This is a genomic window from Actinoallomurus sp. NBC_01490, from assembly GCF_036227085.1.
GTDB lineage: Bacteria > Actinomycetota > Actinomycetes > Streptosporangiales > Streptosporangiaceae > Actinoallomurus > Actinoallomurus oryzae.
Window position 1 is genome coordinate 1,415,606 of record NZ_CP109433.1, and the last position, 55,360, is coordinate 1,470,965.

General features: G+C 70.3%; 56 protein-coding genes (2 of these 56 cut by a window edge). 33 read left to right on the forward strand and 23 right to left on the reverse strand.

Annotated elements, in window-relative coordinates:
* On the forward strand, positions 1-901 hold the 3' portion of the coding sequence (locus tag OG417_RS07180; RefSeq protein ID WP_329251495.1) for a cation diffusion facilitator family transporter. The gene continues 38 nt to the left of window position 1, outside the view; only the last 901 of its 939 coding nucleotides appear in the window; the start codon falls outside the window, past its left edge; its stop codon occupies positions 899-901.
* Positions 902-923: 22 nt separating this feature from the next.
* Here the strand turns inward: OG417_RS07180 and OG417_RS07185 are convergent, their stop codons facing one another.
* From OG417_RS07185 to OG417_RS07200, 4 genes are all read right to left on the reverse strand, one after another.
* Positions 924-1,655 (reverse strand): DUF3592 domain-containing protein, encoded by a 732-nt coding sequence (locus tag OG417_RS07185; protein ID WP_329251497.1) that lies wholly within the window; start codon positions 1,653-1,655, stop codon positions 924-926.
* 101 nt (positions 1,656-1,756) lie between these two features.
* The gene (locus OG417_RS07190) at positions 1,757-2,428 is read right to left on the reverse strand and encodes a response regulator transcription factor (RefSeq protein ID WP_329251500.1); all 672 of its coding nucleotides are present in this window, start codon (positions 2,426-2,428) and stop codon (positions 1,757-1,759) included.
* The gene (locus tag OG417_RS07195) at positions 2,425-3,873 is read right to left on the reverse strand and encodes a sensor histidine kinase (RefSeq protein ID WP_329251503.1); all 1,449 of its coding nucleotides are present in this window, start codon (positions 3,871-3,873) and stop codon (positions 2,425-2,427) included. The genes OG417_RS07190 and OG417_RS07195 overlap by 4 nt, the downstream gene beginning before the upstream one ends.
* A gap of 370 nt (positions 3,874-4,243) precedes the next feature.
* Positions 4,244-4,582, reverse strand: coding sequence for a MerR family DNA-binding transcriptional regulator (locus tag OG417_RS07200; RefSeq protein ID WP_329251506.1), 339 nt, complete (start codon positions 4,580-4,582; stop codon positions 4,244-4,246).
* A gap of 110 nt (positions 4,583-4,692) precedes the next feature.
* Between OG417_RS07200 and ahcY (OG417_RS07205) the strand changes: the two genes are divergently transcribed.
* Both ahcY (OG417_RS07205) and ahcY (OG417_RS07210) read left to right on the forward strand, forming a co-directional pair.
* On the forward strand, positions 4,693-6,120 hold the full coding sequence (gene ahcY / locus OG417_RS07205) for an adenosylhomocysteinase (protein ID WP_329251509.1): 1,428 nt from the start codon (positions 4,693-4,695) through the stop codon (positions 6,118-6,120).
* A 143-nt stretch (positions 6,121-6,263) separates the two neighbouring features.
* Positions 6,264-7,517, forward strand: coding sequence for an adenosylhomocysteinase (gene ahcY, locus OG417_RS07210; protein ID WP_329251512.1), 1,254 nt, complete (start codon positions 6,264-6,266; stop codon positions 7,515-7,517).
* 164 nt (positions 7,518-7,681) lie between these two features.
* On the opposite strand, the gene OG417_RS07215 is transcribed toward ahcY (OG417_RS07210), so the two are convergent.
* Both OG417_RS07215 and OG417_RS07220 read right to left on the reverse strand, forming a co-directional pair.
* Complete coding sequence (locus OG417_RS07215; protein WP_329251515.1) at positions 7,682-8,227, reverse strand: dihydrofolate reductase family protein; 546 nt, start codon at positions 8,225-8,227, stop codon at positions 7,682-7,684.
* A gap of 60 nt (positions 8,228-8,287) precedes the next feature.
* Positions 8,288-9,247, reverse strand: a complete 960-nt coding sequence (locus OG417_RS07220) for an RNA polymerase subunit sigma-70 (protein WP_329251517.1) — start codon at positions 9,245-9,247, stop codon at positions 8,288-8,290.
* Positions 9,248-9,328: 81 nt separating this feature from the next.
* Here OG417_RS07220 and OG417_RS07225 point away from each other — a divergent pair, with 81 nt between their 5' ends.
* A complete protein-coding gene (locus tag OG417_RS07225; protein ID WP_329251520.1) occupies positions 9,329-9,901 on the forward strand; it encodes a GNAT family N-acetyltransferase in 573 nt (190 codons plus the stop codon).
* Positions 9,902-9,940: 39 nt separating this feature from the next.
* On the opposite strand, the gene OG417_RS07230 is transcribed toward OG417_RS07225, so the two are convergent.
* Entirely contained in the window at positions 9,941-10,399 is a 459-nt protein-coding gene (locus OG417_RS07230) for a winged helix-turn-helix transcriptional regulator (protein ID WP_329251522.1), read from the reverse strand.
* A gap of 86 nt (positions 10,400-10,485) precedes the next feature.
* Between OG417_RS07230 and OG417_RS07235 the strand changes: the two genes are divergently transcribed.
* Both OG417_RS07235 and OG417_RS07240 read left to right on the forward strand, forming a co-directional pair.
* A complete protein-coding gene (locus OG417_RS07235) occupies positions 10,486-11,679 on the forward strand; it encodes an MFS transporter (RefSeq protein WP_329251525.1) in 1,194 nt (397 codons plus the stop codon).
* The gene (locus tag OG417_RS07240) at positions 11,676-12,743 is read left to right on the forward strand and encodes a LacI family DNA-binding transcriptional regulator (protein ID WP_329251527.1); all 1,068 of its coding nucleotides are present in this window, start codon (positions 11,676-11,678) and stop codon (positions 12,741-12,743) included. Before OG417_RS07235 ends, OG417_RS07240 begins: the two co-directional genes overlap by 4 nt.
* Here the strand turns inward: OG417_RS07240 and OG417_RS07245 are convergent.
* Positions 12,718-13,383 carry an NADPH-dependent F420 reductase gene (locus OG417_RS07245; protein WP_329251530.1) on the reverse strand — a complete coding sequence of 222 codons (666 nt, stop codon included), beginning with the start codon at positions 13,381-13,383 and terminating at the stop codon, positions 12,718-12,720. The genes OG417_RS07240 and OG417_RS07245 overlap by 26 nt on opposite strands.
* A 98-nt stretch (positions 13,384-13,481) precedes the next feature.
* Here OG417_RS07245 and OG417_RS07250 point away from each other — a divergent pair, with 98 nt between their 5' ends.
* Both OG417_RS07250 and OG417_RS07255 read left to right on the forward strand, forming a co-directional pair.
* Positions 13,482-13,859, forward strand: a complete 378-nt coding sequence (locus OG417_RS07250; protein WP_329251532.1) for a winged helix-turn-helix transcriptional regulator — start codon at positions 13,482-13,484, stop codon at positions 13,857-13,859.
* Positions 13,860-13,863: 4 nt separating this feature from the next.
* On the forward strand, positions 13,864-14,424 hold the full coding sequence (locus OG417_RS07255; RefSeq protein ID WP_329251535.1) for a hypothetical protein: 561 nt from the start codon (positions 13,864-13,866) through the stop codon (positions 14,422-14,424).
* Here the strand turns inward: OG417_RS07255 and OG417_RS07260 are convergent.
* On the reverse strand, positions 14,417-15,355 hold the full coding sequence (locus OG417_RS07260) for an RDD family protein (protein ID WP_329251538.1): 939 nt from the start codon (positions 15,353-15,355) through the stop codon (positions 14,417-14,419). The genes OG417_RS07255 and OG417_RS07260 overlap by 8 nt on opposite strands.
* A gap of 74 nt (positions 15,356-15,429) precedes the next feature.
* On the opposite strand from OG417_RS07260, the gene OG417_RS07265 reads away from it, so the two are divergent.
* A complete protein-coding gene (locus OG417_RS07265; RefSeq protein ID WP_329251541.1) occupies positions 15,430-16,428 on the forward strand; it encodes a stage II sporulation protein M in 999 nt (332 codons plus the stop codon).
* Positions 16,429-16,566: 138 nt separating this feature from the next.
* Here the strand turns inward: OG417_RS07265 and OG417_RS07270 are convergent, their stop codons facing one another.
* From OG417_RS07270 to OG417_RS07290, 5 genes are all read right to left on the reverse strand, one after another.
* Complete coding sequence (locus OG417_RS07270) at positions 16,567-17,859, reverse strand: DUF58 domain-containing protein (protein ID WP_329251544.1); 1,293 nt, start codon at positions 17,857-17,859, stop codon at positions 16,567-16,569.
* A gap of 10 nt (positions 17,860-17,869) precedes the next feature.
* The gene (locus OG417_RS07275) at positions 17,870-18,796 is read right to left on the reverse strand and encodes an AAA family ATPase (protein ID WP_329262163.1); all 927 of its coding nucleotides are present in this window, start codon (positions 18,794-18,796) and stop codon (positions 17,870-17,872) included.
* Between the two features lie 74 nt (positions 18,797-18,870).
* The gene (locus OG417_RS07280; RefSeq protein WP_329251546.1) at positions 18,871-20,058 is read right to left on the reverse strand and encodes a DUF4350 domain-containing protein; all 1,188 of its coding nucleotides are present in this window, start codon (positions 20,056-20,058) and stop codon (positions 18,871-18,873) included.
* Positions 20,055-20,753, reverse strand: coding sequence for a DUF4129 domain-containing protein (locus tag OG417_RS07285; RefSeq protein ID WP_329251550.1), 699 nt, complete (start codon positions 20,751-20,753; stop codon positions 20,055-20,057). The genes OG417_RS07280 and OG417_RS07285 overlap by 4 nt, the downstream gene beginning before the upstream one ends.
* The gene (locus tag OG417_RS07290) at positions 20,702-21,976 is read right to left on the reverse strand and encodes a glycerophosphoryl diester phosphodiesterase membrane domain-containing protein (protein ID WP_329251553.1); all 1,275 of its coding nucleotides are present in this window, start codon (positions 21,974-21,976) and stop codon (positions 20,702-20,704) included. Before OG417_RS07290 ends, OG417_RS07285 begins: the two co-directional genes overlap by 52 nt.
* Positions 21,977-22,307: 331 nt before the next feature.
* On the opposite strand from OG417_RS07290, the gene mtrA reads away from it, so the two are divergent.
* The 3 genes from mtrA to OG417_RS07305 are packed head-to-tail and all read left to right on the forward strand — an operon-like array spanning position 22,308 to position 26,360.
* Positions 22,308-22,985 (forward strand): MtrAB system response regulator MtrA, encoded by a 678-nt coding sequence (gene mtrA, locus OG417_RS07295; protein WP_285579099.1) that lies wholly within the window; start codon positions 22,308-22,310, stop codon positions 22,983-22,985.
* 7 nt (positions 22,986-22,992) lie between these two features.
* On the forward strand, positions 22,993-24,621 hold the full coding sequence (gene mtrB / locus OG417_RS07300; RefSeq protein WP_442875663.1) for an MtrAB system histidine kinase MtrB: 1,629 nt from the start codon (positions 22,993-22,995) through the stop codon (positions 24,619-24,621).
* Positions 24,618-26,360, forward strand: coding sequence for an LpqB family beta-propeller domain-containing protein (locus tag OG417_RS07305; protein WP_329251556.1), 1,743 nt, complete (start codon positions 24,618-24,620; stop codon positions 26,358-26,360). Before mtrB ends, OG417_RS07305 begins: the two co-directional genes overlap by 4 nt.
* On the opposite strand, the gene OG417_RS07310 is transcribed toward OG417_RS07305, so the two are convergent.
* On the reverse strand, positions 26,348-27,181 hold the full coding sequence (locus OG417_RS07310; protein WP_329251559.1) for a ComF family protein: 834 nt from the start codon (positions 27,179-27,181) through the stop codon (positions 26,348-26,350). The genes OG417_RS07305 and OG417_RS07310 overlap by 13 nt on opposite strands.
* Before the next feature lie 761 nt (positions 27,182-27,942).
* Here OG417_RS07310 and hpf point away from each other — a divergent pair.
* Positions 27,943-28,611 carry a ribosome hibernation-promoting factor, HPF/YfiA family gene (gene hpf, locus OG417_RS07315; RefSeq protein ID WP_329251563.1) on the forward strand — a complete coding sequence of 223 codons (669 nt, stop codon included), beginning with the start codon at positions 27,943-27,945 and terminating at the stop codon, positions 28,609-28,611.
* A 149-nt stretch (positions 28,612-28,760) separates the two neighbouring features.
* Entirely contained in the window at positions 28,761-29,462 is a 702-nt protein-coding gene (locus OG417_RS07320) for a response regulator transcription factor (protein ID WP_329251566.1), read from the forward strand.
* Positions 29,463-29,483: 21 nt separating this feature from the next.
* Here the strand turns inward: OG417_RS07320 and OG417_RS07325 are convergent, their stop codons facing one another.
* Complete coding sequence (locus OG417_RS07325; RefSeq protein ID WP_329251569.1) at positions 29,484-30,692, reverse strand: winged helix-turn-helix domain-containing protein; 1,209 nt, start codon at positions 30,690-30,692, stop codon at positions 29,484-29,486.
* A gap of 43 nt (positions 30,693-30,735) precedes the next feature.
* Complete coding sequence (locus tag OG417_RS07330; RefSeq protein WP_329251572.1) at positions 30,736-31,044, reverse strand: HGxxPAAW family protein; 309 nt, start codon at positions 31,042-31,044, stop codon at positions 30,736-30,738.
* 258 nt (positions 31,045-31,302) lie between these two features.
* Here OG417_RS07330 and secA point away from each other — a divergent pair, with 258 nt between their 5' ends.
* Positions 31,303-34,116: a preprotein translocase subunit SecA gene (gene secA, locus OG417_RS07335; protein WP_329251574.1), complete on the forward strand. Its 2,814-nt coding sequence runs from the start codon at positions 31,303-31,305 to the stop codon at positions 34,114-34,116.
* Positions 34,117-34,210: 94 nt separating this feature from the next.
* Here the strand turns inward: secA and OG417_RS07340 are convergent, their stop codons facing one another.
* A complete protein-coding gene (locus OG417_RS07340; RefSeq protein ID WP_329251577.1) occupies positions 34,211-34,570 on the reverse strand; it encodes a YbaB/EbfC family nucleoid-associated protein in 360 nt (119 codons plus the stop codon).
* A 7-nt stretch (positions 34,571-34,577) separates the two neighbouring features.
* Positions 34,578-34,970, reverse strand: coding sequence for a YbaB/EbfC family nucleoid-associated protein (locus OG417_RS07345; RefSeq protein WP_329251580.1), 393 nt, complete (start codon positions 34,968-34,970; stop codon positions 34,578-34,580).
* A gap of 111 nt (positions 34,971-35,081) precedes the next feature.
* Here OG417_RS07345 and OG417_RS07350 point away from each other — a divergent pair, with 111 nt between their 5' ends.
* From OG417_RS07350 to OG417_RS07370, 5 genes are read left to right on the forward strand one after another with little or no spacing between them, the layout of a single operon-like run.
* Positions 35,082-35,372 carry a hypothetical protein gene (locus tag OG417_RS07350; RefSeq protein ID WP_329251582.1) on the forward strand — a complete coding sequence of 97 codons (291 nt, stop codon included), beginning with the start codon at positions 35,082-35,084 and terminating at the stop codon, positions 35,370-35,372.
* The gene (locus OG417_RS07355; RefSeq protein WP_329251585.1) at positions 35,372-36,277 is read left to right on the forward strand and encodes a hypothetical protein; all 906 of its coding nucleotides are present in this window, start codon (positions 35,372-35,374) and stop codon (positions 36,275-36,277) included. The genes OG417_RS07350 and OG417_RS07355 overlap by 1 nt, the downstream gene beginning before the upstream one ends.
* A gap of 28 nt (positions 36,278-36,305) precedes the next feature.
* Positions 36,306-36,644: a TMEM175 family protein gene (locus OG417_RS07360; RefSeq protein ID WP_329251588.1), complete on the forward strand. Its 339-nt coding sequence runs from the start codon at positions 36,306-36,308 to the stop codon at positions 36,642-36,644.
* The gene (locus OG417_RS07365; RefSeq protein WP_329262171.1) at positions 36,610-37,212 is read left to right on the forward strand and encodes an RNA polymerase sigma factor; all 603 of its coding nucleotides are present in this window, start codon (positions 36,610-36,612) and stop codon (positions 37,210-37,212) included. Before OG417_RS07360 ends, OG417_RS07365 begins: the two co-directional genes overlap by 35 nt.
* The gene (locus tag OG417_RS07370) at positions 37,209-38,231 is read left to right on the forward strand and encodes a CU044_5270 family protein (RefSeq protein ID WP_329251591.1); all 1,023 of its coding nucleotides are present in this window, start codon (positions 37,209-37,211) and stop codon (positions 38,229-38,231) included. Before OG417_RS07365 ends, OG417_RS07370 begins: the two co-directional genes overlap by 4 nt.
* Before the next feature lie 79 nt (positions 38,232-38,310).
* On the opposite strand, the gene OG417_RS07375 is transcribed toward OG417_RS07370, so the two are convergent.
* A complete protein-coding gene (locus tag OG417_RS07375) occupies positions 38,311-38,787 on the reverse strand; it encodes an Rv3235 family protein (RefSeq protein ID WP_329251594.1) in 477 nt (158 codons plus the stop codon).
* Between the two features lie 107 nt (positions 38,788-38,894).
* Positions 38,895-39,647, reverse strand: a complete 753-nt coding sequence (locus tag OG417_RS07380) for a GntR family transcriptional regulator (protein WP_329251597.1) — start codon at positions 39,645-39,647, stop codon at positions 38,895-38,897.
* A gap of 146 nt (positions 39,648-39,793) precedes the next feature.
* Between OG417_RS07380 and tnpA the strand changes: the two genes are divergently transcribed.
* The 5 genes from tnpA (at position 39,794) to ptsP (ending at position 44,639) form a co-directional block, all read left to right on the forward strand.
* Complete coding sequence (gene tnpA / locus OG417_RS07385; RefSeq protein ID WP_442875742.1) at positions 39,794-40,204, forward strand: IS200/IS605 family transposase; 411 nt, start codon at positions 39,794-39,796, stop codon at positions 40,202-40,204.
* Positions 40,197-41,390 (forward strand): RNA-guided endonuclease InsQ/TnpB family protein, encoded by a 1,194-nt coding sequence (locus OG417_RS07390; RefSeq protein WP_329251603.1) that lies wholly within the window; start codon positions 40,197-40,199, stop codon positions 41,388-41,390. The genes tnpA and OG417_RS07390 overlap by 8 nt, the downstream gene beginning before the upstream one ends.
* Before the next feature lie 259 nt (positions 41,391-41,649).
* A complete protein-coding gene (locus OG417_RS07395) occupies positions 41,650-42,681 on the forward strand; it encodes an SIS domain-containing protein (RefSeq protein WP_329262174.1) in 1,032 nt (343 codons plus the stop codon).
* A gap of 31 nt (positions 42,682-42,712) precedes the next feature.
* Positions 42,713-42,976, forward strand: a complete 264-nt coding sequence (locus OG417_RS07400; RefSeq protein ID WP_329251606.1) for an HPr family phosphocarrier protein — start codon at positions 42,713-42,715, stop codon at positions 42,974-42,976.
* A complete protein-coding gene (gene ptsP, locus OG417_RS07405) occupies positions 42,969-44,639 on the forward strand; it encodes a phosphoenolpyruvate--protein phosphotransferase (RefSeq protein ID WP_329251609.1) in 1,671 nt (556 codons plus the stop codon). The genes OG417_RS07400 and ptsP overlap by 8 nt, the downstream gene beginning before the upstream one ends.
* A gap of 19 nt (positions 44,640-44,658) precedes the next feature.
* Here the strand turns inward: ptsP and OG417_RS07410 are convergent, their stop codons facing one another.
* Complete coding sequence (locus OG417_RS07410) at positions 44,659-45,534, reverse strand: polysaccharide deacetylase family protein (protein WP_329251612.1); 876 nt, start codon at positions 45,532-45,534, stop codon at positions 44,659-44,661.
* A gap of 50 nt (positions 45,535-45,584) precedes the next feature.
* Here OG417_RS07410 and OG417_RS07415 point away from each other — a divergent pair, with 50 nt between their 5' ends.
* The 3 genes from OG417_RS07415 (at position 45,585) to OG417_RS07425 (ending at position 49,292) form a co-directional block, all read left to right on the forward strand.
* Entirely contained in the window at positions 45,585-45,950 is a 366-nt protein-coding gene (locus OG417_RS07415; RefSeq protein ID WP_329251614.1) for a MerR family transcriptional regulator, read from the forward strand.
* A gap of 140 nt (positions 45,951-46,090) precedes the next feature.
* Positions 46,091-47,356 carry a glycoside hydrolase family 3 protein gene (locus OG417_RS07420; protein ID WP_329251617.1) on the forward strand — a complete coding sequence of 422 codons (1,266 nt, stop codon included), beginning with the start codon at positions 46,091-46,093 and terminating at the stop codon, positions 47,354-47,356.
* A gap of 109 nt (positions 47,357-47,465) precedes the next feature.
* Complete coding sequence (locus OG417_RS07425) at positions 47,466-49,292, forward strand: glycoside hydrolase family 3 protein (protein ID WP_329251620.1); 1,827 nt, start codon at positions 47,466-47,468, stop codon at positions 49,290-49,292.
* A gap of 47 nt (positions 49,293-49,339) precedes the next feature.
* Here the strand turns inward: OG417_RS07425 and OG417_RS07430 are convergent, their stop codons facing one another.
* A complete protein-coding gene (locus OG417_RS07430) occupies positions 49,340-50,380 on the reverse strand; it encodes an N-acetylglucosamine kinase (protein ID WP_329251623.1) in 1,041 nt (346 codons plus the stop codon).
* 81 nt (positions 50,381-50,461) lie between these two features.
* Here OG417_RS07430 and OG417_RS07435 point away from each other — a divergent pair, with 81 nt between their 5' ends.
* The 5 genes in view from OG417_RS07435 to OG417_RS07455 are tightly spaced (at most 34 nt apart) and all read left to right on the forward strand, a layout consistent with a single transcriptional unit that may run on beyond the window.
* Complete coding sequence (locus tag OG417_RS07435) at positions 50,462-51,391, forward strand: MurR/RpiR family transcriptional regulator (protein ID WP_329251625.1); 930 nt, start codon at positions 50,462-50,464, stop codon at positions 51,389-51,391.
* Positions 51,392-51,399: 8 nt separating this feature from the next.
* Entirely contained in the window at positions 51,400-52,311 is a 912-nt protein-coding gene (locus OG417_RS07440; RefSeq protein WP_329262177.1) for an N-acetylmuramic acid 6-phosphate etherase, read from the forward strand.
* A 34-nt stretch (positions 52,312-52,345) separates the two neighbouring features.
* Complete coding sequence (locus OG417_RS07445; RefSeq protein ID WP_329251628.1) at positions 52,346-53,611, forward strand: ABC transporter substrate-binding protein; 1,266 nt, start codon at positions 52,346-52,348, stop codon at positions 53,609-53,611.
* Entirely contained in the window at positions 53,608-54,573 is a 966-nt protein-coding gene (locus OG417_RS07450) for a carbohydrate ABC transporter permease (RefSeq protein WP_329251631.1), read from the forward strand. Before OG417_RS07445 ends, OG417_RS07450 begins: the two co-directional genes overlap by 4 nt.
* A protein-coding gene (locus tag OG417_RS07455; protein ID WP_329251634.1) for a carbohydrate ABC transporter permease crosses the window boundary here: on the forward strand, positions 54,570-55,360 show its 5' portion. Its footprint extends 85 nt past the window's final position; the window shows 791 of its 876 coding nt (coding positions 1-791); the start codon lies at positions 54,570-54,572; the stop codon falls past the right edge of the window. The genes OG417_RS07450 and OG417_RS07455 overlap by 4 nt, the downstream gene beginning before the upstream one ends.

Sequence of the window (55,360 nt, forward strand, 5' to 3'; positions counted from 1 at the left end):
GCTGGGAGCCAACCTCGGCATCGCGGCGGCCAAGCTCGTGGCGTTCGCGTTCACCGGATCGGCCTCGATGATGGCCGAGGGCGTGCACTCGATCGCCGACTCCGGCAACCAGGGCCTGCTCCTCCTCGGCCGCAACCGGTCCCAGCGCGCCGAGACCAGCCGGCACCCCTTCGGGTACGGCCGCGAGCGGTTCTTCTACGCCTTCGTCGTCGCCGTCGTGCTGTTCACCGTGGGCGCGCTGTTCTCGCTGTACGAGGGCTGGCACAAGGTCAGCGATCCCCACGACATCGAGGACCCCGTCTGGGCGTTCGCCGTCCTGTTTCTGGGGATCCTGCTGGAGGGTTACTCCTTCCGTACGGCGGTCAAGGAGTCCAACCGCACGCGCGGTGACCAGAGCTGGGTGTCCTACATTCGCCGGGCCCGCGCGCCGGAGCTGCCGGTCGTGATCCTGGAGGACTTCGCGGCCCTCATCGGCCTCGTCGTCGCCCTCGTGTGCGTCGCCCTCGCGGTGATCACCGGGAACGGCGTCTGGGACGGCGTGGGCTCGATCGTCATCGGCCTGCTGCTGGGCTTCGTCGCCGTCGTACTGGCGGTGGAGACCAAGAGCATGCTCATCGGCGAGTCCGCGGTGGGCGAGATCGAAAAGAGGATCACCGCCGAGCTTGAGTCGGTGGAGGAGATCGACCGGGTCATCCACCTGCGCACCCTGCACACGGGCCCGGAAGAGCTCCTGGTCGCCGTCAAGGTCGCGGTCACCTCGGACGACACCGCCGCGGAGGTGGCACGCGGCATCGACGCGGCGGAGAAGCGCATCCGCGAGGCCGTCCCGATGGCCCGCCACATCTACATCGAACCCGACCTCGACCGCGCCCGTACGGCCCCGGAGACCGAGGCCTCCTGACCCCGGCCGGATGGTGCGACGGTCACGAGGGGGATGGGAGCGCGTCCAGGTCGACCAGGTTGCGATCCGGGTCGGCGGGGTCGTACAGCACGCGAACGTGGGTCTGCCCGCTCAGACGAGGGCCCGGGTCGTAGGTGAGGGGGTCGCTGACCGCGGTGTACGTCCGGCCGGTTCCCTCATCCTGCCAGGTCGCACGGATGATGTAGGGATGCCGGTTGTTCACCAGCGTGCTGAGGTCGGGGCCCACGTGCTCGATCTTCGCCCACACCTGCAGGCCCTGCCGCCGTAGCCGGGCTCGCAGCCGGGCGGCGCGGCGACCCTTGACGAAGAGGACCGTCCCGATCGGGGTGAACACCAGGCCCAGTCCACCGACGATTAGCGGGGCGAGGTACGCCGCCCAGAACGACGCGATCCGCGCGTTGGACGGATCGTCCGGATCGTAGGCGACGGGGACGCTCTCGCCTCTCTCGTAAGCCGGTGGGTTGCTGCCGGTGGAGCTCTGAAACGAGTACGACCTGCCGTCGACGGTGAACTTCACGGTCGGATACCAGTTCGTGCTGGTTCGCGTGTGGCCGCCGGAACTCCGTGTCGTGCTGGTCCGCGCGGTGAGCTCGACCACGGTGCCGTCGGTCCGCTGGGCGGACGCGAGGAAGCTCGCCGTGGAGGCGGCCACCGCGATCCCGGCGCCGAGGAGCACCAGCCCGACCAGACCGAAGATGCCGCCGACGATGGTGAAGACCCGTCCGTTACGCATTGGACGAGTGTGTCCAATGCGGAGCGATATGTCACGCGCACGCGTTGTAGCGCCGCGCCCCCGATACCGACGTCCCGGCGCGGCCTGCTCGGATGAGTCGGCTACTCGTCCGTGGCTCCGGGGACGACCAGGCCGGACTCGTAGGCGAGCACCACGGCCTGGGCGCGGTCGCGCAGGCCCAGCTTGGTGAACACCCGGGCGACGTGGGTCTTCACGGTGTGCTCGCTGACCACGAGGCGTTCGGCGATCTCGGAGTTGGACAGGCCGCCGGCGATCAGGCCGAGCACCTCGGTCTCGCGCGCCGTGAGGTTCTCCAGCTCCGGTGCGCGTTGCGGCCGAGCCCGCCGCTGGCGGGCGAACTCCCTGATCAGTCGGCCCGTCACCTGCGGGGCCAGCAGGGCGTCGCCGCGGGCCACCACGCGGACCGCCGAGACGAGGTCGTCCGCGGTCGAGTCCTTGAGCAGGAAGCCGCTCGCCCCGGACGACAGGGCGTCGTAGACGTACTCGTCGACGTCGAACGTCGTCAGGACGAGGACCCGGGTCGCGGCGTTGGCGGGGTCGGAGAGAATGCGCCGGGTCGCCTCGATGCCGTCCATGCCGGGCATGCGGATGTCCATCAGGACGACGTCGGGGCGGTGGGTCTCGGTGAGGCGTACGGCCTCCCGGCCGTCACCGCCCTGCGCGACGACGTCGATGTCGTGCTGGGCGGAGAGGAGTGCGGCGAAGCCGGCGCGCACGATCGTCTGGTCGTCGGCGATCAGCACTCGAATCATGAACGCCGATTCTGGCCTACCGGAAGCTCGGCCTGCACGGCGAATCCGCCTTCTGTGCGCGGACCTGCGGCGAAGCGGCCACCGAGCATCGTCGCCCGCTCGCGCATCCCGACGAGCCCGTGTCCCATCGCCTTCGTGCGGTCTTCCACCCTCGTGACGGGCATGGGCGATCCGTCGTCGGTCACGCGGACGGCGAGCCGGTCGCCGAGGTAGTTCAGCTCGACCCGCACCCGTGAGCCGGGCGCGTGCCGCCGGGCGTTCGTCAGCGCCTCCTGGACGATGCGGTACGCCGACAGCTCGATCGTGGTCGACAGCGGCCGTACGGCGCCGCCCACGCTGAGCTGGGCCTCCCCGCCGGCGCCCCGATGACTCTCGATGAGCTCGTTCAGCCGGTCGAGGCGCGGCTGCGGCGTCACCTCGGGTTCGGTGCCCGGCTCGGCGCGCAGCACGCTGAGCAGCCGCCGCATCTCCTCCAGCGCCTCGCGCGCCGCGCCGGCGATCTCGCCGAAGCCCTTCTTGGCCTCCGGCGACAGCGTGCGCATCGTGTACGGCGCGGTCTCCGCCTGCACGGCGATCATCGAGACCGAGTGCGCGACGACGTCGTGCAGCTCCCGCGCGATGCGTGCGCGCTCGCGCAGCACCGCCTGCTCGTGCTGCACGGCGTTCAGCCGGGTCAGGGTCTCGCTGTTGCGCTCGCGCTCCTCGTCCATGCTGGCCTCGGCGGTCTCCACCGTACGGCGCGCGTCGCCCAGCCCGAGTGCGGCGACGACGGCGACGAACGAGGCCGGCCAGGGGATGCCGTCCAGGCTGCCGGAGGCGAGGTACACGACGCCGACGGCGACGACGCTGCCCACGCCGAGCACGCCGGTGGACTGGCGCGGCAGCTGCTGGGCCAGCAGGTACAGCGTGTACAGCCCGGCGAAGGCCGTCGTGGCGAGCAGCGGCTGCCCCGACAGCAGGCTCGCGGCGAGGGCGCCGAGCGTGATGGCCGCCGCCGGGCGCAGCGACTCCCGGCGGAACATCAGCGGCACGGTCGAGGCCAGCGCGAACCCGCCGAGGAGGCTGACCGCCTGCCGGTGGTGCAGCGGGATCTCGAACAGGGCGCCGAGCGCGAGCACGGCCCCGGTGACGGGGCCGTACCACCAGGATCGGCCGAACCGGCGCCAGGCGTGCAGCCAGCGCAGCAGCGGTGGCGTGCGCGGCGCGGGTGCGGGCGGGCCGGGCCGGGCGTACATCGTGCCGCCGGGCGTGCGGTGAGAGGGATCGGGCGGCGCGCTCCGGCCGTACAGGGACGCGACCAGGCGGCCCGTGAGCGGCTTGAGCAGGCGGCCGATGCCGGTGAGGATCCACAACAGCACCTGACCCACGGCGGTGACCACCTGGGCGGCCAGACGCCACGCCGCGGGGCCGGCTTCGTGCAGGAAGTCAGGTTTGTCGCTAGCCACCCTTTATCTTCACCTCCCAATGCCGGTGTTCGCCTCACCGTACGGAGCGATTTACCCCTCCCCGAGAGTGGGCCGGTGTCCACCTGGAGGACGATGCGAGGTCCCTCCTACAGGCGGACGCGCGGACGGGTACGGGCGGCGTAGCTTTTTGAGCGTGACAAGGGCGCGGCGTCTCCGTACTAGGGGGTCCGGGGGCGCCGGCCCGGGTCCGCCATCCGACCTTCGGGGGTGCGGATGGCGGCCGGTCTCCCTCGCCGGGTGGCCGTCGACCGTCCGAGGTCTCCCGCGGGAACTCCCCGTGGACGGCGCGATCGGGCACACCATGGGCTGGGGTCTCCCCGATCCGGCCACCCAGGCGAGGGTCTGACTTCTACCGTCGGCCGCGCAGCAGGCGCAGGGCCTTCTCCTTCTCGAAGTCCAGGGCGCGCGCCGGCGGGGGTGACAGGCGGCCGACGCGTTCGCCCAGCTCCCGCACTGCCGCCCGGACGTCCGGTTCGGCCAGCACGCGCAGCCCGAAGGCCAGCTCTCCCGGGCTGATGTCGTACCGCTTCTCCAGCGTCAGCGCGAGCGCCACCGCCCGCAGCTCCTCGTCGCCGAAACGCCGGTGTCCCCGGGGCTCACGGATCGGCGGTAGCAGACCGAGGGCCTCGCGGTAGCGGAGCATGCGGGGCGAGGTGCCGAGCCGCTGTGCGGCCTCCGTGATGCGCATGGGATCTATTCTGACAAATCAATGTTAGAAACGGCACCCGGCTCGTGCATGGCTCGACCTTCCGCGCCTAGACTCGCTCGTGACACCGAATCCAGGGGAGTTAACCAAGCATGGACTACAAGGTCGCCGATCTGTCGCTGGCGGCGTTCGGCCGCAGGGAGATCCAGCTCGCCGAGCACGAGATGCCGGGCCTGATGGCCGTCCGCAGGGAGTACGCCGAGTCCAAGCCGCTGCGCGGTGCGAAGATCATGGGCTCGCTGCACATGACGATCCAGACCGCCGTGCTGATCGAGACCCTGGTCGAGCTGGGCGCCGACGTGCGCTGGGTGAGCTGCAACATCTTCTCCACCCAGGACCACGCCGCCGCGGCGGTCGTGGTCGGTCCGGACGGCACCCCCGATGACCTGCGGGGTGTGCCGGTGTTCGCCTGGAAGGGCGAGACGCTGGAGGAGTACTGGTGGTGCACCGACCAGGCGCTGTCCTGGCCCGACGGCACCGGCCCGAACATGATCTTGGATGACGGTGGCGACGCGACGCTGCTGGTCCACAAGGGCGCGGAGTATGAGAAGGCCGGTGCGGTGCCGTCGGCGTCGGAGGAGGACCCGGAGGAGTGGAAGGTCATCCTCGACCTGCTGCGCCGTACGGTCGACGGCTCGGGGCGCTGGACCAGGACCGCCGAGCGGATCAAGGGTGTGACCGAGGAGACCACGACCGGTGTCCACCGGTTGTATGAGATGGCCAAGGCGGGCACGCTGGCGTTCCCGGCGATCAACGTCAACGACTCGGTGACCAAGTCCAAGTTCGACAACAAGTACGGCTGCCGGCACAGCGTGATCGACGGTCTGAACCGCGCCACCGACGTGCTGATCGGCGGCAAGGTCGCGGTCGTGTGCGGCTACGGCGACGTCGGGAAGGGTTGTTCGGACGCGCTGCGCGGCCAGGGCGCCCGGGTCATCGTCACCGAGATCGACCCGATCTGCGCGCTGCAGGCCGCGATGGACGGTTTCCAGGTCACGACGCTGGACGACGTCGTGGAGACCGCCGACATCTTCGTGACGACGACCGGCAACTTCAACATCATCACCGCCGACCACATGGCGCGGATGAAGCACCAGGCGATCGTCAGCAACATCGGCCACTTCGACAACGAGATCGACATGGCCGGCCTGGCGAAGATCCCCGGGATCAAGAAGGAAGAGGTCAAGCCGCAGGTCCACACCTGGACCTTCGAGGACGGCCACTCCATCATCGTGCTGGCCGAGGGCCGCCTGATGAACCTGGGCTGTGCCACCGGCCACCCGTCGTTCGTGATGTCGAACTCCTTCACCAACCAGGTGATCGCCCAGATCGAGCTGTTCACCAAGACGGAGAACTACCCGGTCGGCGTCTACACCCTGCCCAAGCACCTGGACGAGAAGGTCGCCCGTCTGCACCTCGACGCGCTCGGCGTCAAGCTGACCACGCTCACCAAGGAGCAGGCCGCCTACATCGGCGTCGACGTCGAGGGCCCGTACAAGTCAGACCACTACCGGTACTGATGTACTCATCGCTGGAGAGGCGAGCCGCCGAGTGAGAAGGCGAGCCCGACCATGAAGCTTGGAGAGGCGAGCCGCCGAGCGAGCGGAGTGGACGGCCGAGGTACGAGGTTGTCCGCGGAGCGAGTGAGAAGGCGAGCCCGACCATGAAGTACGACGTTTCGGACCCCGGGCTCGCCGAGTCCGGGGTCCGGCGTATCGAGTGGGCCGACCGATCCATGCCGGTGTTGCGGCGGATCCGTGAGCGGTTCGCCGCCGAACGCCCGCTGGACGGCATGAAGGTCGCGGCGTGCATGCACGTCACCACCGAGACCGCGAACCTCATCCGTACGCTCCAGGCCGGCGGCGCCGAGGTCGCGCTCGCGGCGTCCAACCCGCTGTCGACGCAGGACGACACGGCGGCGGCGCTCGTGGAGGAGTACGGGGCGGCCGTCTTCGCCCGGCAGGGCGTCGACCGTGACGGCTACTACCGGCACATCCACCAGGCGCTCTCGATCGGGCCGGACCTCGTGCTGGACGACGGCTGTGACCTGGTCAACACGCTGCACACCGAGCGTCTCGACCTGGCCGGCGGCGTACGTGGCGGCTGTGAGGAGACCACGACCGGCGTCATCCGGCTGCACCAGATGGCCCGCGAGGACGCCCTGCGCTTCCCGATGGTGGCGGTCAACGACACCGACACGAAGCACATGTTCGACAACCGGTACGGCACCGGCCAGTCCACCCTCGACGGCATCGTCCGTGCGACGAACACCCTGCTCGCCGGCAAGACGATCGTCATCGCGGGCTTCGGCTACTGCGGCCGTGGCCTGGCCGAACGCGCCCGCGGCATGGGCGGCCGGGTCGTCGTCACCGAGATCGACCCGGTCAAGGCGCTGGACGCGGCCCTGCAGGGCTTCCGGGTGCAGCCGATGTCACGCGCCGCCGAGGACGGCGACGTGTTCATCACCGTCACCGGCAACACCGACGTGATCCGCGCCGAGCACTTCGCCCGCATGAAGGACGGCGCGATCCTGGCCAACTCGGGCCACTTCGACGTGGAGGTCGACGTACGGGCGCTCGCCGACCTGGCGGTCGAGGTCCGCCACGAGGTACGCCCGCAGGCGGACGAGTACGTCCTGGCCGACGGGCGGCGCCTGGTGCTGCTCGCCGAGGGCCGGCTGGTGAACCTGGCGGCGGCCGAGGGGCACCCGGCCGCCGTGATGGACATGTCGTTCGCCGACCAGTCGCTCACCTGTGAGTGGCTGGTCACCCAGGATCTCGCCCCGGGGGTGTACGAGGTGCCGGAGGCGATCGACACGGAGGTCGCCCGGCTCAAGCTGGCCTCGATGGACATCGAGATCGACGCCCTGACCCCGGACCAGGAGGTGTACCTGTCCTCCTGGCGGCGCGGCTCCTGAGACGCCGCTACGGCGCTGAGCGATGAATGACCCCAGAGTCGGTGCGGGCTTGCTTGCGATCTCATCCGGGGCCACTCCTCGCGCCCCCCAGGTCCGCGCCGCGCAGGTCCGGGCTGGTCAGGTGCGGTGTACGGTCGAAGAGCACGAGGGCCGGCCCGTGGGCCTCATCTCTGCATCTCGTAGGTCAGCTTGACGATCTTCGAAAAGGTCTTCACGCCCGCGAGCCTCAGCTTGGCATCCTGCCCCTCCCGGAAGAATTGCTTCCCACTCCCGGCGATAAAGGGGTAGACCGTGAGGTCGATGACATCGATCAGCTGCTCTCGCAGAAGCGTCTCCCCGAACTGGCCGTGGCCGAAAAGTAGCAGGTTCCCGCCGTCTTGCTGTTTGAGGCGGGCCACCTCGGCGACGGCATCGGCCCGGACGATGGTCGAGTTGTTCCAGTCGGCCCTCTCAAGCGTCGAGCTGAACACGTATTTCGGGATCGTCGTGAGTCGGTCGGCCCACATCGGCTTGTGGTCTGTGTGACCGTCGTACAGTTCCGCGAATGCTTCGTAGATGCGGCGCCCGAACAGGATCGCGTCGCAGGCCGTCAACAGGCCCAGACCGTCCCGCAGATAGGCATCATCCTGGTACTCGGCCACTCCCATGCCCACCGGGTCTTCAACGACACCGTCCGCCGAGGTCAGAACGTACTCGATCACTTTCCGCATAGCGCTAACCCTCCTGATTCGGTTACCGCTACCTACGAATGAGAGGCCTCGAACTCATCGCTACTGCTCGAAGAGCGCGAACAGCTTCGGGTCCCGGTAGACGAGCAGGTGGGACAGCAGGCCGGCTGCTCCCCCCGTGAGCACATGGAGCGTGTTGGGCTGCACACCGTCGTCGGTGACGTGATAGAGCAGCAGCCCTGGTTGATGATTGGCCGAGATGAGACGCGTCTGCCGGCGGGGGCCACGCCGACGGAAGAGGTCTTCCATGAATGCCCGGTACGGAACCTGGCCGCGCAACCACTGTAGAACCGGCGGCATCTCGAAGACGACATCCGTTGTTACCAGCCGCTCCAGTGCCGCTGCGTCCCCCGCTTCCAAGGCTCGGGCGTACTGCTCGACCAGGGCGGCTTCGATGCTCCGTTGCTCAGGGCAGCCATCCGGTCGCGTCTGTGAGAGACGAGCTCGAGCGCGCTGGAGTGCGGAGTTGATCGCGGGTACCGAGGTGTCGAGTGCGGCGGCGGCGTCAGCCGAGGAGTACCCCAGCACCTCACGCAGAATGAAGACCGCGCGCTGTTGTGCTGGCAGCGCTTGCAGGAGAGCCGTCAACGCCAACCGGACGTCGCTGCCCCGCACCACAGCATCGGCGGTGCCATCCTCGCCCAACCAGCTTGACGGGGCCGGCTGCAGCCACGGGGTGTCGAACCGCGGGATCAGAGGGGCGCCCACCTCGAATCCAGGATCGCTGAGATCGCGCGGCAGCGTACGGCGGCTCGCGTTCCTAAGCCGATCCACGCAGACATTCCGAGCGATCCGAAACACCCATCCGGTCACGCTCCCTACTTCGGCGTCAAAGTCGCCCCGCGCTCGCCAGACCCGCTCAAGCACATCTTGGACGGCGTCTTCAGCATCGAACGGAGAGCCCAACATCTGATAGCAGAAGGCCCACAACTCGCGGCGGTGCTCGCCGAGGAAGCCATCCAGGACCCCCGTCCGTCCTCTGTCCACAGGACTAATATTCACTCACCGCAACAAGGTCGACGACCACACCCGGTCCGCATGGCGCCACCAGCCGAACCGCCTGGAGACGGAGATAATCGAGGGATGTCGATCTTTCTGGAGACCAATCGCCTGACACTACGCCGCTTCACCGAGGCCGACGAGGACAACCTGCTCGAGCTCGACAGTGATCCTGAGGTCATGCGTTTCCTCAACGGCGGCAAGCCGACTCCCCGCGAAGAGATCCGCGGCCAGATCCTGCGATTTCTCGACTACTACGAGCGGTTCGAAGGTCTCGGATTCTGGGCGGTGCAGGAGAAGGTCACCGGACGGTTTCTGGGCTGGTTCCACTTCCGGCCGCGCAAGACCGGACCACGGGACGGCGAGATCGAGCTCGGCTATCGGCTACGCAGGTCGGCCTGGGGCAAGGGTTACGCCACAGAGGGGTCGCGCGCGCTGATCCGCAAGGGTTTCATCGAGTTGGGGGTGGAACGAGTGGTCGCCGAGACAATGGCGGTCAATCTCGGCTCCCGGCGCGTGATGGAGAAGGCCGGTCTGACACTCGCGCGTACCTTCCATCGCGACGGACTGGACGCCGTCGAAGGCTCCGAGCACGGCGTGGTCGAGTACGCGCTGACCAAAGCCGATTGGGAGCACGAGCTTCGAGGCATTCGCTAAGCCACCTGCTCATCGACGTCCTCACCGAGGCTTCGCTCTCTACCGGACCTTCCGTACGTGGGCGGTGTCGGCGTCGAGGAGGGTGCCGTCGGCGCCGGTCGGCGCGATCTCCGGCACAGGGGCGCCGTGCCGGTCCACGAGTGTGGAGTGGATCTCGCCGGGGGCGAAGGCATGGCGTTCTCCCCACTGCCGCAGGGTGACGATGACGGGGAAGAGGTCGCGGCCCGCGTCGGTGAGCACGTACTCCTGGCGGCGGCCCGACGGTGCGGTGCGCTGCGCGAAGACCCCGTGAGCGGTGAGCTTGCGGAGGCGGTCGCTCAGGATGTTGCGAGCGATGCCGGTGCGTCGCTGGAACTCGGTGAACGATCGTGCCCCGTCCATGGCGTCACGGATGACGAGAAGGCTCCACCTGTCGCCGACGAGGTCGAGCGTACGCGCGACGGGGCAGTCGGGGTCGGTCCAGCCGGGGTCCGGAACGCACATGGTGGTGCGCGGCATGACACCTCCCGATCGGTTGCGGATTGAAACCATCATGCCGTACGGTCAAATCGGTTGCAATCTGCTACTGATTGGATTGGAGTGCGATGGACGTGTGGCGGCGGTCGCTGCTCGCGCTGGTATGTGGCGTCGCCGTGGCGAGCATCTACGCCGCGCAGCCGATTCTGGAGCCGATGGGACGCGATCTCGGCGTGCCGCCGGAACTCACCGGGTGGATCGTCGCGACCGGCCAGTTCGGCTACCTGGCGGGGCTGGTGCTGCTGGTGCCGCTCGGCGATGTGGTCGACAGGCGCCGGCTCATCGCCGTGCACCTGACGCTCGTCGCGGTGGGCGCGCTCCTGACGGCCACGGCGTCAGCCGCATGGGCGGCGTTCGTGGGGCTCGCGGCGGCCGGGGTGTTCGCGGTCGTGGTGCAGACCACGGTGGCCTACGCCGCGTCGGTCTCGCCGCCGGCCGAACGCGGACGGAACATCGGTGCGGTGACCTCGGGCGTCGTGGTCGGCATCCTGGGCGCGCGGGTCGTCACCGGCATGCTCGCCGAGCTGTGGGGGTGGCGGAGCGTCTATGCCGTTCTCGCGGTGCTGTCACTCGGGCTCGCGGCCCTCGTCCTCGGCGTACTGCCGCCGGAGGAGCGCCCTCGCCGGCCCGCGGGGTACCGGCGGGCCCTGGCCTCACTCGGCGGACTTTTCGGGCAGCGCGTCTTCCTGACGCGCGGGCTCATCGCGTTCTTCTTGTTCGCATCGTTCGGAACCCTGTGGAGCGGACTGTCCCTGCCGCTGGCGGACACGCCATGGCGGCTGAGCGAGAGCCGGATCGGACTGTTCGGCATCGTCGGACTCGCCGGCGCGCTCGGCGCGGCGCGCGCGGGACGGTGGGCGGATGCGGGACGGGCGGCCCCGGTCAGCGGTCTCGCGCTCACCCTGCTCATCCTCTCGTGGGCGGCGATCGCACAGTTGCCGTGGTCACTGTGGCTCCTCATCGTCGGAATCGTCGTTCTCGACTTCGCGGTCCAGGTCGTGCACGTGAGCAACCAGCATGTGCTCACCGCCGCGCATCCGGATCGCACCAGCGGCGTCATCGGCGGCTACATGGTCTTCTACTCGCTCGGCTCCGCCCTCGGCGCGGCCCTGACCACCGCCGTCTTCGCCGCCCGCGGCTGGGCGGGTTCCAGTCTCCTCGGGGCCGGATTCGCGGCCTGCGCGCTGGCCGTCTGGGCGACCGGCAGGCGACCACCCCTCGGCAGCACGACCCCTCGATACGAGAAGGCGGGCACGCGATGACCTCACCAGGGCAACGGCATGCGACGCTGCGTGCGATCGCGCAGTCGGCCGGGGTCGATGTCTCGACGGTGTCCCGGGTACTCAACGGATCACCCGAACAGGCCCAGCGGGCCGCGTCCCGGCAGACCGCCGAACACATCCGCCAGTGGGCCGCCCGGCTGAACTACCGCCCCAACCCCCACGCCACCAGCCTGCGCACCCGCCGCAGCGACCAGATCGGCGTACTGGTCCCCCACCTCACCGACTTCGTCCTGGCCACCGTCTACGAAGGCATCGAGGACGCCGCCGCCCGCCACGGCAAGACCACCTTCGTGATGAACAGCCACGACCAGCCCACCAAACAACGCGAACGCACCGAACTGGCACTGTCCCGCCGCGTCGACGGACTCATCTTCGGCGACGCCCACACCGACGCCGCCTTCCTCGACGAACTCGCCGCCCAGCAAATCCCCTTCGTCCTGGTCAACCGCCACGCCGGCGACCACCCCGCCATCACCTGCGACGACTACCAAGGCGGCCGACTGGTCGCCGAACACTTCCTCCAACTCGGCCACACCCGAGTCGCCGTCATCGCCGGCGAACCCTTCGCCAGCACCGGCATCGACCGCACCACCGGCTTCTGCGACCGCTACCACCAAGCCGGCATCAACGTCCCCCCCTCACACATCATCCACTCCCACTTCGACGCCACCGGCGGACGCACCGCCACCGACCACCTCCTCCACACCCACACCCACACCCGCCCCACCGCGATCTTCGCCGTCAACGACTTCGCCGCCATCGGCGCACTCGGCGCCCTCCGCGACCAGAACCTGCGCCCCGGCCACGACATCGCCATCGCCGGCTACAACGACACCCCACTCGCCGCCCAACTCCCCATCCCCCTCACCAGCGTCCGCTCCCCCATGCACACCATGGGCGCCCACTCCCTCGAACTCCTCCTCCAAGTACTCGCCGGCCAACCCGCCCCCTCCAAACGCCTCACCCCGGAACTGGTCATCCGCGCCTCCACCGATCCCGCACAGCGTTCCGGCACCATCACCGGACTCCGTCCGGATGGCTGAGAGATTCGCCGGGCGAGGGCACATGCGGTACGGCGGAGCCCGGGTCGTGGCCGGCGAAGGCAAGACCGATGACGAACCCCGCGACCTCCTCGAGCTGGCGGGCGCGGTCCAGCGGCCCCAGCACGGCCGGTGCGCCGCCGACCGCGCGTACGAGCTCACCGACGACCTCCAGCGCCGCGGGGTCGTCGCCGCACATCGCCACGGTGACGGCCGCTTCGCCCGGTCTCGTCCACTGGCCGGAGGGGAAGAGATGGAAGGCCTTGACGACGTGCGCCCCCGGCGCCAGCCCGGCGATCCGCTCCGCCATCGAGCCGTCGTGGCCGGTGAGGAGCACGCCGACGCCGTGCTCGACGGGGTTCGTGGGATCGATGAGCGGTGTACCCGCCAGCGAGCCGCCGCCGGCGCCCGCCGCGCGCAGCATGTCCTCGACGCCGTCCCACGTCACGGCGAGCAGCACCGCGTCCCGCCCGGTGACCACCTCCCGCGGCTCGGCCGCGCGTACGCCCCGGCCCACCCGGTCGGCGAGCTCCCGCGCCCTGGCGTACGACCGCCCGCCGACCACGATCTCGTGTCCCGCCCGTGCCCAGCCCTCGCCCAGTGCCGCGGCGAGGGTTCCCGTCCCCAGGATTCCGATCCGCATCGTCGTTCCCTTCCTGTTTCCGGACCTCGGGCGGCCACAGTAGGAAAGGCGCCACGCACCGATCGGTGCGTATCGCGTGCGCGACGATGGTGAGTGAGATGAGCGAAGCCCACTGCTACGAGCTGATCGCCGACTGCCGCCTGCGGGCGGCCACCGATCTGTTCGCCCATACATGGGACCCCGTCGTCCTGGCGGCCCTGCAGGGCGGGCAGCGCCGACGCCGCGAGTTGCGGGCCGCGATCGGCGGCATCAGCGACAAGGTCCTGACCGAGACGTTGCACCGCCTGTCCGCCAACGGCCTGACAGAACGCCACACCTATGCCGAGGCCCCGCCGCGCGTCGAGTACGGCCTGACCGCCCTCGGACAGAGCCTGGTCGAGGGCCCGATGAGGGCGCTCGCGCGCTGGGTGAACGAGCACGGTGACGAGCTCGCCGACGCCCAGGAACGCGCCGTACGGACGCTGCCCATAGATTGAAGCCATGCCGCGCGGGACGTACGTTCATGACTCGCAGGTCGAGGAGAGGTTCTCCTGCGCTCCGGACGGAGGGGGCTGGCGCTACACCGCCGAGCGCTCCGACGGCGGCGCCGTCGAGCTGATCGCCGACGGGCGCTGGCGGCCCGCCCGGCTCCAGGTGACCTCCGGCGAGCACGTGCTGCGCGGCGGCGCGGCAGGGGCCGAACTGCTGTGGGTCACCGGAGGGCGGGAGAGGTCGGCGCGTGCCGCCGGGTTCGTCGGTGAGTCTCCGGGGCTGCTCGTCGCCGTCGCCCGCTCGCTCGGCCTGGCCGAGGGCGAGCGAGCCGACGTGCGCCTCCTGGTGCTCACCGAGCCCGCGCTCGCGGTCCGTACGGTGCCGCAGCGCTGGGCGCTCACCGAGATCACCTGGCACGAGGCCGACGAGGCGCGGCTGCCGGTCGAACGCTATGAGATCACCGATCTGGAGACCGGGGAGATCTCGGAGTGCCACCTCGCCGGGGACGTCGTCGTGGCCGCCTCCGGGATCGAGCTGACCGGCCTGGACGATCCGCCGAACTTCACCTGACCCACTGCCCGGGCGGCAGGAACCGCGGCGCCGCGCCGGGGACCGCGCCGAGCCACTCGGGACCCGGCGCCGGGCCCGGGCCGTACGAGGGCGGCGGTGGCGGGGGCCCGCCCACCGGGATCATCGCCTGGGGCCCGATCGGCACCCCGCGGCGGTTGATCGCGTAGCGCCGGGCGGCGCGTTCGGCGAGCCGGATCTCCTCCCGGCGCCGGCGTTCGGCCAGGACCGCCGACAGGTAGATCTCCGGCCGGAAGCCCGGAGGCGGTGGCGGGCTGACGTAACGCAGGATCTCCGCCATGAGCCGGTCGCCCATCGCGTCGCGGACGCGGGGCGCCAGCTCCCAGAAGCGGGTGAGGTACTGCCGTGCGGCCATCGCCACGTTGTCCGGCAGCATGGCGAGCTCCAGCGACCGGGCCCACGGCGCGAGCGGCGGCGGCATCATGGCGACCGGCCCGAGGAAGACGTTGACCGGCACCCGGTCCTGAATGACGATCGTGCCCGCGAACAGGTCGCCGAGCCGCTTGCCGCGCTGGTTGAGCAGCGACGTGATGAGCGCGGGCGAGCCGAGCAGCGACCAGATCTCCAGGAACCCGGCCAGCGCGCGCACGAGGGCCTGCCGGAACCGCTCAGGGCCACCGTCGTCGCCGACGACCCGCAACCCGACCGCGAGCTTGCCCAGAGTGCGCCCGCGCGTCAGCGTCTCTGTGATCGTCGGATAGCCCACGAGCACGCCCACCATGAACACGATCGCCAGCCCCGCCGTCACGGCCGAGTCGAGCACCGTCGCCGACAGGCCGACGAAGATGAAGCAGATGTAGAGAATGAAGATCTGCAGCAGTATGTCGACGAACAGGGCCAGGGCGCGACTGGCCAGCCGCGCCACCCGGATGTCGAGTGCGACGGCCTCGCCGGTCACCAGTTCGATCGGCACGCGCCCTCCGGTCGGGAGTCTTTGAGAGACTGGTGGGGAATCCCCAAGAGTCTTTGAGAGTAGTCTGCCCGTTTGTGGACGTCGATGCTTTCGTGGCCGCGCACAACGCCGAGTGGCGGCGCCTGGAGCAACTGGTCAACCGGGGCTCGAGGAAGCTGAGCGGCGCGGAGATCGACGAGCTGGTCGAGCTGTACCAGCGGGCCGCGACCCACCTGTCGGTCGTACGCTCCAGCTCGCCGGAGCCCGCGCTGGTCGGCCGCCTGTCGTCGCTGGTGGCCCGGGGCCGCGCGGCGGTGACCGGCGCGCACGCGCCGATGTGGCGCGACGTCGCCCGCTTCCTCACGGTCTCCTTCCCGGCCACCGCGTACCGGGTGCGGTGGTGGTGGCTCGGTGCGGCGGTCATCTCCAACATCGTGTCGGTGGTCATCGCCATCTGGGTGGCCCGCAACCCGGACGTGCAGGCGTCACTGCTGTCACCGGCGCAGATCCGCGAACTCGTCGACCACGACTTCGCGAACTACTACACCGACCACGCGGCGGGCGCGTTCGCCTTCCACGTGTGGGTGAACAACGTGTGGGTCTCGGCCCAGGCGCTGATCTTCGGCATCCTGCTCGGCATTCCAACGATCTTCGCCCTGTGGGCCAACCAGCTGAACCTCGGCGTCTCGGCCGGCCTGATGTTCGCCCACGGCAAGGGCGCGATCTTCTTCGGCCTGATCCTGCCGCACGGCATGCTGGAACTCACGGCCGTGTACCTCGCCGCCGCGGCGGGCCTGCGCCTCGGCTGGACGATCATCGACCCGGGCCACCGCCGCCGCAGCCACGCCCTGGCCGAAGAGGGCCGCGCGGCGACGAGCATCGCCGTGGGGCTGATCATCGTGCTGGCGGTGTCGGGCGCGATCGAGGGCTTCGTGACGGGTCACGTGAACACCACGTGGCTGCGCATCGCCATCGGCGTGGTCGCCGAGGCCGCCTTCCTGACATACGTGATCGTCTTCGGCCGCCGCGCCACACGCGAGGGCGACATCGGCGACATGGAAGCCGTCCCCGACGCCGCCCCCGTCGCCGCCTGACGGCGTCCGGGGATTGGGCGTTCCAACACTGCTGAGCGTACGAGGGGGCTCACGGCCACCGGACGCGTGCAGTAGTGGAACCTGCCTGGCGCCGGTCACCGACCACGTGACCACCGTGGCCCTTGGCCGAGGGGCCGGTCAGAGGCGGCCGGCGGCCTTCAGGGACAGGTACGCGTCGGCCAGGGCCGGGGCGATCTCCTCCGGTGGGGCGTCGACGACCTCCACGCCGTACTTGCGCAGCTCCGCCGTCACGCGGCTGCGGTCGGCGCGGGCGCGTTCGGCGGCGGCGGCGTCGTACACCGCGCTCGCGTCGCCGCGGGCCGCGGCCATCTCGCTCACCCGCGGGTCGCTCACCGCGGCGACCATCACCAGGTGCTTGGCGGTGAGCTGGGGCAGCAGCGGCAGCAGGCCTTCCTCCATAGCCGCCGCGTTGAGGTCGGTCAGCAGCACCACGAGGCAGCGCTGCCGTACGCGGGCCAGCAGCGTCGAGACCATGCCCGCGGCGTCCGCCTCGATGAGCTCCGGCTCCAGCGGCGCCATGGCGCGGACCATCGCGGGCAGCAGGTTCGTGCGCGTGCTGCCCTCCACCCGGGCGCGGACCTGCCGGTCGTAGGCCAGCAGGTCCACCCGGTCGCCCGCCCGCGAGGCGAGCGCGCCGAGCAGCAGGGCGGCGTCCATCGAGCAGTCGAGCCGCGGGATGTCGCCGACCCGGCCCGCGGCCGTACGGCCGGTGTCCAGGACGAGGTAGATGCGGCGGTCGCGTTCGGGCCGCCACGTGCGGACCACGACGTCGCTCCGCCGCGCCGTCGCCCGCCAGTCGATGGACCGTACGTCGTCGCCGTCCACGTACTCCCGCAGCGAGTCGAACTCCGTGCCCTGCCCGCGGATGAGCGCGACGTGCTGGCCGGTCAGCTCCCGCAGGCGGGAGAGCTTGGCCGGCAGGTGCCGCCGCGAGGGGAAGGCCGGCAGGACGCGTACGGTCCAGGGCGCCTGCCGGGAGAGCTGGCGGGCCGCCAGCCGCAGCGGCCCGTACGAGCGGATCGTCACCGAGACGGCCCGGCGGTCGCCCCGGCGCGTGGGGACGAGGCGCATGTCGAGACGGCGGCGCTCGCCCGGCGGCACCGACAGGCGGGCCGAGCGCGGCGTCGCGCCGGCGCTGGGCGGCCAGGCGTCGCGTACCTCGGCGCGCAGCCGTCGGGTACCGGGGTTCTCCACGATGAGGGAGACCGAGGCCTCCTCGCCGAGCCGGACGTTCGTGTCACCGGAGCGGTGCAGGCCGAGCGCGCGAACGTTGCCCGCCAGCGCCAGGTCGGCCGCGATCAGGGCCACGATCAGGGCGTTCACCAGGAGCAGCGTCCACCAGCTCGGCACGATGACCATCACCGCCGCGCCGAGCAGCGCCAGGAGACCGGTACGGCCGGTCAGCGCCATGCCGCGCTCCTCAACGGGGCGCGGGGACGGTGGTGAGCACGCCGTCGAGCACGCCGTCGGTCGTCGCGCCCTCCAGCTCGGCCTCGGGCCGCAGCTGCACGCGGTGGCGGAGCGTCGGCCGGGCGAGGGCCTTCACGTCGTCCGGGCGCACGTAGTCGCGGCCCGACAGCCACGCCCACGCCCGCGCCGTCGCGAGCAGCGCGGTCGCGCCACGGGGGGAGACGCCGAGCTGGAGAGAGGGCGACTGCCGCGTGGCCCGGCACAGGTCGACGACGTAACCGCTGACCTTCGGGTCGACCCGGATGCGGCGTACGGCGTCGCGTCCGGCCGCCAGGTCGGCCGGCCCGGCGACCGGCTTGATCCCGGCCGCGTCCAGGTCGCGCGGGTCGAACCCGGAGGCGTGCCGCTGGAGTACGGCGATCTCCTCCTCCCGCGAGGGCACCGGCACGGTCAGCTTCAGCAGGAACCGGTCGAGCTGCGCCTCGGGCAGCGGATAGGTGCCCTCGTACTCGATCGGGTTCTGCGTGGCGCACACCACGAACGGGTCGGGCAGCGGGCGCGGCACGCCCTCCACCGACACCTGCCGCTCCTCCATCGACTCCAGCAGCGACGCCTGGGTCTTGGGCGGCGTGCGGTTGATCTCGTCGGCGAGCAGGAGATTGGTGAAGACCGGCCCCTCGCGGAACTCGAACTCCGAGGTCCGGTTGTCGTACACGAGCGAGCCCGTGACGTCGCCCGGCATCAGGTCGGGGGTGAACTGCACGCGCTTGAAGTCGAGCCTCAGCGCCTGCGCCAGAGTGCGGATGAGCAGTGTCTTGGCGACGCCCGGCACGCCTTCGAGGAGCACGTGCCCGCGGCACAGCAGGGCGATGACCAGGCCGGTCACCACGGCGTCCTGCCCGACGACGGCCTTGGCGACCTCACCGCGCAGCGCCATCAGCGCGGCCCGGGTGTCCTGCGCCGGAACGTCGTCCGACGGCTCGACGCCGTAGATGTCAGATCCCTGTTCCGTCACGCGCTGCGAACCTGCCTTTCGAGTTCGTCGAGGTAGCCGGAGAGCCGGACCAACTCGACGTCGTCCATTGGTGGAGGACCGTACAGCGCCGCGCCGATGGCGGCGTGCGGCTCTCCCGTGTGCGCCGCGATGCCGGCGATGATCTCGTTCGCCATGGCCGGGTCGGAGGCGGCGCTCTTCGGCATGCCGAGTAGGGCGGTGAGGCGTTCGAGCGCCCCGGCGCGGAGCGCCAAGGCCGCGCGGTCACCGGCCCCGCGCGAGCGGTACAGCCGGGCGCGTCCCTCGACCGCCTCCGCCGAGCGCACCACCACGGGCAGCGGCTCGACCACCACCGGGCCCAGCCGGCGCGCCCGCCACAGCGCGACCAGCACCACCGCGATCACCGCCTGCAGCACCGCGAGCTTCACGCCGAACGGGACCAGCTCGGTGAACGACTTCTGCCCGCCGGCGCCGGGCGGCGGCGGGGACGGCAGCAGCCAGACGACGTTCGAGCGGGAGCCGAGGAGGTTCATGCCGAGCGCGGCGTCGCCGTCGTCGGTGAGGCGCTCGTTGGTGAACGGCTCGCCGGAACCGAACACCGTGACGTTCGCGCCGTTCACCGGCAGCTGGACCAGGCCCGGCCGCCCGTCCCCGATGTAGCACTTCGTCGCACCGGCGGGGGCCCGGTAGACCTGGCCGCCGATGAGGCCGATCGAGCCGGCGTTCGCCGCGGCGGGCAGCGAGCAGCCGGGGGAGATCGTGCCGGAGGTGACGCCGTCGGGCTCGACGCCGGGGGCGAGCTCGTCCAGCGTGTCGCCGGTCGGCTCCAGCAGCAGCCGGTCGCCGGGCAGGGCGCGCAGGGTGGCCAGGTCGGTGGAGGTCAGCCGGTCCGACCGCGCGATCACCAGGAGCGTGTCGGGGTTGGTGCTCAGCGCGCCGGCCGCCGCGGACACGCTGCGCGCCACGGTCACCGGGGTGCCGTGCTGCCGGGTGATCTCGACCAGCGCGCGGGTGCCCTGCTGCCCCGGCGACTCGGGGTCGAGGTAATCCGCGCGGACCGTCGGCCGCAGCGCGGCGAGCACCACGCCGATGACGGCCAGCGCCAGCAGAACGATGAGGACGCCGCGCGAGCGGCGCCAGCGCCGGCGCGCGACCTGGCGTGCGGTCTCGGGCGCGGCCGGGGGCGCCGCCTGGACCGCGGTCACGTGGTCCCCCCGGAGACGAGCGGGGCCGGGCGCGCGGCCCGCAGGCGCCGGTCGAGCTCGGTGAGGCGTCCGTACGCCTCGGCGTCGCCCTCGCGCCCGCCGTACCAGACGTCGTCGAAGATACGTACGCCGGCGGCGAGCTCCTCGGCGTGGTCGGGCAGCGCGGCGCCCGCCTCCGCCGCCAGCTCGTCGGCGGTACGGCCGGGGCGGGGTTCGACGATGACGCGTTCTTCGAGGTCGCGAGCGATGGCGCGCAGGCGTTCGCGGATGGCCTCGGGCCACTCGCCGGCCGCCGCGTGGCGTTCGGCGGCGGTGCGGTGGTCCTCGGCGGTCGTGTGCGCGTCGTCGAGCAGGCTCGTGCGTTCGGCCGCGCTGCGGCGCACGTTGCCGAGGCGCCACCACACGGCGGCGGCCACGAGGATCAGCAGCACCACCAGCACGACCAGCGCCGTCCAGCCCCAGCCGCCGCCGGCGTGCTCGCCCGGCGTATGGCCGAACAGGCTGTTCAGCCAGTCATTGATCTTGTTCAGGATCCGGTCGAGGAACGACGGCTTGTCACGCTGGTAGATCGGCTTCTGCAGCTCGCGGCGGGCGAGCTCGCGCGCCGCGTCGCGGCCGACGGGCGGTGCGGGGGCGTTGAAGATCACCGTGGCCATCCCGGTGGGGGAGGCGGAGGCGGCGCGGGCGCCGTCCACGGGACGGCGGTACGCCGTACCTTCGGCTGTGGGCCGGAGCCCGCGGCGGTGAGCGGTCCGGGCAGCCACGCGGCGAGCGGGTCGTCCGGCGGTCGCATCTGCAGCTCCAGGTCGAACGCCTCACGCCGCATGCGGCGGTCGGCGTACACGATGGCGATCACTCCGGCGTTGAACGGGTTGACCAGCGTGCCGGCGACGATGCGGCCGACCGCGCTCACGGCCAGCAGGGCGACCAGGAGCCCGCCGCTCGGATTGGGATGGACGTTCGCCACGATCTCCACGACGACGGTGAACGGCCCCGGAATGACGACGAACTCGGCCAGCACCGTGATCACCAGGGCGAGGAACAGGACGCCGAACGTGCGCCACCAGCGCCCGCGCACCATCTCCGCGGACCGGCGCAGCGAGGCGATCACCCCACGGCGCTCCATCACGAGGATGGGCGTGCTGAAGGCGAGCCAGATGTACGCCATCACCATCGCCACGAAGGCGAGCGGTGCGCCGAGGATCCAGGTGACGGCCTGGACGCCGACGGGAGCGTCGACCGCCACCGCGGCGATCATCGGGGTGAGCGGGATCGCCAGCGCCAGGAACACCGCGACGAGGACCGCCGTGGCCGCGCCGAACAGGCGCCCCAGGCAGGGCCGTACGGCGCGCCAGGCGTGGACGAGCGAGGTCGGGCGGCCCAGCAGCGTCCGCGCCATGACCGGCGCGAGCAGCCCGGAGAGCAGCAGCACGACGTACGCGGTGAGGAGCAGGCTGCCGGCGGAGATGACGAACGCCCAGCCCACCGACTTTTCCACGGCGCCCGGTGTGATCTCGGTACGGGCCTGCGAGCCGATGAGGAAGTACTGGGCGAGCGTGACGACGACCTCGACGACGGTCGTCATCGCCGCGGACATGCCCAGCGTGGCGCGGGGGTTGCGGCGGATGTAGGTGACCGCTCCGTCGAGGATCTCCGAGACGCCGAGCGGGCGCAGCGGGATCTCGGTCTCCAGCTCGGGCTCGTCGGCGGCCGGCTCGGGCGCGGGGGATACGGGCCGGTCGGACGGGGGCCTGTCGGCGCCCGGCGTCGCCCAGACCCCGTCGGACGGAGGTGTATCGGCGCCCGGTGTCGCGCGGGCCTCGTCGGACGGAGGCGTGTCGGCGCCCGGTGTCGTCCGGGCCCCGTCGGACGGAGGCGCGCCGGAGCCCGGTGTCCCCCAGGCCCGCGGGTCGGTCACGCTGCCCCCTCCGTACTGTCCCCTGTCGATACGGGGTGTCCCCTGTCGATACGGGCCATCCTGCCACGCTGAAGAGGGCCGCGTGATCGCGTGAGAGGACTCCCTGAAATCAGGTATCAATGGGGCAAAATAGGGATGCGGAACCACTGCGCCGGATCGATCCCCCCGAAAGACCCGCAGTGGAGCCGTCCGACAGCGACCAATCCCCACCAGGTCGGGAGAGCCGGTAATGGCGATCGTCACCGCGCGAGGGGTCGCCATATGGGGGATCAGAGGTAACCTTGGCCTGCTTGGGGGGACCCACCTCTTACAACTCCGGCGATGAGGGTACATGAAAGGACGCGTGCTGGTCGTCGATGACGACCTGGCTCTGGCCGAGATGCTCGGCATCGTGCTTCGGGGAGAGGGCTTTGAGCCGTCATTCGTGCACGACGGTGACAAGGCGCTCGAGGCGTTCCGGGAGACCCGTCCCGATCTCGTGCTGCTCGACCTCATGCTTCCCGGCATCGACGGCATCGACGTGTGCCGCCAGATCCGGGCCGAGGCCGGGGTGCCGATCGTGATGCTGACCGCCAAGAGCGACACGGTCGATGTCGTTCTGGGCCTCGAATCGGGCGCCGACGACTATATCGTCAAGCCGTTCAAGCCCAAGGAGCTGGTGGCGCGCGTCCGCGCCCGGCTCCGCCGTACCGACGACCCGACGCCCGAGCTGCTGCAGATCGGCGACATCGCGATCGACGTGGCCGGTCACTCGGTCAAGCGGGGCGACCGGCACATCCCGCTCACACCGCTGGAGTTCGACCTGCTGGTGGCGCTCGCCCGCAAGCCGCGCCAGGTCTTCACCCGCGAGGTCCTGCTCGAACAGGTCTGGGGCTACCGTCACGCGGCCGACACCCGGCTCGTCAACGTCCACGTCCAGCGGCTCCGGGCCAAGATCGAGAAAGACCCGGAGCATCCGGAGATCGTCGTCACCGTACGCGGCGTCGGCTACAAGGCCGGCCCGGCCTAGTCCGGCCGTGCGGATCCCCCTGAAGACGTCGGCCCGCCGCGGCCTGCGCGTGATCCGCCGTCTCGCCCGGGCCGCGCTGGGCGCGACGCACGCGCGCTGGCGGCGCTCGATCCGCGTGCGGGTGGTCACGACGACGCTGGTCGTCTCGGCGATCGTCGTTGCCGTGCTCGGGGTGTTCCTGATGCAGCAGATCACCAACGCCCTGCTCGAGGCGAAGGAACGCGCCGCGCTGCTCCAGCTCGACGACGGCGTGGGCATCGCCCAGGGGCAGCTCGCCACCGGGCCCAGCGACCCGGAGACGCTCAACAACGTGGTGACCACGCTCGCACGCCGCAGCGGCACGGCGGGCCTGTACGAGGTCATCCTCATCGACGACCGCGACCCGGGCATCAACGGCTTCTCCAGCAACTCGATCAAGCCCGGCAGCGTGCCCGTCCGCCTGCGGCTCCAGGTCGAGCGGGCGCCGGCCAGCACGCCGTACCGCACGTACGGCCGGCTGAGCTACGACGACGGCACCTCGGCGGCCGGACTGATCGTCGGCGCCAAGGTCAACGCCTACCAGATCTACTACCTGTTCCCGCTGACCCAGGAGCGGCAGAGCCTCGTGGTCGTGCAGCGCACGCTGTTCGGCGTCGGCGCGGCCCTGATGCTGCTGCTCGCGGCGATCGCCTCCCTGGTGACCCGCCAGGTCGTCATCCCCGTGCGCCTCGCCGCCCAGTCGGCCGAACGCCTGGCCGCCGGGCGGCTCGAAGAACGCATGAAGGTCGGCGGCGAGGACGACCTCGCGCGGCTCGCGACCTCGTTCAACGACATGGCCGCGAACCTCCAGGAGAAGATCGTCCAGCTCGAGGAGCTGTCGAAGGTCCAGCGCCAGTTCGTCTCGGACGTCTCCCACGAGCTGCGGACACCGCTGACGACGATCCGGATCGCCGCCGACGTGCTCTATGAGGCACGCGAGGAGTTCGACCCGCTGACGTCGCGGTCGGCCGAGCTGCTGCAGAGCCAGCTCGAACGCTTCGAGGGCCTGCTGACCGACCTGCTGGAGATCAGCCGGTACGAGGCGGGCGCCGCCACGCTCGACGCCGAGTCGATCGACGTGCGCGAGCTGGTGCTGCGCGCGGTCGGCGACACCGAGGGCCTCGCCGAACGCAAGGGCAGCAAGATCATCCAGCAGCTCCCGGGCGAGGCGACCATGGCCGAGGTCGACCGCCGCCGCGTCGAGCGGATCCTGCGCAACCTGCTGGTCAACGCGGTCGAGCACGGTGAGGGCAAGGACATCGTGGTGAGCGTGGCGGCCGACCGCGACGCGGTGGCCATCGCGGTCCGTGACCACGGATGCGGCCTGCGGCCGGGGGAGGCCCACCTGGTCTTCGACCGCTTCTGGCGCGCCGACCCCGCCCGCGCCCGCACCACCGGTGGCACCGGCCTGGGCCTGTCGATCTCCAAGGAGGACGCCCGCCTGCACGGTGGCTGGCTCCAGGCGTGGGGCGAGCCCGACCAGGGGTCGCAGTTCCGGCTGTCGCTGCCGCGGGTGGCAGGGGCCGAGCTGCGCGGGTCGCCGCTGCCGCTCGTCCCGCCGGAGATCGAGCTCCGGCGCGCCCCGTACGCCGAACTCAAACTGGAAGCCGACGCATGAGGCGAGGGCTCGCGCTGGTGACGCTCGTGCTGTTCGCGGTCACGGGATGCGCGAGCGTTCCCTCGGGAAGCCAGGTGGTCGGCGGCCGGGTGACGGGTCACCGGCAGCCGATCGACGATCCGTACGTCCGCGTCATCCCGGTCGGCCCCGGCCGCGACTGGGACCCCGGCAAGATCATCACAGCCTTCCAGGCCGCGTCGGGCAGCTTCGACGGCCCGAACGGCGACCACAAGGTGGCCCGGGAGTACCTCGCCTGCGGCGGATGCTGGCAGCCCGGCATCTCCACGGTGGTCTACGACCGGATCGAACAGACGTCGGTGCAGATCGGCGGCGCCCGCGCGTCGGTGACCGTGGAGGTCGACCAGCTCGGCAAGATCGGCTCGGACGGGCAGTACATCGCCGACTCGCACCGCCTGAAGGTGACGTACCAGCTCCGCCAGGACGCGCAGAAGCAGTGGCGGATCAGCTGGCTGCCGCAGGAGCTGCTGCTCAGCCGCAACGACGTGAACCGCGCCTTCCGCACGCTCGACCTGTACTTCTTCTCGCCCGACCGCCAGGTCAAGGTTCTGGTGCCGAACCCGGTGTTCATCCCGATGGTCAACCGGGCGTGGCTGTCGCAGCAGCTCGTGAAGCAGCTGCTCGGCGGCCCGACGACGTGGCTGCGGGGCGCCGCCGTCCGCACCTTTTTTCCCGACGGCACCCAGCTGCGGCGGCTGGACATCTCCGGAGGCCTGGCGACGGTCGACCTGAGTCGCCAGGCGCGCTCGGGCGACCTGCGCAACATGTCGATCCAGCTGATGTGGACGTTGCGGCAGCTGCGCGAGGTCGACCAGCTCAAGCTGGAGATCGAGGGCAAGCCCGTGGAGGTGCCCGGCGCCGGCGGGACGGTGCAGCCGGCGAGCGTCTGGGCCGGTTATGACCCCGACGGCCAGGGTGACGCGCCGCGAGGCTGGGTGCGCACCGCCGACGGACGGCTGGCCCGCCTCGACTCCTCCGTGCCCCAGGTGCTGCTGCCCAAGCTGCGCGTGTCCCGCCCGGCGATCTCCTACGACGCACGGCAGGTCGCCGCCGTGAGCAAGTCCGGCGACACGGTGACGGTGACGGACATGACGACGGGCGCGACCCGGGTCGTGCTGCACGCCAAGCTCGCGGGCGGCCGGTTCTGCAAGCCGTCGTGGGACCTGCACGGAAACGTCTGGGCGGTCGAGTCGAACTCCCGGGGCTCCCGCCTGTGGGAGATCACCCCCGGCACGACGAAGATCGCCGTCGACGGCTGGACCCTCGCGCCGTACCCGGTCCGTGGCCTGCGCATCTCGCGCGACGGCACGCGCGCCGCCGCGATCGTGCAGATGGGCCAGGTCTCCCAGGTGCAGCTGGGCCGCGTCGACCCGGCGCCGACGGGCGGCCTGCAGGCGGAGGGCTTCATCGCGATCAACTCCGACCTGTCGGCGGCCGTGGATCTGACCTGGCGCGACGCCGACCACCTGGCGGTCATCGGCGCGACCGACAGCAACCCGTCGCCCCTGCTCTACGACGTGCCGGTCGGCGGAGGCGCCATCCAGCCGATCATGGGCCCGGGCGGCGACATGAAGGCGGTGGCCGCCTACCCGGGTGCCCCGCTGCTCGTCGCCCAGCATGTGGCGAGCCCCCAGCCCCTGGACAACGTGTGCTGGCTCAGCGACAAGTACGGCGAATGGAAGTGCTACGACCGCACCTCCGCCCCCGCCTACCCCGGCTGACACGTGCCCCCCTGAGCGGTCGCCGCCCGGCCGCGCCCGGCCTGTGTGCTCTCCTGCCCTCCTGGGCCGTCGGGCCATCCCGGCGAGTGCCCCTCTCCTCGTGAGCGGCGTCGCGTGGCCGCGATCACGGCGCTCGCCTGTACGTCGGCACCGGCGGCGCGCAGGGCACGGGCCGCTTCGGCGAGGGTCGCGCCCGTGGTGACCACGTCGTCTACGACGATCACTCGCCGGCCTCGAAGGGCCACATGGGACTCCATGGCACCAACGAGGTTGAGGACGCGATCCGCGGCGGTCAGGCCGGCCTGGTCGGCCACGCGGCGCCGATGGCGCAGCGCCCGCACGCACACGGCCCTCGCCCCATCCGCAGGGCGGGTGTCGCGCGTTTCGCGTGCCGTCCGTCTCGCTGCCCGCCCTGCGGCCCCGCTTGTGGCCTGTCTCGCCGCCTCCTCGGCGATGCGCAGGGTCGGGTCGTGGCCCCGGCGCCGTACGGACGCCCTTGAGGAGGGCACAGGGACGAGGAGAAGCGGCCCGCCGGGATCGGCGGCCGTCGTCGCGGCGCGTGCCAGAGCGGCGCCCAGAGGCCGCGCCAGGCCGGACAAGCCGTGCTCTTTGTGCGCGATGATCAGTCGGCGGACCGGGCCGGCGTACGGCGCGACGGCGAAGGGCGGCGGCAGGCCCACGGGGAGGGGGCTTGGCAGGCACAGCCGGGCGGGACCGGCGAGATGGTCTTCGCAGGCGCGGCACAGAAGGCCGCCGGGCTCGCCGCAGCCCGCGCACGGCTGGGGAAGGAGCAGGTCAAGAGCTGCTGCGAGAAGCCTCATGTCTGTTGAGCCTGCCGGGCCGGCTGATGAGACACCAGCCCCGTCCACACCCTGTGGAAAACTCCGTGCCTCGCGGGCGGCGGGGGGAGGGCGCGCGGCGACACGCCGAAGCCGGGCGCGCGGCCATCTCGTCGGATGCGGCTACCAGCGGTAGCGGCTTATCGCCTGTCCGCCGCACGGGCGGCGGACACGGTGGGCGACCGGGTGTTCGCGGCGAGCGAGATCGGCTCACGCCGTCTCGGGGCATCGCGCAGGTGGCGACGGTGGGCCGCCGGGCGGCCGTACCGCCGTCCCCGTAAGGCGTGGCGGGCCGCGCCGCCCGCCCGAAACCCCGGGCGCCGATGACTATCCGTGGTTTTTCTCGGGGTCCCCACCTGACATTCATGGCGTAAGGGGTTAGCGTTCCTGACATGACACCCGCCCGGGTCCGTGGTTGCGCCGAGTCTCAACCGGCCCGGCAAGCCGATGCCAGCCGCAGGCGAAACGGCCCACGTAAGGCGACTTCTCGTCGACCGATCACGGTGCGGCTTAGAGGTAAGACCTGCCCCGCCGGGGGATCAGATGTCCTCCGGACCGGGAGAAGGGCAGTAGTGGCGAGAGCGCTGCGAGACCCTCAGCAGGCGGATGTGGGGACGAAGACCAGGTCGGCCGGGCGGGTGTTTCCTCTACGTCACGGCAACCGACGTATGGAGGACAAGGAGTGTCGAGCCCGGCTGCCCCGTGCCGGGTGCTCTTGAATACCGGGAGGAGGGGGGTCCCCTATGGACATCATCGTGAAGGGGCGTCACACGGACGTCAACGATCGGTTCCGTCGTCATGTGGACACCAAACTCGCCAAGGTGGAGAAGCTGGATCCCAAGGTCATCCGGGTCGACGTGGAGGTCTCCGAAGAGCACAACCCCCGCCAGTCCGACACCCGTGAGCGGATCGAGCTCACCATCGTCTCCCGTGGCCCCGTGATCAGGGCCGAGGCCGCCGCGGACGACCGCTACGCCGCTCTCGACATGGCCCTCGGCAAGCTGGAGAACCGCCTGCGCCGCGCGTGCGACCGCCGCAAGGTCCACCACGGCACCCACGGCCGTGCCAGGCTCGCCGACGCGCTCGCGCCGGAGACCGACGTGCTCCCCCCGATCGCATCCGAACAGCCGCCGGCCCGTGCCGAGGAGCCCGCGCGCACGCCGGAGAGCGATGCGTACGCCCCGCCCGAGCCCGAGGGCATCGTGCCGATCGCGATGGAGGGCGACGGTCCGGTCGTTCTGCGCGAAAAGGCGCACAAAGCGGACCCAATGACCATTGACCAGGCACTATTCGAGATGGAACTGGTCGGCCACGATTTCTATCTCTTCCGTGACAAGGAGAGCGGCCGTCCGAGTGTCGTTTACCGGCGACGGGGCTGGGATTATGGAGTGATCCGTCTTATCGAGGAGTGACGCCGCGCTTGCGCGGCGCCACCACCTCGACCAATCTGGTCCCAGGCGGTTCCGGCGAGGGACCGCCTGGGACCACACGGTCGTATATGTCTCACCCCCGCGAAGACGCCCACGATCCCCATGGGCCGGCGCACCGTTTGGAGGAGGAGTTGAGCGAGGCTCCGCAGACTCGTGACCCCGCGGCCGGTGACCCCATCCGCGTCCTCATCGTCGACGATCACGCGCTGTTCCGCCGCGGCCTCGAGATGGTCCTCGACGACGAGGACGGCGTCGAGGTCGTCGGCCAGTGCGGCGACGGCGAGGAGGCCGTGGAACAGGTGGGTGACCTCGTTCCGGACGTCGTGCTCATGGACATCCGGATGCCGCGTCGCGGCGGCATCGAGGCGTGCACGGCCATCAAGGACCAGGTGCCCAGCGTCAAGATCGTGATGCTGACCATCAGCGACGAGGAGGAGGACCTCTTCGAGGCGATCAAGGCGGGCGCCACCGGCTACCTGCTGAAGGACGTCTCGATCGACGAGGTCGCCGACGTCGTGCGCGCGGTGCACGACGGCCAGTCGTTCATCAGTCCGTCGATGGCCTCGAAGCTGATCACCGAGTTCGCGGCCATGGCCAAGCGCGGCGACGAGCGCCAGCAGCAGGTGCCCGCGCCGAAGCTGACCGACCGCGAGATGGAGGTTTTGCGCCTGGTCGCGCGGGGTCTCGGCAACCGCGAGATCGCCAAAGAGTTGTTCATTTCGGAGAACACCGTCAAAAACCACATCCGGAACATCCTGGAGAAACTCCAGCTCCATTCCCGGATGGAGGCCGTCGTGTACGCGGTACGGGAGAAGCTGCTCGAAATCAGCTGACCCCGGCTGAGAGCCCCCGCCCTAATTCAGGGCGGCGGTCAGCGGTGCGGCGAGGGCCGGCGGGTCGATGCGTTCGACGCGGACCGCGTCGCAGCCCACCCATTCCGCCGCCTCGCGCAGCGCCTGGGCCAGGTGGGCGACCGCGCGTTCGGCCTTGCCCGGGGTGTTCGCCGCCGCCGGCTCCACGGAGGCCTTGCGGGCGATCAGCGTCGTGCCCTCACGCGCCGGGTCGACCCGGCCGATCAGGCGCCCGCCGGCCAGCACGGGCATCGTGAAGTAGCCGTGCACGCGCTTCGCCTTCGGGACGTACGCCTCCAGGCGGTGGTCGAAGGCGAACATCCGCTGGGTGCGCTTGCGATCCCACACCAGCGAGTCGAACGGCGAGAGCAGCGTCGTGCGGTGGCGGCCACGCGGCACCTCGGCCAGGGCCTCCGGATGGGCCCAGGCGGTGCTCCAGCCACGGACCTCCACCGGAACCAGGCCGGTCGCCTCGATCACCCCGTCGACCTGTTCGCCCCGGACCCGGACGTAGTCGGCCAGGTCCGCCCGCGTCGCGACCCCCAGGGCGCGGCCCGCACGGGCGACGAGCGTGGTGACGCACTCATCGTCCGACAGGTCCTGCTCGCGCAGCTCCGCCGGGATCGCCCGCTCCGCCAGGTCGTACACGCGGCGCCAGCCGACCCGCCGGGTGCAGACCACCTCACCGGTCGCCAGGAGGTATTCCGCGGCGATCTTGTGGTCCGTACGGTCGAACCACTCGCCGCCCTTCTTCGCGCCGCCGAGACCCGTCGCCGTCAGCGGGCCGTCGGAGCGGAGGCGCTCCAGCACCTCCTTGCACGCCTGCTCGGGCGTGCGGTGCCAGTGACGGCCCTTCCGCTGGTAGTCGCGGCGCCGGAAGGCGTACAGCGGCCAGTCCTCGATCGGCAGCACGCACGCGGCGTGCGACCAGTATTCGAAGGCGGCCGTGCCGTTCCAGTAGGCGCGCTCGACGCTGGAGCGGCCGACGGCGCCCAGGCGCGCGTAGGCGACCAGCTCATGAGAGCGCGCCAGAACCGAGATGGTGTCGAGCTGCACCGCCCCGAGATGACGGAGCGTGCCGAGGGCACGCCGGGCACCGGGGTCGCCGCGCAGGCCACCGCCTCGATGTGTGCTCGCGACACGCCCGAGGAGACCTTGGGCGCGAAGTTGAATCCGGCGTGCCTGCTCGGGGGTGAGCTCTACGGGAGGCATGGCCCGATGTTACGGACCACCACCGACAGGAACGTGAGGAAGATCAGCCGTGCGGCCTGGTCGTGGCCGGGTCGGTGGCCGTTCCCGGCCCACCCACCTCGCCACGGGCGCCGGCGAGCTCGGAGTGGTGTCGTTCTTCGGGCGCCTGGCGAGGACCGTCCATGATGACGTCGTCGAAGATGTGCACGGCCGCGGCGATCAGCCCGCCGACCACGACGATCCCGACGCCGACCCAGAACAGCCACCACTTCGGGTGCGGCACCAGCGCGACGCCCCCCACGCCGAATCCGATCCAGATCACGACGACCGCCAGCCATGAGCTGGCACGGCCGGCGTGTGAGTTCTGGGCCATTCATCCCTCCCCGCGGGTCGCGCGCTTTCGTTCGGTGCGGACGACCGGTCACGCGCCCGCTGCTCCAGTTTTTTACACGATCGCTTGGCACGATCATGGCGAACCCTGACCCGGTCGCGGGCATCACCGGTCTCGTGATAGTGACGGTTGTCCCGCTGTACGGTTGGACTCGCCTACGATGACACCGTACGGGTCGTGTACGCGCGCCTCCGACACGACCCCCGGCGATACCACGAACGCTGCGAGGAGCTCCCGAGAGTGCCAGTAGTCATCGACAAGATCCTTCGCGCCGGCGAAGGCAAAGTTCTGCGTAAGCTCAAGCGGATCGCCGACCAGGTCAACTCCATCGAGGAAGACTTCGTCGACATGAGCGACGCGGAGTTGCGTGCGCTCACCGACACCTACAAGGAGCGTCTCGCCGACGGCGAGACCCTTGACGATCTGCTTCCCGAGGCGTTCGCCACGGCCCGAGAGGCCGCCAAGCGGACTTTGGGCCAGCGCCACTTCGACGTGCAGATCATGGGCGGGGCCGCGTTGCACATGGGCAACATAGCGGAGATGCGCACCGGTGAGGGCAAGACCCTGACCTGTGTCCTCCCCGCGTACCTCAACGCCCTCGCCGGCGACGGCGTGCACGTTGTCACGGTCAACGACTACCTCGCCAAGCGCGACGCCGAGTGGATGGGCCGTGTCCACCAGTTCCTCGGCCTCGAGGTCGGCGTGATCCTGGCCGACATGACGCCGGAGGACCGCCGCAAGGCGTACGCCGCCGACGTCACGTACGGCACCAACAACGAGTTCGGCTTCGACTACCTGCGCGACAACATGGCCTGGAGCCTGGATGAGTGCGTCCAGCGCGGCCACAACTTCGCGATCGTGGACGAGGTCGACTCCATCCTCATCGACGAGGCGCGTACCCCGCTCATCATCTCCGGCCCCGCCGAGCAGAACTCCCGGTGGTACGTCGAGTTCGCCAAGATCGTGCCGCGGCTCAAGCGCGCCACCGACGGGCCCGAGGGCGAGGACGGCGACTACCAGGTCGACGAGAAGAAGCGCACGGTCGGCATCCTGGAGTCCGGCGTCGAGAAGGTCGAGGACTGGCTCGGCATCGACAACCTGTACGACTCGGTCAACACGCCGCTGGTCAGCTTCCTGAACAACGCGCTGAAGGCCAAGGAGCTGTACAAGAAGGACAAGGACTACATCGTCAACGCGGGCGAGGTCCTGATCGTCGACGAGTTCACCGGGCGCATCCTGCACGGCCGTCGTTACAACGAGGGCATGCACCAGGCCATCGAGGCCAAGGAAGGCGTGGCGATCAAGGACGAGAACCAGACGCTCGCCACGATCACCCTGCAGAACTTCTTCCGTCTCTACGACAAGCTCGGCGGCATGACCGGTACCGCCCAGACCGAGGCGGCCGAGTTCAACAAGATCTACAAGCTCGGGGTCATCCCGATCCCGACGAACAAGCCGATGATCCGCAAGGACGTCCCCGACGTCGTCTACAAGACCGAGCAGGCCAAGTTCGAGGCCGTGGTCGAGGACATCAAGGAGAAGCACGACAAGGGCCAGCCGGTCCTGGTCGGCACGACCTCGGTGGAAAAGTCCGAAAAGCTCTCGCGGATGCTCAAGCGGCGCGGTGTCGCGCACGAGGTGCTGAACGCCAAGTACCACGAGAAAGAGGCGCTGATCGTCGCCGAGGCGGGCCGCAAGGGCGCCGTCACGGTCGCCACCAACATGGCCGGTCGTGGCACCGACATCATGCTCGGCGGCAACCCTGACCACATCGCCGACCAGGCGCTCCACGCGCAGGGCCTGTCCCCGCTGGAGACCCCGGAGGAGTACGAGAAGGCCTGGCCGGAGGCGATCGAGAAGGCCAAGCAGGCGGTCAAGGAGGAGCACGAGGAGGTCACCGAGCTCGGCGGCCTGTACGTCCTCGCCACCGAACGCCACGAGTCGCGGCGCATCGACAACCAGCTGCGCGGCCGTTCCGGTCGGCAGGGCGACCCGGGCGAGTCGCGGTTCTACCTCTCGCTCGAAGACGACCTGATGCGGCTGTTCAACTCCGCCCGCGTCGAGGCGATCATGACCCGCCTCAACATCCCGGACGACGTGCCGATCGAGTCGAAGATCGTCTCGAACGCCATCCGGTCCGCCCAGCACCAGGTGGAGCAGCAGAACTTCGAGATCCGCAAGAACGTCCTCAAGTACGACGAGGTCCTCAACCGCCAGCGCAAGGTCATCTACGGCGAGCGCCGTAAGGTCCTTGAGGGCGCCGACCTGCACGAGCAGATCGTCCACATGATCGACGAGGTCGTCGCGGGCTATGTCACGGCGGCCACCGCCGAGGGCTTCCCGGAGGAGTGGGACCTCGACAAGCTGTGGAAGGCGTTCAAGCAGCTCTACCCGATCTCGATCAGCTCCGACGACCTGGTCGAGGAGGAGGGCGGCCAGTCCGGCCTGACCGCCGAGCTGCTCACCGAGAAGATCACCGAGGACGCCCAGGAGGCGTACACCAAGCGCGAGGAGGAGCTCGGCGGCGAGGTCCTGCGCGAGCTGGAGCGGCGCGTCGTCCTGTCGGTCCTCGACCGCAAGTGGCGCGAGCACCTCTACGAGATGGACTACCTCCAGGAGGGCATCGGCCTGCGGGCGATGGCCCAGCGCGACCCGCTGGTCGAGTACCAGCGCGAGGGTTACGACATGTTCACCGCGATGCTGGAGGGCATCAAGGAGGAGTCGGTCGGCTACCTGTTCAACCTCGAGGTGGAGATCGCCGAGGAGGAGCAGCAGCCCGCCGTGGCGGGTGTCGGCGAGGCCCCGGTCGAGGTCGCCGACACGGCCGAGGAGGAGGAAGACGACGTCCCGGAGATCGTCGCCAAGGGCCTCGACGAGGGCGGTCGGCCGCAGAGTTTGAGCTACAGCGCGCCGACGGTCGACGGTGAGGGCGGCGTCGAGACCCACACCGATGAGACCGACGACGTCTACGCCGACGTCTCGCGCAACGACCCGTGCCCCTGCGGCTCGGGCAAGAAGTTCAAGCGCTGCCACGGTGACCCGCGCAAGCAGTGACACGACGCCGCTGAGCGAACAAAACCGGCCCCGGGCCCCGCGCCCGGGGCCGGTTTCGCTGGAGGCGCCTGGAGGCGCCGTGCGGAAGCGAGCGTTACCAGTCGATCTGGGAGATCCGGGCGAGCGCGGCCTGCGTCTCGGCGGGGTCGAAGCCGTCCATTGCCTTGCGCATCAGACCGTTGACTTTTTCCGCGGCGTCCCGCTGCGCGCGTCCGACCGCTGACCGGACGGCGTCGGCGAGCCTCTTGCTGTCCAGCCGCAGCGCCCGCGGGCCGAATTTGATGTCCGTCACTCTTCCGCCTGCCGCGGCCTTCGCCGTGACCTGACCGGATTCCGCCTCTCCTACGCCCACGACTTCGTCGGCCTCGGCCTGAGCCTGCTCGATCCATGCGCGTATCGCCTCGGCTCGCTGCCCGGCGTCTTTCGTGTCCTCGCCTCGAACCTGGTCGGTCATCGGGGACTCACTTTCCGAGGATTTCGTGTGTCACCTGCTCGACCCGCCGGCGGACGAAGGTCTCGTCCAGGGGCTCGGGCATGGTCGCGGTCGCTTCCAGCGCTTCACTCACGATCTTCTGCCGCTGACGTTCGGCGTCGGACTGGGCGGCCTGAAGCGCGGTGAGCACCTCTTTGCCCAGAGCCGAGTGGTCCAGCCGCTTCACGCGTGGATCGAACCACAATTCGGTGATACCGCCGCGCCCGTCGGACGTCGCGATGATCCGGCCATCGGCGGCCTTTCCCTCGCCGGCGATCCGGTCGAGTGCCGTCTGCGCCTCCCGGAGCCTCGCCATCGCCTCACGCGTCTGCTCCAGAATCTGATCGAGCAGGCCTTCGTCATCATCAAAGCCGACATTCATCCACCGAACTCCATGAACTCCTGGCCATCGGCTTTGGCCGCTGTCGAAAGCGATGACCGATGAAAACCCCCTGGCAGGGTGACCGACAAAGGTTATGTTAGCGTGCTAATCATGAGTCCATTGCATCTCGACTATGACCGTACGAAAACGAGTGCCCAGGAGCTTGCATTCCATGGCGATAATTTTCAAGATAGTGCGGCGGCGGTTCACGGCGGCTCTTCGTGGGGCGATGTCGGCCTGATCAGCGGCTTTGTATCCACCCTCAACAACTGTCCCGTGGATGAGGTGCGCCGGCTTCTCGGCGCGAGGATCACCCAGACCGGCGACGGTCTCAGCCGCAACGCCGCGCTCCTCGGCGACACCGAGGTCGTTGACCAGCAGATGATCCAGCGGGACGTCTGATGGGCGTCACCGTTCCCGAGGGGCTGAAAGAGGTACTGAACCTCATCGGTGTTCCGTACCCCGACGTCCACACCGACGGGATGCATCAGAGCGCCGCCGACCACGCCCAGGCCCAGTCCGCCGCCGACACCAGCGCCACGCAGGCCCACGACGCCGTCGCGCGGACCATCGGTCCCGACTCGCCCGCCTATACCGGCGACGCCGCCGACGCCATGGGCGGCCACTCCGCCCAGACCGACCAGCATGTGACCGCCGCACACAATGCCATAAGTCACATTCCCGGCGTGATCACCGGTGCCGCCAAGGTTGTGACCAGCGGTCAGGTCGCGATGATCGGCATCGCCGCCGTGACCGCCGTGGCCCTCGTGCGCAACTCGCTGATCGGTGGCCCCTTCGGCCCGGCCGCATCGGCCGCTCAGATCCTCGAAAGCCGGGCGCAGGCCGAAGGGGTGGTGGCCGCGGCGGACGAGGGCACCAACGTCACGCTCTCTAAAATCCTCGAACGCTACGTGAACGGACCGCTCAGGGATCTACTCGAGAAACTACGGCTCACACCCGGCGAAGAACCACTCACCGCCACCGGACCCACCGGCACCCTCCCCGCCTCCGACACCCGGCTCGCCGCCGACAGTTCCCGCAAACTCACGACAGACAGCCTCGAACCCAACAAGGGCGAGAAACTGAACAGCTGGCGAAGAGGCGGAGGAAGTGGCGGCGGAGGCGGAGCAAGCAGCGGAGCGAGCGCCGAAGAAGCGGCCAAAGCGCGACGGCTGGCCGAACTTGAGGCACGGAAAGCCCAGGCGGAGAGGTCGGCGCGAGGTTCGGTTAGCGGATTTTTTCACGAAGAATTTACACGCGAGGCGGCTAGGCTCCAGGAAGAAATTAATAGGCTTCGGGGCGCCTGAAGAAGATGGAGCCCGCCCCGCGACCGAGGTGATCACCGGGCACCAGCCGGAGATCTGGACCTTCCTCCTCAGCTTCGTGGTGATCATCAGGCTCTGGCTGCCGCATCACAAGGCGTACCAGCACGTGCGGGCGTACTCGACGCCGTTGATGCTCTGTAACAGCGCCTGGCTGCTGGCCATCGTCGTCCTGCCATTCCTCACCGAGATGGTGGCCTGGCGCCGGCGGCGAGCGGTCGCCGAAGCCTGGAAACAAGCGGGAACCGTGACGCCCGATCACACCAAGTACCGGATGAACCGACGCGTACGCGCAGGACTTGGAGATTCGGTTGGTGATGATCGATACATACCCGCATCCGGAGACCGGTGAGGTGAGCGACAGCGAGAGCATCCGCGCGTCGCTCACCGATCCGGAGAGATTCGCCGAGATCTTCCACCGGCACTGGGACGAGATCCACCGCTACGTCGTGCGGCGGCTCGGGCCCGAGGCGGGCGAGGACGTCGGCGCCGAGACCTTCGCGGTCGCCTTCCGCGGTCGCGGCCGGTACCACCTGGACCGGCCGGACGCCCGGCCCTGGCTGTACGGCATCGCGACCAACCTCATCGGCCAGCACCGCCGGGCCGAACGGCGCCGCCATCAGCTGCTCGCGCGCACGCCTGCCGAAGGCGAGACCGCATCGTTCACCGACGGCAGCGACGCACGGGTGACCGCCGAACTGCTCGGCCCCCGAATCGCGACCGTGTTGAAGAACCTGTCCGCGGCCGACCGCGACCTGCTGCTCCTCATCGCCTGGGCCGACCTGACGTACGAGGAGGCCGCCGAGGCGCTGCAGGTGCCGATGGGCACCGTCCGCTCCCGCCTGCACCGTGTCCGCAAGAAGATCCGCCGTGCGTTCGGCGGCGTCGACCCCACACGCTTTCAGGAGGAGAACCGATGATCGACAAGGAGATCGCGCTCGTCCGTGCGGCGCGACCGGCCGACCTTCCGGACGACGCCGCGGTGAAGGCCCGGGCCTGGGCCCGCCTGCAGGCCGAGATGGCGTCGCCCGGCGGCCGCGCGTCCGCGTCCCGTCCGCTCCACCGGCGTATCGGCTGGCGGCTCGGCGCCGTGGGGGTGATCGCGGCCGGTGCCGCCGCCGCCGTGGTCGTGACCCAGGCCGGCGGATCCGCGCCGTCGGGCAAGCCGAATGTCGGGCCCGCGCCCAGCCTCGAGCTGGCCGCCCGGACGATCGAGCACCAGACGGTCCCCAGGCCGCGGGCGAACCAGTGGGTGTACGCGCCCGAGCTGCGCAACTGGGCCATGGCGCCCGGCAACGAGATCGGCACGCTGCGGGGCAAGGTGAAGGTCGAGCAGTGGTGGCGGTTCGACGGCAGGAGGATCGCCGAGTCCATCAACGGTTCGAAGGTCACCATTCAGGGTGTCCTCCGACCCGGAGAGAAGCTCCGCCCCGGCCACGCCGTTTCCGGCGTCGACGGCGGCTGGGTCTCGGGCCCGGCCATCTGGAGGAGTTCGCCGCGCTGGATGTACGACTACGTGGCCAAGCTGCCCACCGACCCGGACGCGTTGCTGGCGAAGATCAGGCACGACGTCAAGGACCGCGGGAACGACTCGTCCACCTTCGGGCGCATCCAGCAGATCCTCGACGACGACAAGCTGATCCCGCCGAAGACCAACGCCGCCCTCTACCGCGCGCTCGCGAAGATCTCCGGAGTACGGATCGTTCCAGGAGTCAAGGATTTCGCCGGCCGTACCGGCGTCGCGGTCGTCCGCGACGAGAGCACGGTCCGCGTTGAGATCATCCTCGACCCGAAGACGTACCAGTACCGGGGCTGGCGGTCCATCGCGCTCAAGGACCAGTACGCCAAGAAGACGCTCATCGCCCGGGCGGGCAAGGTCCTGAACGACACCGCCGACGAGGACGCGCGTGTGGTCGACCAGCCCGGCGTGCGCGGCTGAGCCGACTCCACGCGCGACATCCGGTGGCGTGACGCGCCCGGGAACCCGCGTGCGGGGGCCGCGGTTCCCGGGCGGTCATTCACGCCGGAACGGTCGTCTCGATCGCGGCGCAGCGCCAGCGCCGGTCGTGCTCCAGCCGCAGCGCGAGCGCCTGGACGCGCGGGCCGACCAGGGCCACCGCCGCGACCTCGGCGACACCCGGCTCGGGCTCGCAGACACGCACCGTGCCCAGCCGGGGCGCGGCCCGCCCGGACAGGCGCGACGACAGCGACCCGAGCCGTTCGAACAGGCGCGGTGTCGTACGTCCCGCCAGGTGGTGGTACGGCCGGACGCCGGCCAGGACCTCGAGGACGAGCCGGGCGATCAGCCGTGCCTCCGCCCGCAGGTCGGGCGGGTCCTCGCGTACGACGCCGAGGACGGGCCGGGGCGGCCGTCCGCGCGGCGGGCCGGAGTCCAGGGCGAGAGCGAGTGACCCGTGCACCGCGATCGCGGCCGGTTCACGCCCCTCGTACGGGATGAGGCGGATCGGCGAGCGTGCGGGCGTTCGCCTGCGCATGATGAGACCTCCCTGATGTGCGGGCCGCCGGACGGCGGCGACACACAGAGAGGTCTCAGCGGAGAGGGAGATACATCCTGGCCGGATGCGGACAGCTCACCGCCCGGTCACTTGATCGCCGCCCGGCTCCGGCGGGGGATCTCCAGCGCGCTGTGCAGCTGGTAGCGGTCGGCGCGATAGGTCGAGACGGCGAGTTCGACGCAGGTGCCGTTCATGAACGACCGCCGCTGTAGCAGCAGCACCGCGCTGCCGCGGGCGAGGTCGAGCAGCCGGGCGTCGGCCGTGTCGGCGATGCCGGCCTCGATGGTCTGCTCCCCGGCGTCGAACACGATCCCGAAGCGCGTCTCCAGCACGTCGTACAGCGACGCGTCGCTCAGCGGAGTGTCCGGCAGCCCCGGCGCGACGGTCAGCGGGATGTGCGAGCGCTCGACGGCCATCGGCTCGCCGTCCGCGGTGCGCAGGCGCTCGACGACGTGGACCCCGGTGCCCGGCGGAACGTCGAAGACCCGCGCCAGGTGGGCGTTGGCCGGCGTCGTACGGCGGTCGAGGTCGCGGGCGCCCGGTTCGAGGCCCCGGGCCCGCATGTCCTCGGTGAAGGACACGAGCCGCAGCGGCATCTCGATCTTGGGCCGGGCGACGAACGTGCCCTTGCCCGGCACGCGGTACAGACGGCCCTCGGTGACGAGGTGATCGACGGCCTGCCGTACCGTCATGCGTGACAGCCGGTAACGCTGGCACAGCTCCCGTTCGGAGGGAATGGGCGCGTCCACCGGCAGTTCGGCGTCCTCGATCAGGTCGAGGAGGATCTCCCGGAGCTGGAAGTACTTGGGTACGGGGCTGGTCGGATCGATCTTGCCCATCAGCGGCTCGGCATTCCCCCGTCGCCTTCAGGCGACGGCGGATTGTCGCCCCTGTCCGGGTTTCTTCGTTCCTGCCTCACGACGGTTACTCCCTTTGCCGAACTTTAGATGCATGGAACTGCTATGACGGTCGTGTGACTCGTCAGGTGCGCACCTCCTTAGGGGTGGCGTATGACCTCGGGCGCCACATCGTGTGGTGTCCGAAGTACCGCCGCCCGGTCCTTGGCGGGCGGGTGAAGATTCGCCTGGAAGGGTTGATCCGCGCCAAGGCCGGCGAGTACGCCTGGCAGATCGTGGCACTTGAGGTGATGTTTGACCACGTGCGCCTGTTCATCAAGACGCATCCGAAGAACTCGCCGTCGTATGTGGCCAACCAGATCAAGGGGTTCACGTCTCGCCATCTGCGCGCCGAGTTCGGTCACTTGCGCTCCCGGCTGCCCGCACTGCGGTCACGGTCCTGCTTCGTGGCCACGGTCGGCGCTGTGTCCGCCGAGACGGTGCAGCGGTACATCGAGATGCAGTACCAACGTGCCTCCAAGGGCGGTGGCCGTGCGTAGGTCGTTCAAGTTCTTGTTGCGCCCCACCGCAAAGCAGACTGCCACGCTCTCCGCCTGTTTGGACGACCACCGGGAGTTGTACAACGCGGCGTTGGAGCACCGCCGTACGGCCTATCGCAGAGCAGGCGTGACGGTGCGGTACGGCGACCAGTCGGCGGAATTGAAATACATCCGCGGAGAGGATCTGGACGGTCAGGGCCGGTGGTCGTTCTCCTCCCAACAGGCAACACTGCGCCGACTGGATAAGGCGTTCGCCGCGTTTTTCCGCCGCCTGAAGGCCGGGAAAGCCGGGCGTAAGCCGGGGTTCCCTCGCTTCAAGGGCTCCGGATGGTTCGATACCGTGGAGTGGCCCAAGGACGGGGACGGCTGCCGCTGGGACTCCCAGCCGGAACACCCGACAGCGACGTTCGTTCGCCTTCAGGGCATCGGCCATATTCGGGTCCACCAGCACCGGCCGGTCAAAGGCCGAGTGAAGACGATCAGCGTGAAGCGGGAGGGTTCCCGCTGGTATGTGATCCTGTCGTGCGACGATGTGCCCGCCGAGCCCCTGCCCACTACGGGCGCTACAGCCGGTATCGACATGGGCGTCGCCTCGCTCATCACAACGAGCGATGCCGGGCATCTGGACAACCCTCGCCATCTGGCCGCCTCCGCCAGCCGTCTGACGGCGGCGCAACAGGCGCTGGCGCGCAAGACGCGTGGTTCCAACCGCCGCCGTAAGGCTGTGGCCCGCCTCGCCGCGCTGCACGCCAAGGTGCGCCGCCAGCGCCTGGACGGCGTGCACAAGGCCGCCCTCGCTCTGGTCCGCGCGTATGACGTGATCGTGTGTGAAGACCTGCGGATCGCAAACATGACCCGGTCGGCTGCGGGCACTCGTGATGCGCCGGGTGCCGGCGTAGCCGCCAAGTCCGGTCTGAACCGGAGCATTCTTGACGCGAGCTGGGGGATATTCCTGACGATCCTCACGAACAAGGCTGAAAGTGCCGGTCGTGAGCTGATCGCAGTGAACCCCGCCGGCACCTCCCGCACGTGCTCGCGATGTGGGCACTGTGCGAAGGACAACCGCCTCACTCAAGCCGAGTTCGCCTGTACCGCGTGCGGGCACATCGCGCACGCCGACGTGAACGCGGCGATCAACATACTCAGGGCAGGGCTTGCCCTTCGCGACGCCGCGCAAGCGGCTTAGCGAGAAGCCGCTCTCTTCGGGGAGCGGGGGAGTCACGGGGTACCTCTGGCAGCGATGTCGGGGAGTGAAGTATGGTTCATACTGGTCTAGTCCGGACTAGACCACACGCCAGTTAGCGTGTCAATGCAGGTCAGAACTACGAAGATGTAACGACGCGATCACGCGCCGACGAGCACGCGGGGGCGGATGCGCAGCCGTGGATCCAACACGGCGGAGCCGTAAATACGGCGAAGGAGACCTAGTGACCGACACTTCCCGTATGCGCAGCGAGATCGGTGAGCAGGCCACCGCGCTGAACGCGACGCTCGACGCGCTGTTGCCCCGCGTGGCCGAGGTCGGCGTCCTGGGCCGGGAGACCCGGCAGGTGCTGTTCATCGCCCGCGGTTCGTCCGACAACGCGGCCGTCTACGGAAGTTATCTGGTCCAGACGCACGCCGGCCGGCTCGCCACCCTCGCCTCACCCTCGATCGCGACGACGTACAAGAAGAAGATCGACCTGTCCGGCGTGCTCGCGGTGGCGATCAGCCAGTCGGGCCGGACCGAGGAGATCGTCGAGACCCTCGACTGGGCCGCCGGCTGCGGTGCGCGCACCGTCGCGGTCACCAACGGTGAGGGTTCGCCGCTCGCCGAGGCCGCCCAGCTCGCGCTCGTCACCCGGGCCGGGGACGAGCTCGCCGTTCCCGCGACCAAGACCTACACCACCCAGCTCGCAGCGCTCGCCGTGCTCGGCATCGGCCTGGGCGCCGAGGTCGACATCGCCGACCTGCGCCGCGCGCCCGAGGAGGTCGACCGGCTGATCGCCGCGACCGAGGCCGCCGACGCGCTGCCCGAGATCGTGGAGGAGCTCGCGAGCGTGCCCGGCGCGGTCGTGTCCGGCCGCGGCATCGCGTACGGCACGGCGCTGGAGTTCGCGATCAAGCTGAAGGAGGCGTGCTACCTGCACGCGATGGGCCTGTCGTACGCCGACCTGCTGCACGGGCCGATCGCCGTCGTCGACGACGACACCCCGGCGCTCCTGGTCGCCGCCGACTCCGGGCCGACGCTTCCGGGCACGGTCGCGCTGGCCGAGCGGGTCACCGCGGCCGGCGCGAAGGCGTACGGCATCGGCGGCGGCCGTATGCTGGCCGAGGCGTCCACACGTGCGCTTCCCGGTCCGGACCTGCCGGAGTGGGTCGCGCCACTTGCCCTGATCGTGCCGGGTCAGCTGATCACCGAACGGCTGGCCCGCCGCCTGGGGATCGACCCCGACATGCCGCGCGGTCTCGGCAAGGTGACGCAGACGGATCAATGATGGGGCCCGTAGCGACAAGGGAGACTGTCTGATGGCCGAGCGCCGTGTCACGGTGCAGACCGAGGTGGGGCTGCACGCCCGCCCCGCCGCCTTGTTCGTCCAGGCCGCGACGAAGGCGCCGATGGACGTGACCGTGGGCCGCCCGGACGCCGATCCGGTCAACGCCAAGAGCATCCTGCTGGTGATCGGGCTCGACGTCCGCCACGGCGAGGAGATCGTGATCAGTGCCGAGGGCGACGGCGCCGACGCCGCCCTCGACGAGGTCGTCGCGACGGTGACCACGAACGGTGCCTGACCGCCTCAGCGGTCTCGGCGTCAGCCCCGGCGCCGGCACCGGACCGGTGCGCACGATCGCGGGCGCGGTCCCCGAGCCGCCCGTGGGTGAACGCCACGAGGGCGACGCCGCCGCGGAGACGGCACGCGTCCTCGCGGCCCTCGAAGAGGTCGCCGCCGACCTGGAGAAGCGTGGCGACCGGGCCGGCGGCGAGGCGCGGGACGTCCTGGCCGCGCAGGCGATGATGGCCCGCGACCCGGGCCTGGCCGAGCTGGCCGGGCAGAAGATCGCCGACGGCACCTCGGCGCCGCGCGCGGTGTACGAGGCGTTCGGGGTGTTCCGCGACATGCTGGCCGGCGCGGGCGACTACGTGGCCGCGCGCGTCGCCGACCTCGACGACATCCGCGACCGTACGGTCGCCGTGCTGCGCGGCCTGCCGATGCCGGGCGTGCCCGACTCCGACGAGCCGTTCGTGCTGGTCGCCCGCGATCTGGCGCCCGCCGACACGGCGCTCCTCGACCCCGCGAAGGTCGTCGCCTTCGTCACCGAGGAGGGCGGACCGACCAGCCACACCGCGATCCTGGCCCGCTCCATGGGCGTGCCGGCCGTGGTCGCCTGCCCCGGCTGCACCGCGCTCGCCGAGGGCACCGTCGTGCTCGTCGACGGCGGTTCCGGCGACGTACGCCCCGATCCGTCCGCCGAGGAGGTCGCCCGCGCCCGCTCGGCCGCCGGGGCGCGTTCGGCGGCGCTCGCGGCGACGACCGGCCCCGGCGCGACCGCCGACGGGCACGCCGTACCGCTGCTGGCCAACATCGGCGGCCCGCGGGACGTCGCGGCGGCCCTCGCCCACGGCGCGGAGGGCGTCGGCCTGTTCCGCACCGAGTTCCTCTTCCTGGACCGTACGACGCCGCCCGGCGAGGACGAGCAGGAGGCCGCCTACCGCGCGGTCCTGCAGGCGTTCCCGTACGTGGTCGTGCGCGCTCTCGACGCGGGCGCGGACAAGCCGCTGGGCTTCCTGCCGGCCACGGGGGAGGAGCCCAACCCGGCCCTCGGCGAACGCGGCCTGCGCATGCTGCGGCGGCACCCCGAGGTGCTGGCGGGCCAGCTCGCCGCCCTCGCCCGCGCCGCCCGCGGGCTGCCGGTCGAGCTGTTGGTCATGGCGCCGATGGTGGCGGACGCCGCGGAGGCGCGGGAGTTCGCCGAGGCGTGCCGGGCGGAGGGCGTCACGCGGGCGGGCGTCATGATCGAGATCCCCGCGGCGGCGCTGCGGGCCCGTGACCTGGCCGTCGAGGCCGACTTCTTCAGCATCGGCACCAACGACCTCGCCCAGTACACCTTCGCCGCCGACCGGCAGGTGGGCGCGCTCAGCCGGTTGCAGGACCCCTGGCAGCCGGCCGTGCTCGACCTGGTCGCACTCACCGCCGAGGGCGCGGGCGGCAAGGCCTGCGGGGTGTGCGGCGAGGCCGCGGGCGACCCGGCGCTGGCGTGCGTACTGGCCGGCCTCGGCGTCACCTCCCTGTCGATGAGCCCGCCGTCGCTGCCCGCCGTACGCGCCGCGCTCGCCGCCCACACGCTCGACCAGTGCCGCCACGCCGCCACCGCCGCGCGCGCCGCCCACGACGCCGCGACGGCCCGCGGTGCCGCCCGCGAGGCTCTGCCCGCCCTGGCCGCCCTCGGCCTGTAGCCCCGCCGGCTCCTGGTGATCAGTTCTGGCGTGGGTCGGCCGTACGCAGATAGTGTTCGGCGATCTCGTCGCTGGTGGTCAGCCAGACGTCCGGCTGCGCCGCCAGGTACGCCAGCGCCCGGTCGAGGTACTTGGCGCGGAACGCCTGGCCGATGGAGAACGGGTGCAGCGCCAGCGCCATCACCCGGCCGCTGTGCGCGGAGTCGGCGTGCAACCGCTCGTACTGGTCGGTGACGATCTGGAGGAACTCCGGGCCGGTCGTGCCGTTGCCGAACAGCATCAGGTCGTTGAGCTCGACCGAGTACGGAACGCTGATCATGCCGGGTACCCGCAGCGGGTACGGCTGGTCGTCGTTGGTCCAGTCCAGCAGGTAGCGGAAGCCGAGGTCGGCCAGCAGCCGCGGGGTGTGGAACGTCTCGGTCAGGCCCGGCCCCATCCAGCCGCGCGGCCGGTGGCCGGTGCCCTCGGCGATGGTGTCGGTGATCTCGGTGAGGACACGACGCTCGTCGTCGCGGTCCATACCGGTGTGCAGGATCGAGTTGGTCCGCCCGTGCGCCAGCCACGCCCAGTCCCGCTCGACGCCGGCCTTGACGATCTGCGGGTAGTGGTGGACGACGTCGGAGTTGAGCAGCACGCTGGCCCGGACGCCGTGCCGGTCCAGGATGTCGGTGATGCGCCAGATGCCGACTCGGGCGCCGTAGTCACGCCAGCCATGGTTGAGTGCGTCGGGCACCAGGTCCGCGGTGCCGGGCCAGATGCTCGTGGACGGGCGGCCGGGCAGGAAGTGCTCGACGTTGAGCCCGACGTACACGGCGACCCGGGCGTTGCCGGGCCAGGTGATCGTCGGCCGCTCGGTGATCGGGCTGTACTCGAAGAGATCCAGGTCCTGTGTCATGCCGGAACGGTAAGACCTAACATCAATGTCAGGTTCAAGCGAGGAGTGACATGCGCATCGGTGAGCTGGCGCGGCGGACCGGGGTGAGCGAGCGGTCCCTGCGGTACTACGAGCAACAGGGCCTGCTGGCCGCCGACCGTACTCCGGGCGGCCAGCGCGACTACCCGGACGCCGCGGTCGACCGGGTCATCCGCATCCAGGAGCTGTTCGCCGCGGGACTGCACAGCAGGAAGATCGCGGAACTGCTGCCCTGCATGCGTGACGCCGACGGCGGCCCCTCCGAGATCGCCGACGCGAAGCTGGTCGCCGAGCTCGCCGCCGAACGCGACCGCATCGACCGCATGATCGGCGACCTCATCACCTCCCGCGACGTCCTCGACGACGTCATCACCGCGGCATCGGAGCCCGGCGACTGACCGGTGAGGCCGGCAGCGCACCGGTCCCCATCGGGGCGGCGACGGCTCTCGTTGCTCACACGGCCTCTTTACTCACGCGAGTCATGTCGGTCGGTGCGGGGGGTTTGCTCTCCTCTCTGGGACTCATTAGCGTCGTGCGGGTGCGACGGACGTTCGGGTGGAGGTTCGTGACCGCCATCGCCGCTGGTGCGATGGCCGTTTCGGCGTGCCACGAGTCCGGCGCGCGGTCGGCCACCAGCCCGGCCGAGAGCGCCTCCGCGCGGGCCTCGGCGTCGCCGACGCCCGTCGCGCCCGAGGTCGCCCTCGTCAAGAGGATGAGCGTGCGCGAGAAGGTCGGGCAGCTGTTCATGCCGACCATTCCCGGTTCCACGCCCGCCCAGGGTGCCAAGCTGGTCGAGCGGTACCACCTCGGCGGGGTGATCTACTTCCCGGTCAACCTGCGCACCCCGCGCCAGACCGCGCAGCTGTCCAACGGCCTGCAGAAGGCCGCGATGAAGCACGGTGGCGTGCCGCTCGTCATCAGCACCGACGAGGAGCAGGGCCCCGTCTCGCGGCTGCCCTACGTCACCCGGTTCCCCGCCAACAAGTCGCTCGCCTCCGGCCGGCATCCCGACGACAACGTCCGGACCGCCGCCCGGGTCACCGGCGAAGAGCTGCGCGCGGTCGGCATCAACCAGGACAACGCCCCCGACGCCGACGTCAACATCAACCCGAACAACCCGGTGATCGGCATCCGGTCGTTCGGCGCGGACCCCAAAAAGGTCGCCCATTTCGTCGGCGTCGCCATCGACGCCTACCACGCCGCCGGCGTGGCGGTCGTGGCCAAGCACTTCCCCGGCCACGGCGACACCGACACCGACAGCCACACGGGCCTGCCGATCATCAACCACAGCAGGGCGAAGTGGGAGCGCGTGGACGCGCCGCCGTTCAAGACCGCGGTCGATCACCACGCCGACGTGATCATGACCGCGCACATCGTCGTCCCGGGCCTGGACGAGTCCCGACTGCCGGCCACGATGTCCAAGACCGTGCTGAGCGGGCTGCTCCGCGGCACGCTCGGGTACCACGGCGTGATCATCACCGACTCCCTCCAGATGGCCGGCGCGACGATCAAGTTCGGGCCGGAGGAGGCGGCGGTACGCGCGGTCGTGGCCGGCGCCGACATGCTGCTCATGCCGAGGGACCTCGGGCGCGCCTACAACGCGGTGCTCGCCGCGGTGAAGTCCGGCCGGATCTCCAAGAGCCGCCTCGACGACGCGGTCACCCACATCCTCCACATGAAGTACGAGCGGGGGATGTTCCGCTCGCCGTACGTCGACGCGGCGAAGGCGTCGCACGTCATCGGATCGAAGGAGCATCGGGAGGCCGCCCGCAAGGTGGCGGCCGACGTCCGTTCTGGCGGCTGATGTCCAGTGCTGGCCGTTGACGTCCTTCCCTGCGCGTGACTAAGTTTCAGCACGCTGGCCAGGGCCAGTCATTTTCTTTCGCGCATCTCGGGGGCGGAAGGAGTTACCGATGTCCCGTCGCCGACGGCTCATTGCCATAGGTGCGGCGTCAGTGGTGGCCGTGGCCGGTATCGGCTCAGGTACCGCCAACGCGGCACAGGCCGGGCACCAGCCCGGCAAGGACAAACGCGTCCTGAAGATCCTGAACAGGATGACGCTCGAGGAGAAGGTCGCCCAGCTCTTCGTGCTCCAGGTGTACGGCACGAGCGCGGACACGACCGATCCGGCGGCGGTCGCCGCCAACCAGAAGCTGTACGGCGTCGACAACGCCCAGCAGCTGATCGCCAAGTACCACCCCGGCGGCATCATCTACTACTACGTCGACCCGCCCAACCTCGTCAGCCCCCAGCAGATCGCCCATCTCTCCAACGGGATCCAGCAGGCGGCCATGCACGCGCGGGTGCCGATTCCGGAGACCATCACCACGGACCAGGAGCAGGGCTCCATCGTCACGCGGGTCCCCGCGCCGTTCACGCAGTTCCCGGGCGCCCAGGCACTCGGCGCGGCCCGTTCGCCGAAGAACGCGTTCACCACGTCGAAGATCACCGGCGAGGAGCTCAAGGCGATCGGGATCACGCAGGACTACGCGCCCGACTCCGACGTGAACGTCAACCCGGCCAACCCGGTGATCGGCGTCCGGTCCCCGGGATCCGACCCGTCGCTCGTGGCCCAGATCGCCTCCGCCGAGGTCGACGGCTACCAGGCCGCCGGCGTCATCGCCACGGCCAAGCACTTCCCGGGTCACGGCGACACCGACACCGACAGCCACACCGGTGTGCCGATCATCAACCACACCAAGGAGCAGTGGGAGAAGCTCGACCTCCCGCCGTTCAAGGCCGACATCGCGCACGGCGTCGACTCGATCATGACGGCGCACATCATCGTCCCGGCGCTGGACCCCTCCGGTGACCCGGCGACGCTGTCCAAGCCGATCCTCACCGGGATCCTCCGCGACCAGCTGCACTACAAGGGCGTCGTCGTCACCGACGCCCTCGGCATGGCCGGCCTTCGCGCCAAGTACGGTGACGACCGGATCCCCGTGCTGGCGGTCAAGGCCGGCGTGGACCAGCTGGAGAAGCCGCCGGCGGACGACGGCGGCAAGACGCTGTACACCGTCCAGCGCGACTCTCTGGTCAACGCGGTCAAGAGCGGCGAGATCAGCGAATCGCGCATCGACCAGTCCGTGTACCGGATTCTCAAGCAGAAGCTCGACCACGGCCTGTTCCAGCACCCGTACGTGGACGAGAGCAAGGTCGCCAAGCGGGTCGGCACGCCGTCGCACCTCGCGACCGAGCAGAAGATCACCGACCAGACCACGACGCTCGTCAAGAACGCCGTGCTGCCGCTCCCGAAGGACAACCGCAAGGTCTTCGTGACCGGGTACGGCGTCTCGACCACCCAGACGCTCGCGAACGACATCGGCAAGCGCGGGCCGGTCACGTCGGTCCTGCAGACGGGCATCAGCCCCACGCAGGCGACGATCGACAAGGCGGTGGCCCAGGCGAAGGACAACGACGTGACCGTCGTGACGACCAACGCCGCCTGGAACATCAAGGCCAACGGTCCCGGGCAGCAGAACCTCGTCAAGGCGCTCGTCGCGACGGGCAAGCCGGTGATCGTGGCGTCGGTGCGCGACGCGTACGACATCGGGTACTTCCCGGAGGCGCAGAACTACCTGGTGACGTACGGCTACACGCCCGCGTCGCTGGAGTCGCTCACCAAGGTGCTGTTCGGTGAGATCAGCCCGCAGGGCAAGCTGCCGGTCATGATCCCGGTGGCCGGCCATCCCGACCAGACGCTCTACCCGTTCGGGTACGGGCTGACGTTCGCGAAGTGACCGAACGGCCGCGGGACGGTGGGGAAACCGCCGTCCCGCGCCCGTTTCTAGGCTCTGACGCGGTGGGCGGCGAGGCGCGCGGCGCCCACCGCGCCGTCGCCCGCCGGCGTGGGCGCGACGCCGAATCGGCTCACCAGGCCCTCGCGCACCCCGTCGGCCACCGGCCCGCTCTCCAGCAGGGACCCGGCGACCACGAGGCCGAACCCGGGCTTCCCCCGGGCGGCGAGCAGCTCGTCGAGCGCGGGGCGTACGGCGTCGACGTTCTCCAGGAGATGCCGGACGGCCCCCGCGATGATCTCGACCGCGACCGGGTCGCCCTGCTCCGCCGCCGCGCTCACCTGCGGCGCCACCTGGCCGATCGTGGCAGGCCGCTCGGCGTAGACCTTCCTGATGATCGCCTGGGGCAGATCGGTGCCGGGCCAGGTGCTGCCGGCGGTCGGCGCGCCGCTCGGTGCGACGACGGACGGATCCAGGCCCGCCAGCAGAGGCCCGGCCTCCTCGCCGAGGAGGGCGCGCGGCATGGTCTCGGCGAGGACCGTCGCCCGGCCACGGCCGTCGTAGGCGCGCATCGCGGCGCGTACGCCCTCCCGGCCGATCCACACCGCGGATCCCTCGTCCCCGATCAGGTAACCGTTGGCGTCGGAGCGGCGTTCGATCTCACCGGCGTCGATGACGGCCGCGCCCGCGCCGGTGCCCGCCATGACCACGATGCCGGTGCGTTCGGTGCTCCCGGCGGCGAACGCGACCGGGATGTCGGTGACCACCTCGGGCTCGCCCGGGATGCCCGCCGCCGCCCAGGCGGCGTTGGCGGAGGCGACCGCGCGCGGCCGGTTGGCGGCTCCGGCGCCGGCGATGCCGAACACGCCGTTCACCACGCGCGCCGGGTCGAGATCCTTCAGGGCGTCCGTGAGGGCGGTGGTCAACGCCCGGGTCAGCTCGTCGGCGGTGCCGCCGCCGGAGTTGGGATTGGCGCCGGGCCCGGTGCCGTAGCCCGCGACGACGCCGTCGAGCGTGACGATCGCCGCTCGCGTGCGGGTGCCGCCGGCGTCGACGCCGACCACGTAGGGACCGATCGGGTTAGAGCACACATAGTGACGGTAGAACATCGGCCGCCGCCATCGGAACATCAGCCGTTGACATCACATGGTTTTCGTAAGAAACTTTCCGCCATGAGGAAGGTCGGGCCCGAATCCGGGCTGGGGGCCGACGCCACAGGCGCATCTCCGCTCAGCACAGTCGTCCGCGTCCGTTCGCTGTTGCCATCGCTGCCACCTGCGGAGGCACGCGTCGCGCAGCGGGTCATCGACGACCCCGAGGCGGTCGCCAGCTCCACGATCACCGAGCTCGCCCAGGCGTGTGGCACCTCCGAGACCACCGTCATCAGGTTCTGCCGCGCGATCGGCTTCTCGGGCTATCCCGAGCTGCGACTGACGCTGGCCACCGAGGCGGGCCGGGCACAGGGAGTGACCGGCGGGCGGGTCGTGGGCAGCGACATCAGCGCGGACGATACGCTGGAACAAATCGTCGAGAAGATCGCCTTCGCCGACGCCCGCGCGGTCGAGGAGACCGCCAACCAGCTCGACATCCAGGTGCTCGGCCAGGTGGTCACGGCGATCGCCGAGGCCCGCCGGGTCGACATCTACGGCGTCGGCGCCAGCGCCTTCGTGGCCTCGGACTTCCAGCAGAAGATGCACCGGATCGGCCGGACCTCCTACGCGTGGTCCGACGCCCACATCATGCTCACCAGCGCAGCGGTTCTCGAAGCCTCCGACGTCGCCGTCGGGATCTCCCACACGGGGTCGACGGTCGAGACGATCGATGCCCTCAGCGTCGCCAAGCGCCGCGGCGCCACGACGGTGGCCCTCACCAACTTCCCTCGCTCTCCGATCGCCGACGCCGCCGACCTGGTGCTGACCACGGCGGCCAGGGAGACCACGTTCCGATCGGGAGCGACGGCGAGCCGGCTGGCCCAGCTCACCGTGATCGACTGCGTGTTCGTCGGCGTCGCGCAGCGTACGACCGAGATCAGCGAACATCTGGAGGCGACACTCGAGGCGGTCAGGGTCCGCCGGGTGCGCCCCGAGCGGAGGCGCAGGTGAACGACAGCATGCCCCTGGCGATGCTGGGGACCGTACCCACCGAGGTACGCAACCCCCGCACCACCGAGATCGACGTGCTGCCCACGCTGGAGATACTCCGCCTGATCAACAACGAGGACACCAGGGTTCCGGGCGCCGTGGCGGTGGCGCTGCCGCAGATGGCCAAGGTCGTCGACCTGGAGGTCGAGGCGCTGCGCGGCGGCGGCCGGGTGCACTACTTCGGCGCGGGCACGTCCGGGCGGCTCGCCGTCCTCGACGCGGCCGAGCTTCCGCCGACGTACGGCATCGAGCCCGGTCTGGTGGTCGCACACCACGCGGGTGGCATGGACGCCATCTCCCACGCGATCGAGAACGTCGAGGACGACGCCTCGCTCGGCGCCCGCGACGCGGGCGAGGTGAACGCCGGCGACGTCGCGGTCGGCATCACCGCCAGCGGCCGTACCCCCTATGTCGTGGGCGCGCTGCGCCAGGCCGCGGCCGCGGGCGCGCACACGGTGCTGATCAGCTCCAACCCGGCCGCGGCGGCCGGGGCGGAGGTCGAGGTGCACATCGCGGTGGACACCGGACCGGAGGCCGTGTCGGGCTCGACGCGGATGAAGGCCGGCACCGCGGCCAAGCTCGTGCTGAACGCCATGTCCACGGCGGTGATGGTGCGGCTCGGCCGCACCTACTCCAACCTCATGGTCAGCATGAGCGCGCTCAACTCCAAGCTCCGCGGACGGCTGGTCAAGATCCTGGTGGAGGCGACCGGCATGGACGCGGAGACGTGCGAGGCCGCCCTGGCCGATGCGGCAGGCGACACGCGCACCGCCCTTGTCTCCCTGTTGTGCGACGTCCCGCCGGGCCGGGCCGCCGAGGCGCTGGCCGCCTCCAGTGGCTCCGTCCGCGAGGCGATGCGCACGATCCGCGGAGACGCCTGATTCCTCGGGGGTTAGAGAAAGGGTCCACCTCCTTATGCGTAAGTTCTGCACGGTCATCACGGCGCTCGGCGTCGTGCTCGCCGCCCCGGCATGCGCCCCCAGTACCAAGAGCGGCGGTGACAAGGTCACCCTCACCGTGCTCTCCTGGCGACCCGAGGACACGGCGGGGTACGCGAAGATCTTCGCGCCGTTCGAGAAGAGCCACCCGAAGATCAAGGTCAAGTTCAAGCCGATCAAGAACACCGAGTACCTCACGGTGCTGCCGACCGAGCTGAAAAAGGCGACGGGCGGCCCCGACGTGGTGCAGCTCAAGCCGTACGGGCCGATCCAGTCCCTCATCTCCGCCGGCAACCTCGCGCCGCTCGACGGCCAGGTCGACGTGAGCAAGTGGGACCCGACGGTGCTCCAGGCGGCCAAGGGCAAGCAGGACGGCAAGCTGTACGGCGTCCCGTACGCCATGCAGACGCTCTCGGTGCTCTACAACAAGAAGATCTTCGCCGACCAGCAGATCCAGCCGCCGACGACCTGGGCACAGTTCATCGCGGACTGCGACAAGCTGAAGAAGGCCGGCATCACGCCGCTGTCCACGAGCGGGCTGCAGCCGTGGGTGCTCGCCATCGACCACCAGATCTTCGGCGCGACGCGCTACGGCGGCGACGACTTCGCCAAGGCGGCGATGTCCGGCCAGAAGAACTTCACCGACCCCGACTACGTCGCCTCGCTCGACGTGACGGCCAAGCTCAAGCCGTACTACCCGGACAAGGTCACCGCGGTCGACTACCCCGACGCGCAGACCCTGTTCACCAGCGGCAAGGCCGCGATGTACCCGGGCGGTTCGTACGAGGTCGGGCCGTTCACCAAGACCAACCCGGACCTGCAGATCGGCTCCTTCGACGCCCCGCCGGCCCCGGGCGCCAAGGTGAACCACGCGCTGACCTCCGGCTTCGTCGACGGCTCCTACGGCGTGAACGCGCACTCGGAGCACAAGACCGAGGCGATGGAACTGATCAAGTGGATGGCGACGCCGGAGTTCGGCCAGCTGTACGCCAACACGCTCAAGCAGATCTCGGCCGTCCCCGGCGTGACCCCCGGCGACCCGCTGCTCGCGCAGACGTACCAGGGCTTCAAGACCCACGGCGCGACGTACATGATGGTCGTCGACTTCGGCTACGGGAACCCGCTCGGCCGTGACCAGGAGGGTGAGGCCCTGCAGAAGATGCTGGGCGGCACCTCGGCCGCGGACGCGGGCAAGCTCGTCCAGAAGGGCATCTCGGCGTGGTTCAAGCCCAGCGGCGGATGACGTCGACGACCGAGCCGGTCGAGGTCGCCGGTCCCGGCGGCGGGAGCACCCGCCGCCGGGGGCGGCGGCGCTGGCCGCTGCTGCTGGTGTTCCTGCTGCCGGCGCTCGCGCTGTACACGGTCTTCATCGTGTACCCGCTGGTGTCGGCCCTGCAGTACAGCTTCTTCGACTGGACCGGCACCCGGCAGGACGGCTTCGCCGGCCTGGCGAACTTCCGTGACCTGTTCACGAAGTACCCGCTGAGCGAGCAGGTCTGGCGGGCGCTGGCGCACAACTGCGTCTTCTTCATCGGCACCATGCTGATCCAGACCACGGGCGGGCTGCTGCTGGCCACCCTGCTGCACCGCTCCCGGCGCGGCAAGCGCTTCCTGCAGACCGCGTACGTGCTGCCGCACCTGGTCAGCCCGATCGTGGCCGGCTACCTGTGGTCGCTGATGCTCAACCCGCAGTTCGGCGCGGTCAACGCCGCGCTGCGCGGGATCGGCCTCGGCTCCCTCGCCCAGCCCTGGCGCGGCGACCCCCACCTGGCGCTGCCGGTGGCGATCGTGATCAACGCCTGGCAGTGGGTGGGCTTCCCGATGCTGCTGTTCGCCGCCGCGCTGGCCGGCATCCCCGAGGAGTACCACGAGGCGGCGCGGGTGGACGGCGCGTCGGCCTGGAAGAGCTTCTGGCGGGTGACGTTCCCGCTGCTCACGCCGGTGCTCGGCATCGTCACCGTGTTGACCTTCATCGGCAACTTCAACATCCTGGACCTGATCTACGCGTTGCAGGGCTCGAAGGGCAACCCGGCGTACTCCACCGACGTGCTCGGCCTGCTGTTCTACCGCACCGCCTTCGAGAACCCCGACGCCAACGCGATCGGCCAGTCCTCCGCGCTCGCGGTCTGCATGTTCATCCTGATCTTCGGGATCTCGGCCGTGGCGAACCGCTTCTTCCGCCGGATGGAGGCACGCCTGAAATGACCACCTCCGTGCTGGAACCGGCGGTCGCGGTCGCGCCCGCCCGGCGGCGCCGCCGTCGCCCGAGCCGTGGCGCGGTCGCCTCCACCGTGCTGCTGTGGGTGTACGCGGTGGCCGCGCTGGCGCCGCTCATCATCATGGCGCTCGGCTCGCTGCGCACCGAACAGGACCTCGCCACCAAGCCGCTCGGCTTCCCGACGCACCCGGCCTTCGAGAACTACGCGAAGGCGTGGTCCGAGGGCGGGTTCAGCTCCTACTTCGTGAACTCGATCCTCGTCACGGTCGGCGCGGTGGTGCTGGGCACGGGCGTCGCGGTGCTGGCCGCGTACCCGCTGGCGCGCTACCGCTTCCGCGGTCAGGGCCTGCTCACCGCGTACTTCCTGGCCGGCCTGATGCTGCCGATCCGGCTCGGCATCGTGCCGGTGTTCTACCTGCTCAACTCCATCGGCCTGATCGACTCACGGATCGGCCTGATCTGCGTGTACGCCGCCAGCGGCGTGCCCTTCGCGATCTTCGTGCTGACCGCCTTCTTCCGCGGCCTGCCGAACGAGCTGGAAGAGGCCGCCCGCATCGACGGGGCCGGTGAGCTGCGCATCTTCGCCCAGATCATGGTGCCGATGGTCCGGCCGGCGCTGACGACCGTGGCGCTGTTCCAGTTCATCCCCCTGTGGAACGACTTCTTCTTCCCGCTGGTGCTGATGGAGGACGACAAGTACACGCTGCCGGTGGGCCTGACCCGCTTCGTCGCGGAGTTCGAGGCGGCACACGCCCAGCTGTACGCAGGCCTGGT

Excerpts from the sequence above, each read along its gene's own strand:
- OG417_RS07450 (WP_329251631.1), top strand. The coding sequence starts at position 53,608 with ATGACGTCGACGACCGAGCCGGTCGAGGTCGCCGGTCCCGGCGGCGGG.
- OG417_RS07255 (WP_329251535.1), top strand. The coding sequence starts at position 13,864 with ATGCCGCGCGGGACGTACGTTCATGACTCGCAGGTCGAGGAGAGGTTC.
- OG417_RS07235 (WP_329251525.1), top strand. The coding sequence starts at position 10,486 with ATGGACGTGTGGCGGCGGTCGCTGCTCGCGCTGGTATGTGGCGTCGCC.
- OG417_RS07305 (WP_329251556.1), top strand. The coding sequence starts at position 24,618 with ATGAGGCGAGGGCTCGCGCTGGTGACGCTCGTGCTGTTCGCGGTCACG.
- OG417_RS07365 (WP_329262171.1), top strand. The coding sequence starts at position 36,610 with ATGATCGATACATACCCGCATCCGGAGACCGGTGAGGTGAGCGACAGC.
- OG417_RS07410 (WP_329251612.1), bottom strand. The coding sequence starts at position 45,534 with ATGACACAGGACCTGGATCTCTTCGAGTACAGCCCGATCACCGAGCGG.
- OG417_RS07375 (WP_329251594.1), bottom strand. The coding sequence starts at position 38,787 with ATGCGCAGGCGAACGCCCGCACGCTCGCCGATCCGCCTCATCCCGTAC.
- OG417_RS07275 (WP_329262163.1), bottom strand. The coding sequence starts at position 18,796 with ATGGCGCTGCGCGGTGAGGTCGCCAAGGCCGTCGTCGGGCAGGACGCC.
- OG417_RS07440 (WP_329262177.1), top strand. The coding sequence starts at position 51,400 with ATGCCCCTGGCGATGCTGGGGACCGTACCCACCGAGGTACGCAACCCC.
- OG417_RS07395 (WP_329262174.1), top strand. The coding sequence starts at position 41,650 with ATGCGCAGCGAGATCGGTGAGCAGGCCACCGCGCTGAACGCGACGCTC.
- OG417_RS07380 (WP_329251597.1), bottom strand. The coding sequence starts at position 39,647 with ATGGGCAAGATCGATCCGACCAGCCCCGTACCCAAGTACTTCCAGCTC.
- OG417_RS07340 (WP_329251577.1), bottom strand. The coding sequence starts at position 34,570 with ATGACCGACCAGGTTCGAGGCGAGGACACGAAAGACGCCGGGCAGCGA.
- OG417_RS07200 (WP_329251506.1), bottom strand. The coding sequence starts at position 4,582 with ATGCGCATCACGGAGGCCGCACAGCGGCTCGGCACCTCGCCCCGCATG.
- OG417_RS07425 (WP_329251620.1), top strand. The coding sequence starts at position 47,466 with ATGTCCCGTCGCCGACGGCTCATTGCCATAGGTGCGGCGTCAGTGGTG.
- OG417_RS07185 (WP_329251497.1), bottom strand. The coding sequence starts at position 1,655 with ATGCGTAACGGACGGGTCTTCACCATCGTCGGCGGCATCTTCGGTCTG.
- ahcY (WP_329251512.1), top strand. The coding sequence starts at position 6,264 with ATGAAGTACGACGTTTCGGACCCCGGGCTCGCCGAGTCCGGGGTCCGG.
- OG417_RS07250 (WP_329251532.1), top strand. The coding sequence starts at position 13,482 with ATGAGCGAAGCCCACTGCTACGAGCTGATCGCCGACTGCCGCCTGCGG.
- OG417_RS07270 (WP_329251544.1), bottom strand. The coding sequence starts at position 17,859 with ATGGCGCTGACCGGCCGTACCGGTCTCCTGGCGCTGCTCGGCGCGGCG.
- hpf (WP_329251563.1), top strand. The coding sequence starts at position 27,943 with ATGGACATCATCGTGAAGGGGCGTCACACGGACGTCAACGATCGGTTC.
- OG417_RS07345 (WP_329251580.1), bottom strand. The coding sequence starts at position 34,970 with ATGAATGTCGGCTTTGATGATGACGAAGGCCTGCTCGATCAGATTCTG.
- OG417_RS07400 (WP_329251606.1), top strand. The coding sequence starts at position 42,713 with ATGGCCGAGCGCCGTGTCACGGTGCAGACCGAGGTGGGGCTGCACGCC.
- OG417_RS07350 (WP_329251582.1), top strand. The coding sequence starts at position 35,082 with ATGAGTCCATTGCATCTCGACTATGACCGTACGAAAACGAGTGCCCAG.
- OG417_RS07445 (WP_329251628.1), top strand. The coding sequence starts at position 52,346 with ATGCGTAAGTTCTGCACGGTCATCACGGCGCTCGGCGTCGTGCTCGCC.
- OG417_RS07190 (WP_329251500.1), bottom strand. The coding sequence starts at position 2,428 with ATGATTCGAGTGCTGATCGCCGACGACCAGACGATCGTGCGCGCCGGC.
- OG417_RS07415 (WP_329251614.1), top strand. The coding sequence starts at position 45,585 with ATGCGCATCGGTGAGCTGGCGCGGCGGACCGGGGTGAGCGAGCGGTCC.
- OG417_RS07215 (WP_329251515.1), bottom strand. The coding sequence starts at position 8,227 with ATGCGGAAAGTGATCGAGTACGTTCTGACCTCGGCGGACGGTGTCGTT.
- OG417_RS07230 (WP_329251522.1), bottom strand. The coding sequence starts at position 10,399 with ATGCCGCGCACCACCATGTGCGTTCCGGACCCCGGCTGGACCGACCCC.
- OG417_RS07330 (WP_329251572.1), bottom strand. The coding sequence starts at position 31,044 with ATGGCCCAGAACTCACACGCCGGCCGTGCCAGCTCATGGCTGGCGGTC.
- OG417_RS07355 (WP_329251585.1), top strand. The coding sequence starts at position 35,372 with ATGGGCGTCACCGTTCCCGAGGGGCTGAAAGAGGTACTGAACCTCATC.
- OG417_RS07225 (WP_329251520.1), top strand. The coding sequence starts at position 9,329 with ATGTCGATCTTTCTGGAGACCAATCGCCTGACACTACGCCGCTTCACC.
- ahcY (WP_329251509.1), top strand. The coding sequence starts at position 4,693 with ATGGACTACAAGGTCGCCGATCTGTCGCTGGCGGCGTTCGGCCGCAGG.
- mtrA (WP_285579099.1), top strand. The coding sequence starts at position 22,308 with ATGAAAGGACGCGTGCTGGTCGTCGATGACGACCTGGCTCTGGCCGAG.
- OG417_RS07370 (WP_329251591.1), top strand. The coding sequence starts at position 37,209 with ATGATCGACAAGGAGATCGCGCTCGTCCGTGCGGCGCGACCGGCCGAC.
- OG417_RS07435 (WP_329251625.1), top strand. The coding sequence starts at position 50,462 with ATGAGGAAGGTCGGGCCCGAATCCGGGCTGGGGGCCGACGCCACAGGC.
- OG417_RS07310 (WP_329251559.1), bottom strand. The coding sequence starts at position 27,181 with ATGAGGCTTCTCGCAGCAGCTCTTGACCTGCTCCTTCCCCAGCCGTGC.
- OG417_RS07245 (WP_329251530.1), bottom strand. The coding sequence starts at position 13,383 with ATGCGGATCGGAATCCTGGGGACGGGAACCCTCGCCGCGGCACTGGGC.
- OG417_RS07240 (WP_329251527.1), top strand. The coding sequence starts at position 11,676 with ATGACCTCACCAGGGCAACGGCATGCGACGCTGCGTGCGATCGCGCAG.
- OG417_RS07325 (WP_329251569.1), bottom strand. The coding sequence starts at position 30,692 with ATGCCTCCCGTAGAGCTCACCCCCGAGCAGGCACGCCGGATTCAACTT.